Raw genomic sequence first — 49213 nt, 5'->3', positions numbered from 1 at the left:
CGCCCCCAGACCCCCGTATCGGCCTGAACGGCCTCGTCCTCAAACGCCGGACGGGCTGGGTATGTCAGCCCCTCCGGCGTTTGAAGGGATGGGACGGGTCGGGGCGGCGGGGGCGAGAACAGCCGGGAGCGTTGCCTCCGTCAGTGTGGCCAGGCGGGATGCCAGGACGCGGGCCCAGGCCCGGTAGCCGGCCGGTGACGGGTGGAATCGGTCCGCGGCCAGCCAGTCACCGGGGAACTCGGGCGGGCCCCCGGACGGCAGATGGAAAACGGCGACTCCCCTCGTGGCCGTCGTCCTCAACTGCCGGTCCAGGAGCCCGATGTAGAGGCCGAGCGGCCCTCGGACCCGGCGGGGCAGGGAGCTCAGCCGGGCGATGGTCGGCAGGCCCGCGAAGACCATGGGCACGTCCTCGCCGAGCCGCAGGCGTACGTCCCTGACCAGCCGCTCCGCGTCATGGCGGAACGCACGCGGCCGGCGCAGCCGCATCGCGTCGTTCGTGCCCGCCACGACGACGACCAGGTCCGGCCGCCAGCGGGCCGCCGGGTCGGTGAGCCCCGGCAGCATCCCCCGTCGCACCGCCGCAAGCGTCGCCCCCGCCTTCGCCGCGACCCGCCACGACACCGCCCGCCCCGTCATCGCGGTCAGCGCCTCCGCGAGCTGCCCGGCCATCGCCTCCCCGTGGCTGGCGGCCCCCACGCCCGCCGCCACCGAGTCACCGAGCACGGCCAGCCGTAACGGCGGTTCCTTGCCCTCGGTCGTCCCCGAGTCGTCCCCGGCCGCCTCGGGCAGCCGTACCAGGCGCCCTCGCATGCCCTTCGCGAACATTCCGAACCCCTTCCCGTCCCCCGAGGCCCCCGAGCAGGGGCACGCACGGCCATAACGCCGTTATGACAATAACAACGTTATGCTGCGCTCGTGTCAACCGAGAACCACGAACCCGCACGACCCGAACCGCCCGCCGGGCCGGAAACGCCCGCACGACCCGCACCGCCCGGCCGGAAAGCGGGCGAAGCCCGCCGGGACGCCGCCGCGCTGCGGCGCTGCCTCCTCGACGAGGCCGCGCGTGTGCTGGCCGAGGAAGGACCCGCCGCGCTCAGCGCCCGTCGCCTGGTGAAGGCGGTCGGGGCCTCAACGATGGCCGTCTACACCCACTTCGGTTCGATGCCCGCGCTCGTACGCGAGCTGATGCGCGAGGGTTTCGACCGGTTTCAGGCGCGGGTCGAGGAGGTCGGTCAGGGCAGCGACCCCGTGGTCGAGCTGGCCGGACTGTGCCGCGTGTATCAGGAGTTCGCGCGGGCCGAGCCCGACGTGTACGCCGTCATGTTCGGCGGCTCGGTGCTCGCCGGGTTCCAACTCACCGACGAGGACCGGCAGATGGGCGCACGCGTCCTGCGCTACCCGCGCGACGCGATCCGCCGCTGCATCGTGGCCGGACGCTTCCGCGCGGACGCGGACGCCGACCTCCTGGTGCGCCAGCTCTTCGTGCAGATGCATGGCCTTGCCCAACTGGCCCACGCCGGCTACATCCTGGGCGGCTACTCCCCGGACGACGTGCTGGCCGGCGGGCTGCGGGGCTTCGCGACGGCGGCGGGAGACGACCCCGACGCCGCAGCGCGCTCCATCGCCTCAGGGCTGCGCGGCCGGTGACATGTCCTGCAGGCCCACCACGCGCAGGAGTTGAAGGCGTTCGTACGCCTCCGTGCCGGGCCGTGCCGTGTGCACGATCAGCAGTTGGTCCTGACCCGGGACCAGCATGACCTCGCAGTCCAGCTCCAGCAGCCCCACCAGCGGATGCCGGAAGCGTTTCGTCGCCGACCGTCGCACCGCCACCTCGTGCGCCTCCCACAGCCGCTCGAACTCCTCATCGGCAGCCCGGAGTTCGGCCACGAGCCGCGCCGGACCCGGGTCGTCGGGGCGGGCCGCGGTGACGGCGCGCAGGTTGGCGACATGGGAGCGGGCCAGCTCGGGGTGGTCCTCGGGCGGGAACAGCGCGCGGGCGCTCGGGTCGGTGAAGAAGCGGCGTACGACGTTGTGCCCCTCCGCCTCGCCCGCAAGCGCGACAGCCATCGCGTTCTGGGCGAGCACCTCGCCGTAGTCGCTCATCACCTGCGCGGGCGCGTCGTGCAGCCGGTCGAGGATCAGCAGCAGGCCCGGGCGTACGTGGTCCGGGGCGGTGCCGGCACGCGGCGGCTGTTCGCCGGCCAGGTGGAAGAGGTGGTCCCGTTCGTCGTCCGTGAGCCGTAGCCCACGGGCCAGGGCGCCGAGCATCTGCCGGGAGGGGTGCGGGCCGCGCGACTGCTCCAGCCGTGTGTAGTAGTCCACGGACATGCCCGCCAGTGCCGCCACCTCCTCGCGGCGCAGACCCGGCGTACGGCGCCGTGGGCCGGCGGTCAGGCCCACAGCGGCGGGTTCCAGACGGGCGCGGCTGCGGCGCAGGAAGTCGGCGAGTCCAGGTCGGTCCACGGCTCCAGCGTGCCCCGGCGCGCCCCCGTTATCCAGGCACTGCCGATCCCTGGATCGAGAGGTCTCTCCCGCCGTGCGGCTCCCCGTCCCAGGCTGACTGCACCAGATCGGCGGCGCGCTCACGAGATCGCTGACGAGATCACTGACGAGATCACTGACGAGATCGCCGCCGAGATGATCACTGACGAGAGAGGAACCGATGATGCTGACACTGGTGACGGGGACGACAGGTCAGGTCGGCCGGCGTTTTGTGCCCCGGCTGCTGGCGCAGGCCCGGCCCGGCGACGAGGTACGGGTCCTGGTCCGAGACGAGGCGCGGGCCGCCGGCCTCGCCGACCTGGGCGCGCAGGTCGTGACCGGCGACCTGCGCGACACCGGGACGCTCGGCAAGGCGCTCGCCGGGGCCGACGCGGTGGTGAACATCGCGGCCGCGTTCCGGGGTGTGCCGGACGAGGAGGCGTGGGCGGTGAACAGGGACGCGGCCCTGGAACTGGGACGCGCGGCGGCCGCCTCGGGCGTACGCCGATTCGTCCAGGTCAGTACGAACCTCGTGTACGGCACTGGCCGGGGCCGCCCGCACACGGAGACCGACCCGGTCGTGCCCGGCGGGCCGATGTGGGGCGCGTACTCACAGTCGAAGGCCGAGGCGGAACAGGGCCTGCTGGCCATGGAGGACCTGGACGTACGCGTCGGCAGGCTCGCCTTCGTCTACGGCGAGGGGGACCCCCACCTCGCCCAGTCGATGCGGTGGGCGGCGCACTGGGCCGCGACCCAGCGGCTCCAGATGGTGCACCACGCGGATGCGGCCCAGGGACTGCTGCGTCTTCTGCGGGCCCCGGGCGCCGACGGCCGCGTCTACAACATCGCTGACGACGCCCCCGTGACGACGGTCGAACTGCACCAGCTCAACGGGCTGGAGGTCCCGGACGCGCTGCACGGTCAGGAAGACACCGACCCCTGGCTGGGCATCGTCTCCACCGACCGCATCCGCCACGAACTGGGCTTCCGGCCGCTGTACCCCAGCGTGTGGACGGCCCGCGACGCGGGCGCGCTGTAGTGAGCCCACCCCAGCGCGTACCCCGCACGCACCCCGCGCGCCGCCACGTCACCCCTGCGCCCGCAGCACGTCCCGGAGCCACCCGTACGACGCCTTCGGAGTCCGCTCCAGCGTCTCGAAGTCGACGTGGACGAGGCCGAAGCGCCGCGCGTACCCCTCCGCCCACTCGAAGTTGTCCAGCAGCGACCACACGAAGTAGCCCCGGACGTCGACGCCCGCCTCCATCGCGCGGTGCAGTGCCCGGATGTGGCCGTCCAGGTAGGCGATCCGCTCCTGGTCGTCGATGCCCTCGTAGGAGCAGCCGTTCTCCGTGATGACGACGGGCGGCAGCCGGTCGCCGTACCGCTCGGCGAATCCCGTCAGCAGCTCCGTCAGACCCTCCGGCACCACCGGCCAGCCGAAGTCCGTCACCGGGCGGCCTTCGATCTCCCGTACGGAGAAGGGGAGTTCCGCGGGCATCGTGACACCGCCGAACTCGATCTCCGAGCCCTGCGGGGCGCCCACCCTCGTCGGCGCGTAGTAGTTGATCCCGTACCAGTCGACGGGCTCCGAGATGACCTTGAGGTCCGCCTCGATGTCTCCGGGCTCTCCGGGCATCAACGCGTCGATCCCCTCCGGGTACCGGCCGAGCAGCAGCGGGTCGGCGAAGAGCTGGTTGAGAAGGAGGTCGTAGAAGCCCGCCGCCTCCAGGTCGGCGGGCTCCTCGGACGCCGGCCACGTCGGGCCGTGCGAGTTGGCGATCCCGATGTCCGCGACTCCGGCGGCACGCAGCGCCCGTACGGCGAGACCGTGTGCCAGCAACTGGTGGTGGGCCGCCGGCAGCGCGTCGAACATCAGCTGCCTGCCCGGCGCGTGGGTGCCGAGCGCGTGGCCCAGCAGGGTGTGCTCGGCGGGCTCGTTGAGGGTGATCCACTGGTGGACGCGGTCGCCGAGGCGTTCGACGACGACGGCGACGTACTCGGCGAAGCGCTCGGCCGTGCCCCGGTTCAGCCAGCCGCCCGCCTCCTCCAGCGACAGCGGCAGATCCCAGTGGAAGAGGGTCGGGACGGGCCGTACGCCTGCCGCGCACAGCTCGTCCACCAGCCGGTCGTAGAAGTCGAGGCCGCCGGTGGACTGCACCCGGGGCCAGGAGACGGAGAAGCGGTACGCCCCCACGCCGAGCTCGCGAAGGAGCGCGACGTCCTCGGCGTAACGGTGGTAGTGGTCGCAGGCCACCGCCGCCGTGGAGCCGTCCTTCACCCGCCCCGGTGTGTCCGTGAAGGCGTCCCACACGGAGGGCTCGCGGCGGCTCGCCGCGCCCTCGATCTGGTGGGCCGAGGTCGAGACGCCCCACTGGAAGCCGGCCGGGAACTGAGGTATCGGATGCGGATTCGTCGCCATGCGCGCGATCATCCGTACCGCGGGTAACGGAAGTCAACGGCCGGGCGGGAACTACCCGTTACGCTCCTTCCTTCAGCACCCGGGAGATCAGCTTGCGCTGTTCCTCCGTCAGCCGGGGATCCGAGCAGTACACCGTCTGCCCGTCCACGGTGATCTGATAGCTGAACCCGTCCGGGACGCCGATCGGCGGCGTCCGGCGGCCGTCGGCGACGGCCCGCTCGGCCAGATCGTGCCACTCCTGGGCATCGGCCCGGCCCGACGTCTCCACCGCGGCATGACGGTCGATACCCGCGAATCCGCCTGTGCGCTTCACTTGGATACGCATGGTTCCTGTCTAGTACGAAAGAGTCCGCCGGGCCACTTCTGGGCCATCGCCCCAGCGTCAGGCCGTGGTGACCTTCACCGTCTCCCAGGCCTTGGTGACGGCCTGCAGTTCCTCGCCCTCGCCGTACGAGGCGCGCGCCGTGGCCACCGTCAGCGTCGCGAAGTCGGAGAAGCTCGCTCGCGAGTCCAGCTCTCCGCCGGTGAGCACCTCGTACCAGATATGCCCGGCGCGCTCCCAGGCGTGGCCGCCGAGGGCGGTGGCGACGAGGTAGAAGGCGTGGTTCGGGATGCCGGAGTTGATGTGCACGCCGCCGTTGTCGCGGCCGGTGCGGACGTAGTCGTCCATCGTCGCGGGCTGCGGGTCCTTGCCGAGCACATCGTCGTCGTACGCGGTGCCCGGCGCCTTCATGGAGCGCAGCGCCTTGCCGGTGACGCGCGGCGCGAGCAGGCCGGCGCCGATCAGCCAGTCGGCGTCGGCCGCGGTCTGGCCGAGCGTGTACTGCTTGATGAGCGAGCCGAAGACATCCGAGAAGTGCTCGTTGAGCGCGCCCGGCTGCCCGAAGTAGGTGAGGTTCGCCGTGTACTGCGTGACGCCGTGGGCGAGTTCGTGGCCGATGACGTCGACGGGGATGGTGAAGTCGAGGAAGATCTCGCCGTCACCGTCGCCGAAGACCATCTGCTCGCCGTTCCAGAAGGCGTTGTTGTAATCCTCGCCGAAGTGCACGGTGGCGTTCAGCGGCAGCCCCTCGCCGTTGATCGAGTTGCGCTCGTACGCCTTCAGGAACAGCTCGAAGGTCGCGCCGAGGCCGGCGTACGCGCGGTTGACCGTGGCGTCCTTGCCGGGCTTGTCACCCTCGCCGCGCACCTTCTTGCCGGGCAGGTCCTGCTTGTGCCTGGCGTCGTGGATGGTGCGCTGGGGCTTGTCGGCCGCGGCGCCCGCGGGCGGGGCAAGGGCGGGCGCGCCCACGACCGTGGTCATCCGGCGGTGGGTGCGCTCGAATGCGTCACGCTCCAGTGTGCGGCGTGCGGGGCGGGCGAGCGCGGGGTCCTCGGCCTGGGCCAGGGTGTCGAGGACGTGGGGCGGCACGATGGTGCAGAAGACAGGCTCGAAGCCTGGATTGGCGGTCATGCCCGGCAGATTTGCACTCAGTCATGACGTTGTCACTAGCTGCAACCATGATTGGTGAAATGTGAGGATAAGGAGCCCGAGGATCCTGCGGGATGTGGTATAGAGCACTTTTCATCCCTTTTGTTCTGGCGGTCCCGCATACTGATACAGCCCCTCGCGCGGCGCGAGGCTCGGTTAGGCTGCGGAGCATTATGCGTTTCGGGCTGCTTCTCCTTAGCTGCCGCGGCGAGGGCCTGTAGTCGAGGCCGACCCCCTCCCCGCGGAGTTCGGTGTTGCGCTACGACCCGTCGGCCGTCCCTCTCAAGAAGATCCGGAAGGATCCGCGAGAGGATCCAGCGGACACCCCGAGGAGCTCACGCATCATGGCGAACCGCCAGCAGCCCACTTCCATGCCGATCCACAGGTACCGCCCGTACGAGCAGGTCGACATCCCCGACCGCACGTGGCCGGACAACCGGATCACCACCGCCCCCCGCTGGCTCTCCACCGACCTGCGGGACGGCAACCAGGCCCTGATCGACCCCATGTCGCCCGCGCGCAAGCGCGAGATGTTCGATCTGCTGGTGAAGATGGGCTACAAGGAGATCGAGGTCGGCTTCCCCGCCTCCGGGCAGACCGACTTCGACTTCGTACGCTCGATCATCGAGGAAGAGGGCGCGATCCCCGATGACGTCACGATCTCCGTACTGACCCAGGCCCGCGAGGACCTGATCGAGCGGACCGTCGAGTCCCTGGTCGGCGCCAAGCGTGCCACCGTGCACCTCTACAACGCCACGGCCCCCGTCTTTCGCCGGGTCGTCTTCCGCGGCTCCAAGGACCAGATCAAGCAGATCGCGGTCGACGGTACGCGGCTGGTGATGGAGTACGCCGAGAAGCTGCTGGACGAGCGGACCAGCTTCGGCTACCAGTACAGCCCCGAGATCTTCACCGACACCGAGCTGGACTTCGCCCTGGAGGTCTGCGAGGCCGTCATGGACGTCTGGCGGCCCGGCCCGGACCGCGAGATCATCCTCAACCTGCCCGCCACCGTGGAGCGTTCGACCCCCTCCACCCACGCGGACCGCTTCGAGTGGATGAGCCGCAACCTGTCCCGCCGCGAGTACGTCTGCCTGTCCGTCCACCCGCACAACGACCGCGGTACGGCGGTCGCTGCCGCCGAGCTGGCGCTGATGGCCGGCGCCGACCGCATCGAGGGCTGCCTGTTCGGCCAGGGCGAGCGCACCGGCAACGTCGACCTGGTCACCCTGGGCATGAACCTGTTCTCGCAGGGCGTCGACCCGCAGATCGACTTCTCGGACATCGACGAGGTCCGCCGCACCGCCGAGTACTGCAACCAGATGGGGGTCCACGCCCGCCACCCGTACGTCGGCGACCTCGTCTACACCTCCTTCTCCGGCTCCCACCAGGACGCCATCAAGAAGGGCTTCGACGCCATGGAGGCGTCCGCCGCGGAACAGGGCAAAACGGTCGACGACATCGAGTGGGCGGTCCCGTACCTGCCCATCGACCCCAAGGACGTCGGCCGCTCCTACGAGGCGGTCATCCGCGTCAACTCGCAGTCCGGCAAGGGCGGCATCGCGTACGTCCTGAAGAACGACCACAAGCTGGACCTGCCGCGCCGGATGCAGATCGAGTTCTCGAAGATCATCCAGGCGAAGACGGACGCCGAGGGCGGCGAGGTCACCCCGAAGGACATCTGGGCGATCTTCCAGGACGAGTACCTGCCGAACCCGCAGAACCCCTGGGGCCGTATCCAGGTACGCAACAACCAGAGCACCACGGACCGCGACGGTATCGACACACTCACCGTCGAGGCCGCGGTGGACGGCACCGAGACCGTGCTGGTCGGCACCGGCAACGGCCCGATCTCCGCGTTCTTCCACGCCCTGCAGGGCGTCGGCATCGACGCCCGCCTGCTGGACTACCAGGAGCACACGATGAGCGAGGGTGCCTCCGCGCTGGCCGCCTCGTACATCGAGGTCGCGATCGGCGACAAGGTGCTGTGGGGCATCGGCATCGACGCGAATACGACACGTGCGTCGCTGCAGGCGGTCGTGTCGGCGGTCAACCGCGCGACGCGATAAGCCCGCCCACCTGCCGTTTCTCCGGTCCCGTCCGCCCCGCAGGCGGGCGGGACCGCGGCCGTTAACCGGCCATGTCTGCGGGCGGTCGTACCCCGGGTACTGACTCCGGGTCGACGATGTGGCTAACATCACGCCATCGCGGCGATGTTGCCGCGAGGTCAAGGAGGTGCGACGTGCTGCCAGGATGGGGACGGAACAGCCGGTTTGTCCGCGCCCGCGCGCTCGGCGTTTCACGCATCCTGGGAACCCGCACCGCGTGGACCACCGTCGGCGACGGCGAGTTCTTCTGCCCCGGCTGCGGAGGCGACCGCAACTACCAGCGTCTCGCCGGCCGCCGCCGCTTCACCTTCCTCGGTATGCCGGTCCTGCCGCGGGGCGACACCGGGCCCGTCGTCGAGTGCGCCGCCTGCTGCCACCACTTCGGCGCGGACGTCCTCGACCACCCCACCACCACCCGCTTCTCCGCGATGCTGCGCGACGCCGTCCACACCGTCGCCCTCGCCGTCCTGGCCGCGGGCGGCACCAGCTCGCGCACGTCCCTGGAGACGGCCGCCCACGCCGTGCGCTCGGCCGGCTTCGGCGACTGCACCGAGGAACAGCTCGCCGCGCTCGTGGAGGCCCTCGCCGCCGACACCGGCCGGGTCCACGGCGGCCACTGCGGGCCGGGACTGGCGATAGAGCTCCACGAGGCGCTGGATCCGCTGGCCCCGCACCTCGCGCCCACCGGCCGCGAGGGAATCCTGCTCCAGGGCGCCCGCATCGCCCTCGCCGACGGCCCCTACACCCCCGCCGAACGCGACGCCCTCGCGACGGTCGGCGCGGCGCTGACGATCCCCGCGGACGACGTGACGAGACTGCTGGCAACGGCGCGCACGCCGTCGTGACCGCAGCGCGCACGCCGTCGTGACCCCGCCACCAGTCCCGGTGCCCGCACTACTCCCCGGGGAGTAATCCGCCCCCCTTGTCACCCCCGGCAGTACACGCGACCTCGCACTCCCGCCCGACGAAACCGGCTCCCTCCGCCGGAAGTCTGGAACCGGACCAGACACCCACCGGAGGGAGACCCGTCAATGGGGGCCGGAGAGACGACCACGACGCGAACGGGGCGGCGGCGCGCAGTGCCCTGGCTGGTGCTCGGGCTGTGGGTGGCCGCGCTGGCGTTCGTGGCGCCGTTCGCGGCGAAGCTCGCCGATGTGCAGCACGACCGGATCACCGACTACCTGCCGGCGAACGCCGACTCCACTCAAGTGGCCGAGATCCAGGACCAGTTGCCGGGCGGTGAAACCACCGAGCTGGTGCTCGTCTACCACCGGGACGGCGGTCTGACCGCCGCCGACCGGGCCACGGCCGCCGAGCAGGTGGAGAAGATCGCCGGGGAGCACGAGCTGATCGGCACCCCGCGGGGGATTCCGTCCGAGGACGGTACGACCCTGATGTACCCGGTCGCCAGCAACGAACCCGGGACGGACGAGGACCTGCGGGACGAGCTCGTGGGCGACGTACGCGAAGTCGCCCAGGGCGAGGGCGGTCTGAGTGTCGAGGTGGGCGGCTCCGGCGCGCTCGCCACCGACGCCTCCGAGGTCTACAACTCGCTCGACGGGCCGCTGCTCTACACCACCGTCGCCGTCGTCGCCGTCCTGCTGATCCTCATCTATCGCAGCCCCGTGCTCTGGCTCGTGCCACTCGCCGTAGCGGGAATCGCCGACTTCATGTCGATGGGCGTCGCCTACGGGCTCAACCAGGCCTTCGGGACCACCATTTCGGGGCAGAGCTCGGGCATCATGACGATCCTCGTGTTCGGCGCGGGCACCGACTACGCGCTCCTGCTCGTATCGCGGTACCGGGAGGAACTGCGGCGCGTCGAGCGGCCGTACGACGCCATGGTCGCCGCCCTGCGCGGCTGCGGGCCCGCCGTGCTCGCCTCCTCCGGCACGGTCGCCGCCGGACTGCTGTGCCTGCTCGCCGCCGACCTCAACAGCAGCCGGGGCATGGGCCCGCTCGGCACGGTCGGGGTGTTGTGCGCGCTCATGGCGATGCTGACCCTCCTTCCCGCGATCCTCGTCCTGCTGGGCCGACGCGTGTTCTGGCCGCTCGTGCCCGCGTTCGGGAGCGAGGCCAAGCAGCGGCGGAGCCTCTTCGCGGCGATGGGCAGTTCGGCCGGACGCAGGCCGCTGGCCGTGCTCGCGAGCGGCGCCGTGCTCCTCGGCGCGCTCGCCCTGGGAGCGTTCAACCTGCCCGGGTCGCTCAAGCAGGAGGACTCCTTCGTCGACAAGCCCGAGGCCGTCGCCGCCATGGAGACCCTCGCCAAGGCCTACCCCGAAAGCGGCACCCAGCCCATCGACGTGATCACCCCGAAGGGCCGTGCCGACGAGACGCTCGCGAAGATCCGGGACACACGCGGCGTCGACAGCGCCGAGAAGGGACGTACCTCAGACGGCTGGACCGAGATCTCCGTCATGGCCACGGCCGCGCCGCAGTCGGCGGCGGAGACCGCCACCATCGAGTCCCTGCGGAAGGGGCTGAAGGGCTCGTACGTCGGCGGGGTGAGCGCCCAGCAGATCGACCTGGAGAACACCAACTCCCGCGACACCAAGATCGTCGTACCGCTCGTCCTCGCCTCCGTGCTGCTCATCCTGATCGCCCTGCTGCGCAGCCTCGTCGCGCCCCTGCTCCTGGTGGTCGCCGTGGTCGCGGTGTGGGCCGCGTCGCTGGGCATCGGCGGACTGATCTTCGGCCCCGTCTTCGGCTTCGAGGGAACCGATCCCGGGCTCGGACTGCTCTCCTTCGTGTTCCTGGTGGCCCTCGGCGTCGACTACGGCATCTTCCTCATGCACCGGATGCGTGAGGAGTCCCTGTCCGGCGAGGAACCCGTGGCCGCCGCGCTCACCGCACTGCGCACGACGGGAGGCGTCATCGCCTCCGCCGGCCTCGTCCTCGCGGCGACCTTCGCGGTGCTGACGAACATGGGCCTGGTGGCGCTGGTCGAGCTGGGCTTCGTGATCTCCGTGGGAGTCCTGCTCGACACCTTCCTCGTACGGACGTACCTGGTGACCAGCGCCAGTGTCGCGCTGCGAGAGAAGGTGTGGTGGCCCGGCCGCCTCTCCCGCGAACCGGGTCCGGCGCCGGGGCAGGGTCAGGGGCCGGGGCAGGGTCCGCAAGAGTCCGCGGAGGACTCGAAAACAGTCACCGTCGCCTAGTCCCTGGGGACTTGGGTGCCCCTTCCCCGCCGGAAGGGGCACCTCCTACCGGAAGATGGAGCCGTGCAGGAACGGGCAGCAACGACCACAGCACCCCGGGACGCGGTACGCCCCCGGCGGGGCGAGCGCATCATGGCCGCGATCAACCGCGACCCGCTGACCGCGCCGCACCGCACGCGCAACGACGCGCTGCTCGCGGTCGGCGTCGCCGTGCTCGCCACGGCCATCGCCCTGCTCGGCGACAAAGGGCCCCTGCCCGACGCGCTCGGCTGGGCCTTGCTGCTCACCGCACACGTGCCCCTCGTGTGGCGGCGCCGCCATCCGGTGCTCGTCCTGCTCGCGGCGCTGGTCTGCGTCGCTCCGTACCACGCCCTCGACAACAACCACGCCGCGCCCATCCCCGCGACCATGCTGGTTCTCTACACGGTCGCGGCGACCGGCACGGCGCGCCGTACGCTGCTCACCGGCGCCGCCGTCCTCGGCGTGACGCTGATCATCAACGCCCTCACCAACCCCGACGGAGTGCTGGAGGTCCTGCGGATCTCCGGCTGGGTCATCGCGGTCCTCTTCTGCGGCATCGACGTCCGCTACTACCGCCAGTACGTCGCCTCCATCGTCGAGCGAGCGGTACGCGCCGAACGCACCCGTGAGGAGGAGGCCCGGCGCCGGGTCGCCGAGGAGCGGCTGCGCATCGCGCGCGACCTGCACGATCTGCTCGCCCACAGCATCACGCTCATCGGCGTGCAGACCTCCGTCGCCGCCCATGTCCTGGCCGCCGACCCGGACCGCCTCGACCGCGAGGCCGTCGCCAAGGCGCTCGACGACATCGCCGACACCTGCCGCGGGGCCCGCGGTGAACTCCGCACCACCCTGGAGGTGTTGCGCGCCTCCGAGCACGGTGACGGGCGCGGGCCCCTGCCCGGACTCGACGGTGTGGCCCACCTCGTGGAGGCCGCCCGGCTGGCGGGGGCGCGGGTCGAGTCGTCCGTACGGGTGGACCACGCGCCGCCCGCCGTGGGCGCCGCCGCGTACCGCATCGTGCAGGAGTCCCTGACCAACTCCGTACGGCACGGAGGGCCGGGGCTGACGATCCGTGTGGACCTGTACGAGAAGGACGGCTCGCTGCGTGTGTCGGTCACCGACGACGGCACCGGGCAGGCCTCGGCCTCGGATGGCACCCCCGGGTTCGGGCTGGTCGGGATGCGTGAGCGGGCCCGGAGCGTGGGAGGCACGCTGGACGCCGGGCCGCGGTCCGGCGGGGGTTTCGAGGTGAGCGCGGTACTGCCGGTGCAACCCGTGGCGTCCGTGCCCGTACCGCCCATGCTGCCGGTACCGGCCGAACCCGTCGGCACAGCCGAACCCGTCACCACACCCGAACCCGTTGAACCGTCCGCGCACCGAGAAGAGGCCCGATAACCATGATTCGCGTCCTGCTGGCCGACGACCAGACCCTCGTGCGGGCCTCCTTCGCGATGCTCGTCAAGTCGGCCGGGGACATGGAGGTCGTGGCCGAGGCGGGCACCGGGCGGGAGGCCGTGGAGCTGGCCCGGTCCGCGAGGGCGGACCTCGTTCTGATGGACATCCGCATGCCCGACCTCGACGGCGTCGAGGCCACCCGGCTCATCGCCGCCGACGAGGATCTCGCGGGGGTCAAGGTGCTCGTCCTGACGACGTACGACACCGACGAGCACATCGTCGAGGCGCTGCGGGCCGGGGCTTCCGGCTTCCTCGTGAAGGACATCAGGCCCGCCGAACTCCTCGACGCCATCCGCACGGTGGCCGCCGGCGAGTCGCTCCTCTCGCCCGGCCCGACCTCCCGCCTGATCGCCCGCTTCCTGCGCGCCCCGCACGCCATGGCTCCCGCGACGGGCGGACCGGACGGGCTCTCCGAACGGGAACGGCAGGTCCTGACGCTTGTCGCCCGCGGCCTCAACAACATGGAGATCGCCGACGCGTTGGGACTGAGTCCGCTCACGGCGAAGACCCATGTCAGCCGGATCATGGGGAAGTTGGGGGCACGGGACCGGGCGCAGCTGGTGATGGTGGCGTACGAGTCGGGACTGGTGACACCGGGGGAGGGCTGAGGCCCCGGCCCTGAAGGTGGGTCATGTCACCGGCGCCCGGTCAGGACCGGGCGCCGGTGACACCGGTCAGATGGCGGGGTTGCTGATGTAGGTGAAGCCGTCCACCGCCGTGGCGGAACCACCCGGGTTGGTCACCACCACGTCGACCGTTCCGGCCGCAGCGGCCGGCGCGACCGCCGACAGGGTGGTCGCGTTGATGGCGTCGAACGGCGCGTTGACGCCGCCGAAGGTCACCGACTCGGTCGAGCCGAGGTTGGCGCCGACGATGGTCACCGCAGTGGCGCTGGTGGTCGACCCCTCGTCGGGGGTGATGCTGTCGATGGTGGGGGTGTCGACGTAGGTGTAGGACAGGCCGTTGTTGGTGCCGCCCGCGGTGGTCACGCTGACCGAGACCGGCCCGGGCCCCGCGCCGGCGGGCACGGTGACGGTGAGCTGGCTGTCGGACACCACGGTCGGGGTGGCGGTCGTCCCGCCGAAGGACACGCTGGTGGCGGTGGACAGGCCGGTGCCGTTGAGCGTGAGGGTGTTGCCGCCGGCCATCGTCCCGGAGGTCGGGCTGATCGAGGACTTGAACGGGGCGCCGACGTAGAAGAACGACACGGGGTTGCTGGTCCCGCCCGCCGTGGTCACGGTGACCCCGACGGTGCCGGTGCCCGACGGCGATACGGCGGTGACCTGGGTCGGGGAGACGTTGGTGACGCTCGTGGCCGGCTTGCTGCCGAAATTCACCGCGCTGGTGCCGCTCAGGTTGGTGCCCGTGATGGTCACCAGCGTGCCGCCGCCGGTGGAGCCCTGGTTCGGAGAGATAGGCATGAGGATGCTCCTCGCTGGACGAGAACGGATGGACGCAGAGAACCGGCCGTACGGCCTTGTCGCCGGTCCGTACCTGGGGGGCCACGAGCGTGTGATCCCTCCCCCGTGGAGGGCAGCCAGGCGTCGCCATGACAACTGCCGCGTCCCTGTGCGGAGGCAGGGAAAGAAAAACCGGCAGGCGCCGCCCTCTACCACGCTCCCCCGGTACGGGATGGGCGGCCCACCGGTTCGCTATCTGAAGTGACCCATACAGCCCCACGCGTGACAAGGGAGTAACAGGCGGACCACCCGAACGGCCGAGCGCACACGCATCACAAACCTGGATTCGGCGAGAACATCACGCGCTCCCACGGCACATGAAGAATTCGGTCAGCCGACGGGCGCTTGGCAGGATCACTCGGACGGATACCCGGAAGTGGAACTCGACAGTGATCTCATATACACGGGCGTTGTCCTCCCGGACGACTGTCGACCGCCATGCATGCCTCTGTGCGTTGCTGCTTTTCCGTTCGCCCTGACGCCGTAGTGACTCCGGGAATGAATTTGGAAGGCCATATGAATGCCAGAAACTAGCCGCCCTGCTGCTCCTTTGCGTGAATGGCGGCAGCTGAGAGCCTTCACCGCACTGGTCGCCGGTGCTCTCCTGACGTGTTTGGCAGGGCTTGTACTGACCTCCGGACAGGCACTGGCCGTTGCGACCCCGGTGGATCTGGCGAGCGCCAAGGGTTACGCAATCCTGGCCGGCACAGGTGTCGCCAACACAGGCAACAGCATTGTCCAGGGTGATCTCGGAGTCAGCCCGGGAAGCGATGCGACCGGCTTCCCGCCGGGAATCGTGTACGGCGCGACCCATACGGCCGACGCCATCGCGGCGCAGGCACAGACGGACCTTGAGAACGCGTACGACGACGCGGCGGGCCAGGCCCCGGATGCAAACATGGCGGGGGACATCGGTGGGAACACTCTGACTCCAGGCGTCTACCATGCCGCCGGTCCTCTGAGCTACACCGGGACGCTGACGCTGGATGCCGGGGGAGACCCGAACGCGGTCTGGGTGTTCCAGCTCGACTCGACTCTGACGACCGGCACGAACAGCTATCTCGAACTTCGCAATGGCGCTCAGGCGTCCAACGTGTTCTGGCAGGTCGCCGACACCGCCACACTGGGCGCCGACTCGTTCTTCCAGGGCACGATCATGGCGGTGAACTCGATCTCCCTGGAATCGGGAAGCTGGATCCACGGCGGTGCGTTGTCGCGTGAAGGCAGCGTGACCTTGGAAAACTCCGTGATCACCCTCAACGGCCTCGTCGGTCCGCCCGGGCCGGCCGGAGCCACGGGATCGGCAGGACCTGCGGGACCTTCCGGACCGGCTGGACCCACCGGAGAGGAAGGAGCCCAAGGATCCACCGGACCGCGAGGTCCGCAGGGAGAGACCGGTCCGGCCGGCCCCCGTGGTCCGAGAGGTGTCCCGGGCAGTCGTGAGACCTCTCATCCCCGCCCTCCGCACGGGCACTCGTCCGACGACGACGATGACCATCACAGGCCGGAGGGCGCCGACCACATGGCAGAGACCGGTCCGGAGGAGTATGTCGTTCCCGGTGCGATCTCCGCGGGCGCGATCCTGCTGGGCGGTTGGATTGTGTACGCGGTCCGGAAGAGGCGGACGTCCGCGGACAGCGACTTCGACATCTGATGCGGCGCATTGGTAATGCGCTCACCCATCTGAGTGATGCTCGGTCACTGACGTTGTTCAATGACGGCTCCCTATGGGTTACTCAATTATCCGAACCGGTGGGCTGCCCGTCCTCTCCGGGGGGAGTGGCAGTCAGCGTCGAATGCGGATCTGTCACGATGGGCGCCCCCGAGAGGTGTTTGGGTAGAACCAGTCGGTGCCGGTGGTGACTTCATGGGCCACCCGATGCACGCGGCAATGCAGTGCGTGGGCCCGCCTTCCGACCCATCCTCGGCGTGCGTTCCGAGGACGATCCCCTTCTCGAAGGAGGTCCGGCATGGCCAAAACAGACAAGGCACCGACAGCAGGAGCGCGTCCTTCAGCGGTACTGGCCGCCCCCGTCATCAATCTGAGCAGCCCTGTCTCCGGCGTAGCCGGGACGACCGTCACACTGACGGGCAGCGGCTTCACCGGCGTCACCGCGGTCAAATTCGGAGCCGCTTCCGCGAGTTCGTACACCGTGGTATCCACCACCAAAATCACCGCAGTGGCCCCCGCCGGCTCAGGAACGGTCCAGATCACGGTGACCACCACCGGCGGCACCAGCAACGGCATCGGCTTCACCTATACGATCGCCACCCCCGTGATCAGCGCTGTGGCACCCGTCAAAGGGCCGACGTCCGGGGGCAATACGGTCACGCTCACCGGGACTTCCTTCAACGGCGCCACGCAGGTCCGTTTCGGCAATACCACGGCCGCATTCGCTGTGGTCTCCGCGACGCAGATCACTGCCACAGCACCGGCCAGGGCCGCGGGCACAGCCAACATCACGGTGGTGACGCCGGGCGGGACGAGCAACGGCATTCCCTACACCTACGTCGTCGCTCCCACACTTGCCGCCGTGACTCCCAACCAGGGCCCCCTGGCAGGCGGCAATGCCGTCGTACTGACCGGGACCGGACTGGACGGCGCCACACAAGTCCGCTTCGGGACCGCCGGCGCCGCCTACACGGTGGACTCCGCAACCCAGATCACCGCGACGGTTCCCGCCGCAGCCGCAGCCGCCGGCGACGTCGCCGTCACCGTCGTCACCCCGGGCGGCACCACATCCGGCAACGTCTACTACCACTACCTGCCCGATCCCGCCGTCTCCGTGCTGACCCCCTCGGCCGGACCCACCGCAGGGGGCAACGCGGTCACACTGACCGGCTCCCACCTCCTCGCGGCCACCGCTGTCAGCTTCGGCGCGACACCGGCCATGACGTTCACGGTCGTCTCCGACGACGAGATCGACGCGGTCGCACCCGCTCAGGCAGCCGGAACCGTCACCGTCTCCGTCACCACACCGGGCGGCACCAGCAGCAGCGCCGCCTACACCTACCTCGACCCGCCGACACTCAGCGGTGCGGCACCAGACCAGGGACCGACCGCGGGCGGCAACACCGTCACCCTCACCGGGGAAAACCTCACCGCGACCACGGAAGTCCGCTTCGGTACCGACCTCGCCGGATTCACCGTCGTCTCCGACACCCTCCTCACCGCTGTCGCGCCTCCCGGCCCCGCCGGAACCGTCAGCGTCACCGCCACCACCCCGGCCGGAACCAGCACCAGCACCCCGTACACCCGGCTCTCCCCGCCCGGCATTTGAGAAGGCGGCCAAGCCGCCAGGCCGGCTCTGGCAACACGCGCAACGGCAGCCGGTCCGACCTCGGTCAGCGAGGTCGGACCGGGATTACCGAGGTCGGACCCCGGTCGCCCTCGACGCGCCTACAGCCCAGGCCAGTGCCCTCCAACTCCATGGCTCTCAGGCCCGGTTGCTCAGTTCAGATCGGCTGGAGCACGGTCGGCGCCGTAGCCCGTCAGCGCAGCGATGCGCGCACCCAGGCACTTCCACGCATGAACAGGTAGTGCAGTGCCCCGCCAAGGGCTGCCCCGATGATCCATGCGAACCCGGTCAGGTCGCTCATCGCGGGATCCCATACCGTGGAGACGGAGAAGATCGCGGCGAGGCCGAACGCTGCGAGCGCCCTGACGTTCCAGCCCCTGTTGTAGTAGTAGGTGCCGTCCGGCTCGGCCGTGAACAGGTCCTGCACGTTGAGCCGCTGCTTTTGGATCAGGTAGTAGTCGATCACCACGATCCCGTAGAGCGGCGCCAGCAGCGCGCCCAGTGTGTCCACGAACTTCGCGAGTCCCAGGTGGCTGATCACGGGTATCCACAGCGCGCCGACGACGAACGCGACCAGCGCCGTGATGACGCCGCCGCCACGGGCGCTGATGATGTCGGGGCTCGTGTTGGTCAGGTCGTAGGCGGGCGGGATGAAGTTCGCAACCAGGTTGATCCCGACCGTGGCGGTGAAGAAGGTCAGCGCTGCGATGATCGTCAGCCAGGTGTTGTCGACCCGATCCACGATGTCGGAGGGGTTGGTCAGCGGCTTCCCGAACAGCACTCCCGTGCCGGCGGTTATGACCAGGGCCAGGTACGAGAAGAGCGCGAGGCTGACCGGCAGTCCGAAGAAGTTCCCCCATGCCATCTGCCGCTCGGTCTTGACGAACCGGGAGAAGTCACCGTAATTGATGATCACCGCGGCGAAGTAGGCCACCATCGTGCCGACCACGCTCACGAACGCCGAGACCGACGTGCTGTCGTCGCCGCCGGACCCTGCGAAGATGTTGCCGAGTTCGGTCAGCAGACCGCTTCCCGCCTCATTCCAGATGATCGCCGCCAGCGCGATCATGACCAGGTAGACCAACGGGCCGGCCCAGTTGAGGTAGCGGGTGATCCAGTCGATGCCCCGCAGGAACAGCCCCAGCTGGAACACCGCCACGATGACATAGGAAATCCAGCCGACGGAGCTCATGCCGAGGAAGTTTCCGCTGCCCGTGTATCCGGTGGTCGCGGTGATCAGCAGTGCGATCGCCGTGGAGGCGAAGTAGGTCTGCACGCCGTACCAGAAGATGGCGACGGTGGCCCGCACCAGTGCGGGGAACTGCGCACCGCGTACGCCCATGCCGGCCCGGGCCATGACCGGGTAGGGAATGCCGTACTTGACGCTCGGCTTTCCCATCAGGTTCACCAGCAGCATCACGATGAACCCGGCCAGGATGATGCCGGCGAACACCCACCAGCCGTTCAGGCCGGAGGTCGTGAACAACGTGGCGGCCAGGGTGTAGCCGAAGAGGCTATGAATGTCGCTCGACCAGACGTTGAAGATCGAAAACATGCCCCACTTCCGCTTCTTGTGCGGCAGTGGGGCAAGGTCGTCGTTGTACAGCGTTGGATCAGGGTCGGTGACGGTGAGCGGATCATGATCTGCTGCGGATACTGCGTGATCGGTGGAGTGGCTGCCATCGCGGAGCGACATTTTTACCTCGTGGGGACGTCGTCGTTGCTCACGGGCTCTCCGGGGGGATAGAGAGGGGCGGGGGCTGCTGAGCCCGCCGTGTTGTGTGTGTGGGGGGGGAGAGAACCCGGCTTCCGTGGTGCGGATTCGATCATTCCGCATGCCGCAGGGGCAAGGCCCTGCGGGCCTTGTGTACGAAGCTGTAACGCTGGGTGGCTTGCGGGAGAAGGCAGTCCTGCTCGGCCGGTCCCACGACGGACTGACCTACCCTCAGAGCAGCCCGGCCCCGGCGAGGTACTTGCCCACCCGTTCCACCTCGTCCGGTGACAGAGGTACCTGGGGTTCCGCCGTTACCGAGCAGTCAATCACCCCCCGTAGACGCAGCGCCGCCTTGAACGCCCCGAGCGCCGACGAACTCCCGCCCATCCGCCCCGGATCCCCCACCCGCACCATCTCGAACAACGCACACAAACGCTCCTGCTCCGCCCGAGCCCCCTCCCAGTCCCCCTCCCGGCACAACCGGTACAACCGCACATACCCCTCGGGATCCACGTTCCCCAGACCGGGCACGGCCCCGTCCGCACCCATCGCCAACGCGGTGTCGACCACCAGCTCGGAGCCCGTCAGCACACTGAACCCGGAGACGGCGGGACGCGTACGCGCACCCATCACGACGGCCCGGAACCCGCCCGCGTCCCCGCTGGAGTCCTTCAGCCCGGCCAGCACCCCGTCCGCGGCGAGCTCCAGCACCAGCTCCGCGCCGAGCTTGGAGTGGACGGACTGGGGAAGGTCGTACGCGAAGACCGGCGCCGGGGACCGCGAGGCGATCAGCCGGAAGTGACGGTCGATCTCCGCCGGATGCGTACCGGTGTAGAAGGGCGCGGTGACGACCACCGCGTCGGCGCCCGCTTCCGTGACGTACCGGACGTGGTCGAGTACCCGAGGCGTCGTCATGTCGATGGCCCCGGCGAGGACGGGGAGCTGACCGGCGACGTGAGCGACGACGGTGTCGACCACGAGCTTGCGGTGACGGTCGGTCAAATAGGCCGCCTCGGACGAGGATCCGAGCACGAACAGCCCGTGCACCCCGCCCGCCACCAGATGATCGACGAGCCTGATGAGCGAGGGTACGTCCACCTCGCGGTCCGGTGTCAGCGGAGTGCAGACGGGCGGGACGACACCGGCCAACGGGGCGGGAAGGGTCATTGAGGCTCCTAGGATCGCTTCAGAACCGGAACAGTGGCGACAGCCTGCGCGACGAGGTCACGTGTCGACTGCCCGTCCTCCACAGGATGGTGGCACCGGAAGCGATGCCCGGGCCTCGACACGGCCGCGTCCGCACCCGGCCTCGCGCCCGCGCCCGCGCCTGCGCCCGCGTCCGCATCCGCGTCCGGGTCTGCGCCCGCGTCCGCATCCGCGTCCGGGTCTGCGCCCGCGTCCGCGAAGCCGGGCATGACCTCGGCGCACAGGTCGTCGGCCTTCCAGCACCGCGTACGGAACGGGCACCCGCTCGGCGGCCGGGTGGCCGACGGCACCGGCCCCACCAGCGGAATCGGATCGATCGGATCGAGAAGCCCGGGCGTCGCGGAGAAGAGCGCGCGGGTGTACGGGTGCCGGGCCCGGTCGGTGACCTCTTCGGCCGGGGACTCCTCGACGATACGGCCGAGGTACATGGTGATGACACGGTCGCTCATCCTGCGCACCGTCTGGATGTCGTGCGAGACGAAGACGAGGGCCAGCCCCAGCCGCTCCTTCAGGTCCAGGAGCAGATTCAGGATCTGGGCGCGTACCGACACGTCCAGCGCGCTCGTCGGCTCGTCCGCGACCACCAACTCCGGGTCGAGCGCCAAGGCCCGTGCGATGGCGACGCGTTGCCGCTGGCCGCCGGACAGCTGCCCGGGCAGCGCTTCGGCCAGTACGCGCGGCAGTCCGACGAGGGACATCAGCTCCCGGACCCGTTCTTCCCGCTGCCGGACCGTCCCCCGCTTGTGCACGTCGAGCGGGTCCCGCAGGATCTGCCGTACCGTCAGCCGCCGGTTCAGGGCCGTCGACGGGTCCTGGAAGATCATGCCGGTGCTGCCGCCGACCGCGGTACGCCGCTCGGCCGGCTGCATCGTCCACAGGTCGCGGCCGCGGAAGGACACCGTCCCGGAGGTCGGCCGCTGCACACCCACCAGCACCTTGGCGAGCGTCGACTTCCCGCAGCCGGACTCGCCGACTACGCCCACCGTCTCGCCGGGCGCGAGGGTGAGATCGGCGCCGGTGAGGGCGTACACACGATCGCGCGCGAACAGACCGCCGGTGCGCGCCTTGTGGACGACGTGGGTGTCCGACAGCGCGACAAGTGAGGGAGGGAGGGGAGGGGTCACTGAACGCTCTCGCTTCCCGTCGGCTCGGTCGTGGGCAGCGCGATCGCCGGATGGTGGCAGGCGACCTCGTGGCGGCGGTGCGGGCCCGCCAGCCGGGGTGCTGTCGTGCGGCACACCTCGGTCGCCATCGGGCACCGGTCGGCGAACCGGCAGCCCGCCGGGAAATCGGCCGGTGAGGGGACGACGCCCTTGATCTGCGTCATCCGCTCGGACGCCGACTCCAGGGAGAGGACGCTGCCGAGCAGCCCGCGCGTGTAGTGGTGGGAGGGCGACTCCACCAGGTCCGCCGTCACCCCCGTCTCCACGATCTGGCCGCCGTACATCACGACGACCCGGTCGGTGACGTCGGCGACGAGGGCGAGGTCGTGCGAGACGAGGATCAGCGCGAAGTCGAGCTCCTCGCGCAGCCGCAGCAGCAGTTCGATGATCTGTGCCTGGACGGTGACGTCGAGGGCGGTCGTCGGTTCGTCGGCGACGATCAGCCTGGGGCTCCGGGAGAGCGCCATGGCGATGAGGACGCGCTGGCGCTGGCCGCCGGACAGCTCGTGCGGATAACTGCGCAGGGTGCGCTCCGGGTCGAGGCCGACCAGTTCCAGGAGTTCGGCGCCCGTGCGGGTGCCGCCACGCCGTACCACCTGCCCCAGCTGGGCGCGGATCGTCATCGCCGGGTTGAGGGACGACAGGGCGTCCTGGTAGATCATCGCCATCTCGTGGCCGAGGAGCCTGCGGCGCACCCGCATCGGTTCGCCGACCAACTGCCGCTGGCTGAAACGCACATGACCGCGTATCCGGGCCCCTTTCGGCTCCAGGCCCATCACCGCGAGCGCGGTCAGCGACTTGCCGCAGCCCGACTCGCCGACCAGGCCCAGGACTTCACCGGGCTGCACCTCGAAACTGATGCCGTCGACGATGTCCACGCCCCCGTGCCGTGCGTCGAAACCGATGGCCAGGTTCTCGACGCTGAGGACGGGGCGGCCCTCGGGGAGGGGGCGGGCCCGCGTCCGCAGCCGCTGGGCCGCCTCCGTCAGCCCCGGCAGTTCCAGCACCTTCCCGCTGCCCGGCTCGGGGGCTTCGAGACGGTCCTCCTCCAGCGCCGCGCGCGTCGCCTCGACGTCCCGCGCGGCAGGTGCGGCCCACGCGTCCGACACGCCCTCCGAGAGGACGTTCAGCGACAGCACGGTGATCAGCATCAGCAGCCCCGGGAAGACGGTCGCCCACCAGCCCCCGGTCAGCACCATGTTCTTGCCGTCCGCGATGACACTGCCCCAGGACGGGTCCGGCGGCCGGACGCCCGCCCCGATGAACGACAGCGAGGCCTCGAAGACGATGGCCTCGGCGACCTGCACCGTGCAGAACACCAGTACCGGAGCAGCGCAGTTGACGGCGACGTGCCTGAGCACGATGTGCGGCGTGCGCGCGCCGATGACCCGCTCCGCGGTCACATAGTCCTCGCCGTACTGGTCCATCACATTGGCCCGTACGACCCGCGCGATCGGCGGCGTGTAGAGGAACGCGATGGCGCAGATCAGGACCGGGATACCGCCGCCGAACACCGCGACGAGCACCGCCGCGAGCGCGATGCCAGGGAACGCCATGACGACGTCCAGGCAGCGCATCAGCGTCTCGTCGACCGCCTTGCGGGAGGTCGCCGCGACGGCGCCGAGGAGCGCTCCGCAGACGAGCGCGAGCCCGGTCGCGCCCAGACCGATCGCCAGCGACCAGCGGGCCCCGTACATCAGCCGGCTGAGGATGTCGCGGCCCAGGCTGTCCTGGCCCATCCAGTGCTCGCCCGAGGGCGCGCCCTCGCCGTTGCCGTTGTCGACCAGAGGTGCCTGGTCGAGCGGGTCGTACGGGGCGATCAGCGGCGCGAGCAGGGCCGTCAGGACGACGATCCCGATGACGACGACGGCGATCCGCGAGATCACCGGAAGCCGGGTGAACCCGCGCAGCCGGATGCCGGGCCGGGAGAGGGCCCCGGCCATCCGCGCACGCGACAGCGGCCCCGTGTGCCTCATGCTTCGGCACCCCTCAGGCGCGGGTTGACCAGCAGATGGAGGATGTCGAGGACAAGGTTCACGATCACGAACCCGAAGGCGGTCGTCAGCACGACGCCCTGCACGACGGCCGGATCGCCGTTCTTCACGGCGTCGATCATCAGCTTCCCCATCCCCGGCAGCGAGAAGATCGTCTCGATGACGACCGCGCCGCCGAGCAGATAGCCGACGCGCAGCCCCAGTACGGTCAGCGGGTTGATCAGCGCGTTGCGCAGGACGTTCCGGCCGACCACGACCACCGGCGGCAGACCGCTGCCGATGGCCGTCCGTACGTAGTCCCGGTCCAACTCCTCGACCACGGCCGTCCGTACGATCCGCGTGAGCTGCGCGGCGACCGGCAGCGACAGTGCGAACGCGGGCAGCGTCATGGTCTTCAGCCAGCCGCTGAACGAGTCACCCGGGTTGATGTAACCGCTGGTCGGGAACCAGCCGAGGTCCACCGCCAGGTACTGGATCATCAGCAGCGCCAGCCAGAAGCCGGGCGCCGCGACACCGGTCAGCGAGACGACCCTGATCAGCTGGTCGGGCAGCCGGTCCCGGTAGATCGCGGCCGTGACCCCTCCGACCAGGGCCAGCACCACCGCGATGCCGAGCCCCATGAAGGTCAGCTGCAGGGTGAGCGGCAGCGCGGTGGTCACCTGCTCGACGACCGGCGCCCTGGTCAGCGCGCTCACGCCCATGTCGCCCCGGACCAGATCCCCGACGAAGTCGGCGTAGCGCACCGGGAGCGGGTCGAGCAGCCCGTTGCGCTCCCGGAAGTCGTGCAGCTGCTGCTCGGTGGGGTTCGCGCCCTGGAAGTACGCGGAAGCCGGGTCGCTGTCCGAGAACCGCATCACGAGGAACACGAACAGGACGATCCCGAGCATCAGCGGTACGAGCAGGGCGAGGCGGCGGGCCAGAATCCTGGCGATCGCGACCAACGAGGTCTCCCTACGCCCACTTGGCCTGGAGCAGATTGATTCCGGGATACGGCTGCGGCCGGATTCCGGTGATCTCCCGCGCGTCCCAGGCGGTCATGAGCTCGTTGTGGACGACCGGATAGATCACGGCGTTCTCCGCGACGATGTCGATGTATTCCTGCGTCATCCGCTTCTTCGTCTCGGCGTCCGGCTCCCGCGTGGCCTCGTCCATGCGCTTGAAGAGATCCTTCGCCACGGAGCTGCCGATCCAACGGGCATACCGCATCCAGGTGTTGTCGGGCCCGTAGTTGTAATGCATGATCAGATCGGCGTCGCGGCCGAACTGGTTCGGATTCGAGGCCGCCGCGACGACCTGGAAATCCTGCTTCTGGTCGAGCTTCGTGAAGAGCGCGGCGGTTTCCTGGGGTTCGAGCGTCGTCTTGACGCCGATGGCGTCCCAAGAGGCCTTGATGGTCGGCAGGCAGTCCATGATCCAACTCACGTTGACCGCCATCAGCTTGACCGTCAGCCCGCTGACCCCGGCCTCCTTCAGCAGATCGCGGGCCCGGTCCGGGTCGTGGTCGTAGACCGTCTTCGCCTTCCGGTACGTCGGATTTCCCTCGTTGAGAAACGACGTCGCCGGCTTCCCATGACCACGCAGCGCGGCCTGGATCATCTTCTCCGTGTCGATCGCGTAATGCAGCGCCTGCCGTACCCGCACATCGTCGAAAGGCTTGCGGGCGGTGTTGAAGAGCAGGAAGAGGTGGTTCATTCCGGCCCCGCCCTCGACCTTCATCCCGCCCTTTTTCAGCTGGGAGATGTTGGCGTACGGGATGTTGTCGGCCAACTGCGCGCCGGCACTCGCACCCGATATCTTCGCGACGCGTGGCGCGGCGTCCACGATCGACAACCAGTTCATCTTCCGGAAGGCGGCCTTGCGCGGACCGTTGTAGTCGGCGAAGGCCTCGAACGAGGTGTTGGACTTCGGGTGGTGCGCGGTCTGCCGGTACGGCCCCGAGCCCACCGCCTTCCCCTTCGTCGCGTCATCCAGCGCGCCCGCCTTCGCGAAGACGTGCTTCGGCATGATCTTGGCGAGCGTCAGCCGCTGAACCCCGTCCGGGAAGGGGAACTTGAGCACAAGCTCCACCGACCGCTCGTCGACCTTCCTCACCTCCTTCAGCCAGGACGCGAAGAAGTTCTTGGCGAGTGTGGCCGTCTTGGGGTCCAGGACGCGCTCGTACGTGAAGACCACGTCGTCGGCGGTGACGGGCTGCCCGTCGTGCCACTTCGCGCCCTCCCGCAGTGTGAACTTCCAAGTGGTCGCCTGGAGATCCGGCGGAACCTCGGTCGCGAGAGCGGCGTACGGCTCACGGCTGATCGGATCGGTGTCCAGTAACCCCTCGTAGATGTGGTGATTGGCGGCCATCGAGAAGGCCGAGGCCGTGATCAGCGGGTCCCAGCTCTGGTCGTTGCCGTAGCCGATCACCGCCGTGAGCGTCCGGTTCGCGCCCTCGCCGCCGCCTCCCGTCTCGTTGGTGGACTCCGGGCCCGACGAACAGGCGGAGAGCGTCGCGCTGATCGCGGCGGAGGCGCCCAGCGCGCCGGAGTACTTCAGGAACGACCGGCGGTGCGGGGCCGGTGCGGTGGTCGCGTCGCGCACGGTTCCTCCAACGATCCAACGAGGAGTGGGAGATACGACGTCCTACGTCATAGGTGGCAGCGTGACCATAAGAGGGGGTGTGGGGGTGGTCAAGGGATCGCGCACGAATGCCGCTTCTGCCAGAGGTGCAACCAATGTCGTTTTAAGCCAAGGGAGTTGATACGGCAGAGTGGCGTTGTCATTGCCGTGCGACGGGTGGGCGGCCGGGGAATCGAGGAGGCTTGGTGAGCGAGAACGGCGCGGGCGGTTCCGGGGGGAACGGCACCTGGGACGAGGACACGGCCGGCGTACTGCGGCTGCCGTCCGGGCGGCTGGTGCGGGGGAGGGGCTTGCGGCGACCGCTCGCCGCTTCGGCCCCGACTCCGACGTACGCCGTCCATCTGCTCGGCGGACAACCACCGGAAGTCCCGTGGGAGACCCGCTGGATCCGCTGGCCGGACTTCTGGCTGCCCCGCGACCGCGCGCACGCCCGCGAGGTGCTGACCGAGGCGTGGAACCGGGCCGCGACCGCCGGTGAACGCGTCGAGATCGCCTGCGGGGGCGGCCGCGGACGTACGGGAACGGCCCTGGCGTGCCTTGCGGTCCTGGACGGCGTACCGCCCGATGAGGCGGTGGACTTCGTACGCCGGAACTACGACCGCCACGCGGTGGAGACGCCGTGGCAGCGGAGGTATGTGCGCGGGTTCGCGCAGTGAGCGCGGCTACTGGTCGAACCACACGACAAGGCGCACGTTTCGCTCGCCGTGCACGCCGGCGAGGGTGCGCATGACGCTCCACACCGGCTCCCATGAACTGTCGCTGTCGCTGTCGCTGTCTCTGCCGCCTCCGCCCGCAGGTGGTGGTACGGCGTCCCGGCGGCGCGCCCGCTCGGCCCGGAAGACGGTGTCGCCGACGTGCCATTCGGTTCCCTCGTCCCAGAGCTCGCCGATCCGGCCTGGGTCGGTCGTCAGCGTGTCGACACCACTGGCCCGGGCGAACCCACGGCTCCACACCGACCGGTGGACGAGCTGGAGCCGCTGATCGGGCAGCCGCCGGTACCGGGCGATGTCGGTCGCACGCGGGAGCGCGGGTTCGTCCCAGTCGATGGCGAGGACTTCGTCCCAGCCGAGCCAGGTGACGCCGAAGGCCGTGCCATCCCAGCGTTCCAGCTCGGCCACGGTGCGGGCGGCGGCATCGGCCGGAAGCCCGCGATCCGCGGCGATCGGCTCCCAATGCCCCCAACTCCGCACCCCGAAGAGGCAGTCGAAGGCCGGGTAGTCCCTGGTCGTCCTCAGCACCGACAGGGAGATGGCGGACTGCCAGGCACTCTCGCCGGGCGCGAGCCCGGGCCCCCAGGTGCGGCACTCGACGTAGCCGTGGATGTCGGTCCCCATCAGGGATCCAGCGAGGGGACGCTCGGCTTCAGCCGAGGGGAATCACTTCTCTCAACTGCTCCGACCTCGACAACACTCTGCACGGATCTGCACTATGCCTCGTTGGTGGGCCTGACCTCAATGCTGCCGGCGGCCGGGCAGTTTCATGGCCGGTGCCGCGCGTGAGGGGGCTTCGCCTGGACCGTGAAGGGGCCGGTCTGAGCGGTGGCGGTCCGGATGCCGGAGGACGTCACCACCTGGAGGTGGCACCGCTCGCCGGCCGGCAGCGTGGACAGATCCACGTCGTAGCTCTGTCCGGAGAGGTCCACAGCGATGCCACGCCAGGTGGTGCCGCCGTCGTTGCTGTAGCGGATCGCGTGGCGCAGTTCCGTTCGGGGCGGTGCTGCCGCGGTCCACTCCAGGCGGGCCGTCCCGGGATCGCCGGCACTGAGGACGAGTCCGCTGATCGTGACCCGGGGAGCAGTCCGTTCCAGTACATGAGTGTGCACCTCGTCCTGGCCGCGCCTGAACACCAGCGAATGCGCTGTCTCGTCCCAGGGCAGCACCTCGTGGAAGTCTGTGTCCTCATCATCGAGCCACGAGTGAGGGCCGAGTCGGCACCGTACGGACGACAGCGTCCGGCCCTTCGCGTTGCGCAGTTCACAGGTCACGTCGGACGGTTCACCGCCCGTGGGCTGCATTTCGCCTGCGGGCAAGTGGAAGCCGTGAAAGAGCTGCACGGTGCCGTCGCGGTGCAGCCGGAAGCTGAGCACAAGTTGCTCCCGCATGGAGGCGCGCCCCTCGGACAGGGTCGGCTGCACGGCAGCCCGGGTGCCGATGAACGTGGTGCGTAGCCCCATGTAAGTGTAGGGCGATACCCATGCCGGCTCGCACCAGCTCATGAAGTCGGACGTGAGGGCAGGGTCGTGGACCTGGAAGCTTCCGGTGTCCAGGCCGAATTCTCCGATGCTTCCCAACGGCAGACCGGGATAATCGGGGTAGTCGGGGTCCCTGGAGGTGATGTTGGCCGGGCAGGGGGCATGGTCGCGGTCGAAGGAGTGGCCAAGTTCCTGAGCCATGGTGATGCCGTCCCCGTTGAAGCCGACGGCTGCGCCGACAAGGCCGCAACCTATGACGCCCGCACTCGGCACGCCATGGGGGAGCAGGCCCATGTAGACGTCCGTCGTGCCGCTGAGCATGCGGAGAGTCCACAGTCGGCCTATGAGCTCGTTCCAGCCCTGCGTGCAGCCGCCACCGGTGGCCAGGGTGAGGTTGCCGGCGAAGTTGTGCACGGTGAAGCCGGTGTAGTTGAAGCCGGAAATCGGATACATGCGGACGACTTTGCTGAGGGTGTCGGCGACGTCCGCGTCTGTGGGGGCGGGGATGTCGAGGCCGAGCCCGGTGTAGTGCAGCAGCACGGCGTGAACCCGCGGCCGGGGGACCGCGGTGAAGGTGAGCGTGAACGTGGTCTCGTCCTCGAATCCCACGACGCCTTGATGCGCCGGATCGAAGACGCGAACTCGGCAGGTCTTCGTCCCTGAGCAAAGGGTCGGCGATATCCAGAAGTTGAGGGAGTCCCCGGATGCGCCGCGGCTGATGTCCGGTCCGGGCAGAGCCCTCGCCGTATTGCTCGGAGCGAGCACAGTGCCGTCCAGAACCAACTCACCGGAGACCCGGGTGAGGGGAGGCGTCCCGGAGGCGCTGTTCACGTACACCCGGAGCACCAGGGGTTTGCCCTCCACGAGAGGGACGGAGTTGTCCTGGGCGGTGCTGGTGCCTTGGCCGTTGATGTGGAAGAACTGCGTCGCCTGCGTTCGCTCGACGCCGACAATCCCTATGCGGCGGGCCACTGCTGTCACTTGGGTGGTGGCCTCTACAGCCCATTGAGGATGCCAGGCCGTTGCCGTGATGGTGTGTGTGCCCGGGGAGGTGAGCTGAATACCGGTCTCCCACCTCTTCCAGGTGGGGTGGCTCCTGGTGGCCGTCCGCTCGGCACCGTCGTCGACGCGGACACGGACCGAACTGGGTGGTTGCTCGGCCACGAAGGTGCCGTTCGGCTTGATCAACTGGCCAGGGATCGTGTGTCCAGCCACCGGCAGCGACTCGCCTGTGACCACCAGGGTGCCTGACTTCGGACTATTGATCGTGATCTCGCCAGGTTCTGACGGCATGTCGCCACCTCACGCCTCACCGCGACAGGGAAGGAAGACTGCACCCTACTGACGTGGGCTTGGCTGCCTGGCCGTTGTCGGCCGTGACGTCAGAGTCCGGAGCGGATCGGGACGACCGCATGGGGTGCATCAGATGCCAGGCGGCCTCGGGGGAGAGGCTTGAGGTTGCCCGAAAACGTACGAGGGGTGAGCTGTTACGCCGTAATAGCTCACCCCTCGTAGGCTGGAAAAGCAGTCAGCTGACGATGACGGGCTGGTTCGGGTAGAGCTTCGCGGCCTCCTTCGATACGCACTTGAACACGTCCTTCTCACGGCTCGGTCCTGCCGTTCGCACCAGTGAGCGGGCCGAGGAGCTGGCGGGAGGGCGGGACGCATTCTTGGAGGGTGCTCAGCGCATGCTCGCCGAGGCCCGTGCATGGCGGCTGGTCGACATGCGCCAGGAACGTGGCTACACCCAGGCGCAGGTGGCTGAACGCATGGGCGCGAGCAAGGGCCGTGTCTCCCAGATCGAGAGCGGGCAGGTCTCCGGAACGGACGTCGTGGCCCGGTACATCGAGGCGCTGGGCGGGAGTCTGGTCATGGTTGCGGTCTTTGACGACGGCGAACTGCGCAAGGTCGGGTGACCGGGGCCATGCGTGCCGGACCCGCAATCGATTGCGGGTGAGTGCCCGGCTCCCGCGCGGACATGTCGGCCGGGCTCTATTCCGGCTGTCGGCCGGGGGTGTTCGCGCGGGTGAGGAAGAGGGTGCGCTCGGCCTTGTTGTGCGTGAGCTCTGCGGCTCGGGTGAACTCCGCTCGCGCCTCGTCATGTCGGCCCATCCGGGCCAGCAAGTCTCCACGTACCGCAGGGAGTTGTGGATAGCTCTTGAGTGCCCGCTCCCCGGTCAGCTCGTCGACGAGGGCGAGGCCCCGTTCCGGGCCGTCCGCCATGCCCACCGCGACGGCCCGGTTGAGCAGGATCACGGGAGACGGCTGGATGTAGGCAAGTACCTCGTACAGAGCGGCGATGCGCGGCCAGTCGGTCTCTTCCGCGGAGTGGCCCCGGGCATGGCAGGCGGCGATCGCGGCCTGCAGTGTGTAGGGGCCGCCGCCCAGCGACTCGGCATGGTCGAGGGCATCGAGGCCGCGGCGGATGAGGAGCCGGTCCCACAGCCGGCGGTCCTGATCGAGCAGGAGTACGGGCTGCCCGGAGGTGTCGGTGCGGGCCGGCAGGCGGGAGGCGTGCAGCTCCATGAGGGCCACCAAGCCGTGCACCTCTGCCTCGTTCGGGAGCAGAGTCACCAGGATGCGGCCGAGCCGCAGCGCCTCCTGGCACAGTTCGGGGCGCACCCAGTCCTCGCCGCCCGACGCGGAGTAGCCCTCGTTGAAGATCAGGTAGATGACCCCCAGGACCGAGGACAGCCGGTCGGCCGTCTCATCCGGAGTGGGCATCTCGAACTGGACGCCGGCGTCGGCCAGCGTGCGTTTGGCCCGCACGATGCGCTGGGCGGCGGTGGGTTCCGGGATGAGGAAGGCCCTCGCGATCTCCCCGGTGGTCAGTCCGCCCAGCAGCCGGAGGGTCAGCGCCGTCTTCGCCTCGGTGGACAGGACCGGGTGGGCCGCCGTGAACATCAGGCGGAGCAGATCGTCGCCGATGTGGTCGTCGAGAGCCGCGTCCAGCTCCGCCTCCGCGTGCTCCTGCCGGACCTCCGCATCGCGGCCGAGCAGGCCGAGCTTGGTGGCGTACCGCTCCTGGCGCCGCAGCAGGTCGATCGCGCGATGCTTGGCGGTCGCCATCAGCCACGGGCCCGGGTCATCGGGGATGCCGGTTCTCGGCCATTGCTCGAGCGCGACGACGAAGGCGTCCTGCGCGAGCTCTTCGGCCAGACCGACGTCGCGTACGAGCCGGGCGAGGCCCGCGATCAGCCGGGCCGACTCGATTCGCCAGACCGCTTCCACGGCCCGGTGGGTCGCGCGGAAGGAGTCTTCGGGGTGGGTTGGATCGGCCGCTGCCACGCCGCCGATCCAACCACCCGCGAGCTAGGCGGGCGAGGTCTGCGAGGCAGGCGAGGCGAAGTCCTCGGGTCCCATCACCTTCAGGACCTCAGCGTCGCCTTCCCAGCCCGGCCACAGGTCCCGGTGCAACTGCATGAACCGCGAAGTCCACTCGACGACCTCCTCCTTGGTACGCACCTCGTAGAGCGCGTAGCTGATGATCTCCTTCGCCTCGGCGAACGGGCCGTCGGTCACGGTCAGCTTCCCCTCCGACAGACTGACGCGGGAGCCCATCGCGCTCGGCGCCAGGCCGGCGGTGTCCAGCAGGCTGCCGGCATTGGTCGCGTCCTCGCCGAGCTTCATGATCGCTTCCATCAGCTCGGGCGGGGGCGGGGTGGTCGGTCGGGCGGCCTTGAGCAGAGCCAGGTATCGCATCATTCGGACCTTTCCGGTGTGGTGGGGAGCGGTGAGGTGAGGTGAGGTGCGGTGGGGAGCTACGCGGTCACCTCGCGTGGGGCGCGGCCGTTGAAGTGCATCGAGGTCATCGACAGCCACGCCCAGGCCAGCAGAATGGCCGCCGTGAACGTCAGGTTCGCCCAGACGCGTCCGCCACTGGCGGCGAGCGCCATGAACGTCGTCAGGAACACCACCCCGGTGGTGCGCGAGAACATCGCCCATCCTCGCAGGCCGGCGCCCGCGAAACGGTGCGCCAGTACGAAGCACGCCGCGACGAGGCAGACGAAGCCGACGCCTCCCGACACGAAATGCAGCATGCCGTGCCAGCTGGTCGAGGTGCCCGCGTCGGGCGTGCCGGGAGGAAAGCCCAGCGCGGGGTCGGCGCGGAAGACTCCGGCTGCCACCATGCTCAGCCCGTAGACCGACAGCAGCCGGGGCGCCCAGGTGCTCCCTCTGCCCGCCTCCGTGCCCGTGCCCGTGCCCGGGGCACCTTGGGCCGGCGCGCCGCGCAGCCCGGCCGCACCGGCGACGACCAGCAGACCCGTCAGCATCAGATTGGTCATCTGGATCCAGCCCAGGCTGCCGTTGGCGAGCAGGCTCCACGCGTGCCGTGTCGGATCGAAGCCGTCCCGCGTCCACGCCTGGGTCAGTGACACCACGACGTAGAACGGCCCGGCGACGATGCCGCAGGCCAGCAGGCTCCTGCGGGTTCGCGTGGCCGCTTTCGCCGTGTTCTCCGTACTCACCGTATTCGTCTGGGACATCGTCCCCGTTCCCTTCGAACTGGAGGGCCGGCGTATCGGCCCTTCTACTGGGAGCTCGAACGGGAAGACCGGGATTCGACACGGCCCACCAAGATTTTTTCGGACCGGACCGGACCGGATCGCGCGGAGCCCAGCCCGGAGTTCATACCTTGGTAGCGCTGTCGTCGACCATCGGCGGACAGCCAAGAGCCCCTCGGCTCAACAGACTTGCGGTATGGAGAAGACCAAGGGGAAAACGGGGATCAGCCGGGCGCGCTTCATGGCCGGGGCGGCGGCCGTCGGGGGCGCGGTGGCGGCCGGGGGCTTCGCGGCCCCGGCTCCGGCGTCGGCAGCCGTGGCGGAGGCGCGGCGCGGGCTGAAGCATCGGGGGATCGTCTACACCGTGGGCGAAGGGGAGACACCCGGGACCGCGTGGAGCGCGCGGAGGATGCGGGAGGACGTCCGGGTGATCGGGGAGGAGCTGCACGCCGACTCCGTCGAGGTCACCGGCGACGGGGTCGAGCGGCTCAACGCCACGGCGTCGGAGGTGGCGGAACGGGGACTGCATGTGTGGTTGCAGCCGACGCTGGGGGATGTGCCGCAGCGGGAGATTCTCGAGCATCTGGCGGAGAGCGGGCGGCACGGGGAGCGGCTGCGGCGCCAGGGCGCGCAGGTCACGCTCGCCGTCGGGTGTGAGTTCTGGCTGTTCGTGCCGGGGATCCTGCCGGGGGACGACGTCTTCGAGCGGATCGAGAACCTGCAGAAGGGGAACTACGACCCGGCGAAGATGAAGAAGCGGCTGGCCAGGTTCACCGCGAAGGCGGCGGCCGTCGGGCGGTCCGTCTTCCACGGCAAGCTCAGCTACGCCGCCGCGCAGGACGAGTGGCTCGAGAAGGTCGACTGGGGGCTGTTCGACATCGTCGGGATCGACTACTACTCGTACCTTCCCCGAAAGGCCGACTACGTACGGGAGTTGAGCAAGTACCTGCGCTGGGGAAAGCCCCTGGCCATCACCGAGTTCGGCACCTGCACCTTCAAGGGCGCCCCGGAGGCGGGCGGCATGGGCTGGGACATCGTCGACCACAGCAAGAATCCACCCCAGATCAAGGGCAACCGGGTCCGCAGCGAGCGGACGCAGGCCGCGTACCTCACCGATCTCCTCGACGTCTTCGAGTCGATGAACCTGCACGCGGCCATGACGTTCGAGTTCGTCACTGCCGACGCCCCGCACCGCCCCGACAATCCGCTGTACGACCTCGACATGGCGGCCTACGCCATCGTCAAGTCCATCAAGGACCGGCCCGACGACCCCGCCTCCGACTGGCACTGGGAGCCGAAGCAGGCCTTCCACGCGGTGGCCCGGCACTATGGCCGGGCCACCTGCTGAGGCACCCGTCGCAGCCGGGACTCAGCCGGGACTCAGCCGCCCAGGATGGCCCCGAACTGCGGATAGCCGGCCGTCGAGACGCCCACACCGGACGGTGAGATCGACACCGCGCCGGTGGTGGTGAGCTTGGTGCCGTTGGACTTGAGGACGGTGATCGCGCCGTTGCCCTCGTTCTCGCCCATGACACCGATGGTGAGGTCGGACTTCCCGTCGGCGTTGAGATCGGAGAGGAGGACGTCGCCGCCGAACATGTCCTTGTACTCGCTGCTGCCCGGGACACCGGCGGTGGCCTGCGTGAACTGCTGGGCGCCGGCGGTCGTGACGCCGGCGGCCGAGCCGTACAGCACGGTCACCGCGCCGCTGTCGCCCGTACCGGAGGCGGCGCCGTCCTCGAAGGCGACGCCGACGGCGATGTCGCTGTAGCCGTCGCCGTTGATGTCACCGACGCTGAGGTCCCAGCCGAACTGGTCGCCCACCTCGGCGGTGCCGGGGACTCCCTCGGTGGCCTGGGAGAGGATCGTGGCCTCACCGGCCGGGCCGGTCGCCGAGCCGTACGTGATGTGGATGTTGCCGCCGGTGGACATGCCGGGCTGCGCCTCCAGCAAGTCGGAGGCCAGCCCCGTCACCACGTCGCCGAAGCCGTCGCCGTTGAGGTCGGCGATGTCGCTGACGACGCCGCCGTCCAGCTCGGCGGTGCTGGTGCCCAGGCCCGCCGCGGTACCGGGCAGGAGGTAGCTGACGAGGTGGTCGTCTCCGCTCTTGTTGTTCCCGCTGACCACCAGGTCGTCCATGCCGTCGGCGTCCACATCACCAGCGGTGATCTTGTTCACGTGGTACGGGTGCGTGTCGCGCACCGGGGTCGTGACGGCGGTGCGGGAGCCCACGGCGCCGGACTTGGCGATGCCGCCCTTGAAGGTGCGCACGATGTTGGAGGAGTCGCTGACGGCCAGGTCGGTCTTGGTGTCGCCGTCGAAGTCGCCCGCGGCCACGTCGTAGCCGAAGTCGTCGTGGCTGCCCGGCGCCGGATCGGCGATGGTGGTGCCGCTCTTCAGACCGGAGGACGAGCCCCAGAGCACGGCGACCGTTCCGGCACCCGCGTCGCCGTCCACGCCCTCCCCCGGGGTGCCGACGGCGAGGTCGGTGTATCCGTCGCTGTTGAAGTCACCCGGTGAGGTGGAGGAGCCGAACCCGTCGCCCGCCTCGGCAGTGCCCGGAACGCCCGTGGAGTTCTGCGTGATGTTCGTGTGCCTGGACGCGCTGATGCCGCTCGCCGAGCCGTGGAAGACCGTGATCTGGCCGGCGCCCTCGCGCCCGTTCACCGAGGCCACGGGCGCGGAGACCGCGATGTCCGGGTAGCCGTCGTTGTTGAAGTCGGCCTGGTGCGGCTGGGTGGCACTGCTGCCCGCGGCGGCCGACGCCGTCCCCGCGGACAGGGACACCAGCCCGCCGGTCATCGCCGCCGCGGCCGCCGTCGCGGCGGCGATGCGCACACGGCTGGGACTGGGCTCGGGAACACGTCTGTGCTTCGCCACTTCTGGGATCCTCCTGCGGGCGGCGGATGCCTGGCCGGCATCCGCGGTGATCAGGAGACGCACCAAGGGCCCCGAGGGTTGTACGCGATTTCAGGCCAAGTTCACACCGGCCGGGTGCCCCGGAAGCGGAGGCCTCCGCTCTCCGGGTGCAGATCGATCGATACATCCGTGAAGCCCGCGTTGGCCAGGCGTGCGGGGAGAGCGGACGGGTCCAGAGTGTTCATCGTGTCCCGGAAGTGGAGGATGCGGAAGCGGAGGTTCGGCTGGCTGTCGCTGCCGGCGAAGGTGCCGCCGGGCCGCAGGACGCGGAAGGCCTCGGCGAAAATACGGTCCTGGTGGGCGGCCGTGGGGACGTGGTGGAGCATCGTGAAGCAGACCACCGAGTCGTACGAGGCGTCGGGTAGCGGCAGGTCCGCGCCGTCGGCGTGGAGGATACGGGCGCGGTCGCCCCAGCTGCCCTGCAGCAGACGCGTGGTCTCGCCGTCGATCTCCACGGCGGTGAGACGCGGCACCCGCTCGACGAGGACGCGGAGGTTGGCGCCGTAGCCGGGGCCGATCTCCAGGACGTCGTCGCCGAGGTTCACGTGCTCCAGGGCCCAGGGGAGGATGCGGTCCTTCGTGGTCTGCGCCCACTCCTCGGAGCTGCACAGTTTGCGGTGGGCTCGGTTCATCGGCATGGCCCCGACGCTAGGCGCGGGCAAGGTCTGTCCACTACGGGCTAGGCTGCCGTGCCATGTCGCGAAACGGACACCCGCGGTGCGCCGCCGAGCCGCAGCACCGGGGCCCCGTCACGACCGCCACGGCGATCTTCGTCGGGCACTTCACCATGCCGCGTGGGACCACCTTCACCGCGCACTGGCATTCGTTTCACCAACTGGCCTGGTCCGCGAAGGGGTTGCTCCGGGTGCGCAGCGAACGGGGCTCCTGGCTGCTGCCGCCCTCGCTCGCCCTGTGGATCCCCGCAGGGTTGCCCCACACGACGGAGGCGGCGGGTGACACCGTCATGCGCAGTCCGTACGTCGATCCCGCGAGCTGCCCGCACATCGACTGGACCGAGCCGACGGTCGTGTCCGTCGGCCCCCTCCTACAGGCGCTCATCGACCATCTGGTCCGCACCGACCTGGCCCCGGAGGCCCGGTCGCGCGCGGAGGCCGTGCTCCTCGACGTGCTGCACCCCGTCCCGGTCACCAGCGTCTCGGTGACCGAGCCCCGCGACCCGCGCGCCCGTACGGTGGCCAGGGCCCTCGCCACCGACCCCGCGGACGGGCGTCCCCTGTCGGCCTGGGGAGCCGAAGTCGGCGCGAGCGGTCGCACGTTGGCCCGGCTCTTCGTCACCGAGACGGGCCTGGCCTTCGGCCAGTGGCGCGAGCAACTGCGCATGCAGGCCGCGATGCCGTTCCTCGCCGAGGGGCTGCCGCTCGAGTCCGTGGCCCGCCGCGTCGGCTACGCCTCCGCCAGCTCCTTCGTCGCCGCGTTCCGCCGGATCGTGGGCCTGACGCCGAGGCAGTACTTCCCGGTCCGCGACTAACAGGTCAACAGCGTCTCGTACGAACGGGATGGTCGACGGAATCAGTCGTTTCGGCGCAGAATGGGGCGATGGGCGCGGGGGCACCAGCCTGTGCCGCTGGACCCACAGGGCAGGGGGAGGCGGGCGTGGGGGACGCCGAGATACGGAATGCGGAGCTCCATCGGAAGCTCCTGGACCGGGCCGGGAAGTGGAAGGAACGCGGTATTGGGCTGCTGATCCTCGCCGCGCTCATGTGGGGCTACGTGGCCTGGCAGTTGCTCATGCCCAGCGGCGCCTTCTCGGGCGGTGGAGGCTGCTACGGTCTCCTCTTCGAGAAACCGGCGTACGGCGATGGCAGCGTCGCTCGCTGCGCCGTCGAGCGTCCCTGGCCCCGCCTGCTCGGTGTGCTCGGCCTCTCCGTGCCCGTATCCATCGTGGGAGCGGTCCTCTACACGAAGGGGTCGGTCAGCATGCTCCTGAGCCATCACGCCATGGCCCTGACGGGTGGGCGACGCTAGCACCGACGAAGGCGGCCCAGGCGTCCGCGGGGAACACGAGAACGGGGCCGTCCGGGACCTTGCTGTCCCGTACGGGGACGATGTTGGGGACTCCGTCGGCTACCTCGATGCAGTCGCCGCCGTTGCCGTCGCTGTACGTGCTCTTGCGCCACTGAGCGCTGCTCAAGTCGTACTCGCGCATCGTCTGCGGTCCTCCGCCACCGATTCGATCAGGGTCAGGGACGCCTCCGGCGACAACGCGGCGGCCCTGATCAGATCGTATGCGCCCTGTGCGCGCTTCACCAGCGCCGGATCGTCCAGCAGATTCCCCGAAAACACCGCCTCTGTATAGGCGGTTGGCGGTGCGTCCTCGAACTCCATTAACTTCAGCGTCCCGGTCGGGAGGGGGCAGGCGCCCACGCTGAACGGAAGCACCTGCACCATCACCGCCCACTCCCGCGCGAGCGCCACGATGCGGTCCAGCTGTTCCGCCATGGTGACCGTCTCCCCGACCGTGGTGCGCAGCACGCTCTCGTGGAGTACGGCCCAATACTTGGGCCTTGTGGCGTCCGCGAGGATGCGTGAGCGTTCCATGCGGGCGTTGACCTTGTCTTCCACGTACTCGGCGGAGACGAAGGGGTTGGTCGCCCGAGTGATCGCACGAGCGTACGCGGGTGTCTGCAACAGGCCGGGGACCACGAGCGGCGCGAACTCGGTGATGCTGATCGCTTGCCTCTCCAGCTCCACGACCGCCGCAAAATACTCCGCGTATCGGTGGTCGTCGATGAGCTTTCGCCAAAGCCTCTCGAAAAAACCGTCGGTTTGTAGGAGCCCATCGATCCTCTGCGCCACATCCAACTGTGGTTTCCGAATGGCCTGTTCGAATTGCCCAATGTAGCCGCCCGACACAAAAACGCGAGAACCCAACTCCGCCTGTGTGAAACCGGCCTCCTCGCGCCGCCGTTTCAGCTCGGTTCCGAAGAACTCCCAAGCCGCCTGCCGTGAACCATTGGCCATGGCCAACCCCCTTGTACTGCACGAACGTTGCTGAGCGTAGAGGTCTTCCGAGTCTAAGCGGCCGCCGCCAACCTGGAGATGAAAAGAGTGAAACCCAAAAGAAAGGGGACCACCGTGAGGGCAGCCCAGGAAGCCCGCAGTGCACAACACTCGACGGCTTGCGTCGAGGAGGCGGAGGAGACGGTGAAAGAGTTGCGCGGAGCACTCGAAAACGCAGGAATTATGTTGCCGACGCTCCGGATCGACCCGGCAACTTTGGCGCGCGAGGCGCCCTGCCCGCTCGTGGAATTGGGCCGGTGCTCCGTCGAGACGGCGGCCCGGCTCGCGGCGGTGATCGGATGAAGTCGTCGAGGAAGCCGCCGATCGGGACGTACGCGGTCGACACGACAACAGGGACGGTGGGTGTGGTGATGGGGCACGAGGGACCGTACGTACAACTCAGACCGTACGGCGGCGGCCGCGAGTGGGACTGCGAACCGGGCGCGCTCCGTACGGCCACCCCGGCGGAAAGACTCAGCGCGGCGACGGCGTACGCGAACGCACGCAGTCGCGGTGAGGTCCCTTGAAGCGGGAGGTGAACGGCGTGACATAGGGTGCGGGCGCATGGCGATATGGAACCTTCGCAAGCCGAAGACGGCGCGCAAGTACCCTGTTCCGCTCACCATGCACCAGCTCTGGATGGTGTCGCTGAGCGCGCCGGTGAACCGGGACCGGGATGCCTCGCGGACGACCCTGTACCCGTTCACCCGCATCGACGACGAGAAGGCCCGGCGGTGGCTGGCCGACCAGTGGGAGATCACCTCGCGTGACGCGCTGGCCGGCCGGCTCGACGGCCTCGCGCGGACCGGTTACCGCGCACGGGCGCGGCAGCGGCTCGGCTTCGAGCCGCTGGCGTGGGACGCCGGACTCTACGTGGACATCTCCCGCCGGGGTTTCGCGAGCGGCCTGCTGAGCGAGGCCGAGGCGTGGACCGCGCTCAAGAACATCGTGCCGGCGGTGGTGCGGTCGTACGGCTCATGGAAGGAGTACGCCGAGCACTACATGCTGGGGCGGATGGTCTGGCGCGACAACCTCCGGCGCACCCGGGAGACGGGCCTGCCCGCCCCGCAGGAAGCGGCCGACGCGCATCTGCAGTCCCTCCTGGACCCGGCGAACAAGTCCAGCCCCTGGAACATGGCTCCCTGGGAAGCGATCAGCGAACCCGATCACGCGCGCTGACTCCCCGTACGGTGGTTGCCTCCCCGCGTGAGACGCGAGGCACGCCCGCCGACGCCGTACGCGAGAATGGACCCCATGAGTCTCTTCCGGGACGACGGCATCGTCCTGCGGACACAGAAGCTCGGTGAAGCCGACCGCATCATCACCCTGCTCACACGCGGCCACGGCCGCGTACGTGCCGTGGCCCGCGGAGTGCGACGTACGAAGTCGAAGTTCGGGGCGCGGCTCGAACCGTTCTCGCATGTGGACGTGCAGTTCTTCGCGCGCGGGAGCGAGCTGGTGGGGCGTGGGCTGCCGCTGTGCACGCAGAGCGAGACGATAGCTCCGTACGGTGGCGGGATCGTCTCGGACTACGCCCGCTACACCGCCGGGACGGCCATGCTGGAGACGGCCGAGCGGTTCACCGACCACGAGGGCGAGCCGGCCGTCCAGCAGTATCTGCTGCTCGTGGGCGGGCTGCGGACGCTGGCGCGCGGCGAGCACGAGCCGCATCTTGTCCTCGACGCCTTCCTGCTGCGTTCGCTCGCCGTCAACGGCTACGCGCCAAGCTTCAGTGACTGCGCGAAGTGTGGAATGGCCGGACCGAATCGGTTCTTCTCGGTCGCCGCGGGAGGTTCCGTGTGCGTGGACTGCCGGGTACCCGGCAGCGTCGTACCCTCGGCGCAGGCCCTCGAACTGCTCGGCGCGCTGCTGACGGGGGACTGGGCGACGGCCGATGCCTGCGAGTCGCGGTACGTCAGGGAGGGCAGTGGGCTGGTGTCCGCCTACCTGCACTGGCATCTGGAGCGTGGGCTGCGCTCGCTGCGTTACGTAGAGAAACAGCCGTAAACAGCCAACAGCCAAACAATCGTAAACAGCCCCAAATGGCTCAAAACAGCCGTACAAGGAAACCTAGGGAGACGAGAAGCACATGGTGGTACGCGGGATCCTGGGACGCCAGCGCCGCGAGTACAGGAAGCCGGAACCGCATCCGTCCGGCGCTCGCGCGCCGAAGCTCCCCGGCGAGCTGATCCCCAACCATGTGGCGATCGTCATGGACGGGAACGGACGCTGGGCCAAGGAGCGCGGGCTCCCGCGCACCGAGGGTCACACGGTCGGCGCCGAGCGCGTGCTGGACGTGCTGCAGGGCGCCATCGAGATGGGCGTAGGGGCCATCTCCCTGTACGCCTTCTCCACGGAGAACTGGAAGCGCTCGCCGGACGAGGTGCGCTTCCTGATGAACTTCAACCGTGACTTCATCCGCAAGACCCGCGACCAACTCGACGAACTCGGCATCCGGGTGCGCTGGGTGGGCCGAATGCCCAAGCTGTGGAAGTCGGTGGCCAAGGAACTCCAGATCGCCCAGGAGCAGACCAAGGGCAACGACGGGCTCACGCTGTACTTCTGCATGAACTACGGCGGCCGCGCGGAGATCGCCGACGCGGCACAGGCGCTGGCGGAGGACGTGCGGGCGGGCCGCCTCGACCCGTCCAAGGTCAACGAGAAGACCTTCGCGAAGTACCTCTACTACCCCGACATGCCGGACGTGGACCTGTTCCTGCGGCCGAGCGGGGAGCAGCGCACCTCCAACTACCTGCTCTGGCAGAGTGCTTACGCCGAGATGGTCTTCCAGGATGTGCTGTGGCCGGACTTCGACCGGCGTGACCTGTGGCGGGCGTGCGTGGAGTTCGCGTCACGGGACCGCCGCTACGGCGGGGCGATTCCAAACGAGGAACTGCTGGCCATGGAGGGCAAGCAGCCGTAGGCCCCAGGGCGTTGTCGGACCCCGCCGATAAGATCACGCCACATCACCACAGAACCGGGGACGGCCCGTGGTCGGGGACCAGGGTGTGCGGCGGGGAGTTCAGGAACAGGCTGAGGCGGTCGAGCCGGCCTACCGGCCGACGCGCGCGGACATCCTCGCGGGCATCCGGGTGCGTGAGCGTCTTCGCCGCCTCGTGCTGCTGCGGTGGGCGTTCGTCGCTCTGTTCGCGGCCCTCGCCGTGCAGAGCGTGGTGTTGTCCGGCTGGACCTCGTCGGTGCCGGTCGCGGTTCTGTGCGCGATCATGATCTGGTCGATCCCACATCTGCAGGCCCACCACGTGCTGCGCACCGTCGGATGGCAGGGGGAGTATCGCACGACTGTCTCGGGCGCCGGAGTCGCGGCCGAGACCGAGCACACGCAGCTGCTTCAGCGGTGGTCGCTGTTCCGGGGCTACCGAGAGACGCCCGAGCACCTGGTCCTGCTCAGCCGGGACCCGAACATCCTGGTCCTTGAGGTGCTGCCGAAGCGCGGTGCCGCCGGTCCCGTGGACGTCGACCGGCTGTGGGCGATACTCGACGGGCACCTCACCCGCGTATGACCGCCGCCCGCGTCGCCCGTGGCTGCACGGCGGCCGTCGTCTTCGCCTGCGCGGCACTCATCGTGCTCTTCGGCTTCCTCGGTACGACCGAAATGGAGTCGTTTCCGGGGCTGCGGGAGAACCGGGCGCCGGTGATCGTCGGCATGTTGGTGTTCGCGGCGCTGCTCACCGCCGGCGCGCTGGCGCTCGCCGGGCGACGGTCGTACGTGGGGTGGGCGGCCGTCGCCGCCCTCGGCGTCCTCATGGCGCTGCGGATGTGGACGCTCGCGCCGATGCTGCACTGCTGGACCTACGACAGTGTGGGGCGGAACGACGACGGCTCCTACCGCTGCGTGAACCGCGGCGACATGCTGCCCTGAGCCCGCCGAGCTGCCCGGTCCTCAGCCCTTGGCCGGGGCGCTCGCGCAGTCCGCGCACTTGCCGAAGATCTCCACCGTATGCGCCACGCTCACATAGCCGTGCTCCGCCGCGATCGCTTCCGCCCACTTCTCGACGGCCGGACCTTCCACCTCGACCGCTTTGCCGCAGACGCGGCACACCAGGTGGTGGTGGTGCTCGCCGGTGGAGCAGCGGCGGTAGACGGACTCGCCGTCGGAGGTGCGCAGGACGTCGACCTCGCCGGCGTCGGCGAGGGACTGGAGCGTGCGGTACACCGTGGTCAGCCCGACGGAGTCGCCCTTGTGCTTGAGCATGTCGTGAAGATCCTGCGCACTGCGGAACTCGTCGACCTCGTCGAGCGCCGCCGCCACGGCGGCCCGCTGACGGGTCGAGCGGCCCCGAACGGGCGGTCCAGCGGTCGTCACCGTTGCCTCCTTACATCTGCGGCTTGCCGGGCCATTGTGCCAGCCCGATCAGGCCGCGGTCAGACGCCGGCCTTCCCCGTGGCGGAGCGGGTGGCCGGAATCGCGCACTCCGCCGGCTCCTGGGCCGCGTCCCCGGCCACATCCCCGGCCGCCGCCCGCGCGGCGGCCCGGGCCCGGCGCCGGTTCAGCGGCGCGGCCAGCACGGTCAGCACGATGAACGCCCCGATGGTCAGCAGAACGATCGTCGCCCCGGGCGGCACGTCCTGGTAGTACGACGTCACCGTGCCGCCGATGGTCACGCTCACTCCGAGTGCCACCGCGATCACGAAGGTGGCCGCGAAGCTGCGGCTCAGCTGCTGCGCCGCGGCGACCGGCACCACCATCAGCGCCGAGACCAGGAGCAGGCCGACGACCCGCATGGCGACCGTCACGGTGACGGCCGCCGTGACCGCCGTGAGCAGGTTCAGGGCCCGGACCGGCAGACCGGTCACGCGCGCGAACTCCTCGTCCTGGCTGACCGCGAACAGCTGCCGGCGCAGGCCGAGGGTGACGAGGACGACGAGCGCCGCGAGCAGGCAGATCGCCGTCACGTCCGACTCCGACACCGTCGACAACGACCCGAACAGGTACGACGTCAGGTTCGCGTTCGAGCCGCCCGGCGCGAGGTTGATGAACATCACGCCGCCCGCCATGCCGCCGTAGAACAGCATCGCGAGCGCGATGTCGCCGCGCGTCCTGCCGTACCAGCGGATCAGCTCCATGAGGACCGCGCCGAGGACCGAGACGGCCGTCGCCATCCACACGGGAGAGGTGGAGAGGAGGAAGCCGAGGCCCACTCCCGTCATCGCCACGTGCCCGATGCCGTCGCCCATCAGGGCCTGGCGGCGCTGTACGAGGTAGATGCCGACGGCGGGCGCGGTGATGCCGACGAGTACGGCGGCGAGCAGGGCCCGCTGCATGAAGGCGTAGTCGAGGATGTCCATCAGCTCAGCAGTCCCGTCCGGAGGGGTTCGGCGTCGTGAGCCGCGTGCGGGTGTACGTGGTCGTGGCCGGGCAGCGCGTGCTGGCCCACGGCCGCCGGGGGCGGGCCGTCGTGCAGCACGCAGCCGTCGCGCAGGACGACCGCGCGGTCGATCAGCGGCTCCAGGGGACCCAGTTCGTGCAGGACGAGGAGGACGGAAGCGCCCTGGGCGACCTGCACCCGCAGGGTCTCGGCGAGTACCTCCTGGCTGGCGAGGTCCACGCCGGCCATCGGCTCGTCCATGATCAGGAGTTCCGGCTGCGCGGCGAGGGCGCGCGCGATGAGTACGCGCTGGTGCTGGCCGCCGGAGAGGGCGTCCACGGAGTCCTTGGCGCGGTCCGCCATGCCGACCAGTTCGATGGCCTGGCGGACCGCCTCGCGGTCGGCCTTGCGCAGGATCCCGAAGCGGGCGCGGGACAGCCGCCCCGACGAGACCACCTCGGTCACCGTCGCGGGCACCCCGCCTGCTGCGGTCGTGCGCTGCGGTACGTAGCCCACGCGCGCCCAGTCGCGGAAACGGCGCCGGGGCGTGCCGAAGAGCTCGATCTCGCCGCCGGTGACCGGGACCTGGCCGATGACCGTACGGACGGCCGTGGACTTGCCGGAGCCGTTGGCACCGAGCAGCGCGACGACCTCACCGTGGCGCACGGTGAGGTCGATGCCCCGCAGAACGGGACGCGAGCCGAGCTCGGCCGTCACACCACGCAGGGATATGACGGGCTCGGCCGGGGAGGGCTCGCTCGTACCGCGCGTGGCCGTGCCGGGCCCGGCCACGGCGGACTCGGCCGTACGCGACTGGGCCGTACGGGACTCGTCCGTGCCGGGCTCGGCCGTCGCCGGTTCGGTCGTGGCGGGCTCTGGCTTCATGCCGGCGTCCTCCGCTGGGTGGTCATTTCGCGCCGAGTGCCGACTGCAGCGCCTTGAGGTTGGACTCCATGACCGCGATGTAGTCGTCGCCCTTGGACTTGTCGGTGATGCCCTCGATCGGGTCGAGCACATCCGTCTTGAGGTTCGCGTCCTTGGCGATGGTCTTCGCGGTCTTGTCGCTGACGAGGGTCTCGTAGAAGACCGTGGAGACGCCGTCGGCCTTCGCCATCTTCTCAAGGTCCTTGACGCGGCCGGCACTGGGCTCGCTCTCCGGGTCCAGGCCGTTGATGGCCTCCTCGGTGAGGCCGTAGCGCTCGGCGAGGTAACCGAAGGCGGCGTGCGTGGTGATGAAGACCTTCGTCTTCGTGTTCTTGAGCCCGTCCTCGTACTGCGTGTTGAGGTCGTTCAGCTTCTTCACCAGCGCCGCGGTGTTCTTCTTGTACGTCGCGGCGTGGTCCGGGTCGGCCTTCTCGAAGGCCTTGCCGACGCCCTCGGCGACCTCGGCGTACTTCACCGGGTCCAGCCAGATGTGCGGGTCCTTGCCGTGCTCTTCTTCGCCCTCGTGCGCGTCGTGCTCGGCCGCGTGGCCGCCGACCTCGTTGCCGTGCTCCTCCAGGTCGGTCAGCGTGGCCGCGTCGATCTTCGTCCCGACCTCGGACTGAGCCACGGCCTCGTCGACGGTGGGCTGCAGGTTCTTCAGGTAGAGGACCGCGTCCGCCTCCTGGAGCTGCGCGGTCTGCTTGGCGCTGATCTCCAGGTCGTGCGGCTCCTGGCCGGGCTCGGTCAGCGTGGTCACACTGACGTCGTCGCCGCCTATCTGCTCCGCGAGGTACTGCATCGGATAGAACGACGCCACGACGTCGAGCTTCCCGCTGCTGTTGCCGCTCGCGGCGGACGAGTCGGAGGAGCAGGCGGAGAGGGCGAGGAGGGCGAGGGCGCTGGCCGCCGCGACCGCCGCGGTACCTGCGGTGTCTATTCGAGAAGCGGCGAAGCGCCGTCGTACGTTCATGACACCCATTTTCAACAAAACTGGAAACGATTGTCAACAAGCGCCTGGGTTGTCCCGTACCCGTACCCTCGCCCCGAACCGATTTGATCCGGGGGGAGGGACCGCCGGTAATCTGAAGCATTCGCTCCTGAAGCAATCGCTTCGTCGCCGTCGTCGTAATGAAGAGAGCACCGTGGCCGCCGACAAGATCGACACCATCGTCAGCCTGAGCAAGCGCCGTGGCTTCGTCTACCCGTGCAGTGAGATCTACGGCGGTCAGCGTGCCGCCTGGGACTACGGGCCGCTGGGTGTCGAGCTCAAGGAGAACCTCAAGCGCCAGTGGTGGCGCTACATGGTGACATCGCGCGAGGACGTCGTCGGTATCGACTCGTCCGTGATCCTGGCGACGGAGGTGTGGGTGGCCTCCGGTCACGTCGCCACCTTCACCGACCCGCTCACCGAGTGCACCTCCTGTCACAAGCGCTTCCGCGCGGACCACCTGGAGGAGGCGTACGAGGCCAAGCACGGCAGGCTGCCCGAGAACGGCCTGGCCGACGTCAACTGCCCGCACTGCGGCAACAAGGGCCAGTTCACCGAGCCCAAGCAGTTCTCCGGCCTCCTCTCCACGCATCTCGGCCCCACGCAGGACAGCGGCTCCATCGCCTACCTGCGCCCCGAGACCGCGCAGGGCATCTTCACCAACTTCGCCCAGGTGCAGCAGACTTCGCGCCGCAAGCCGCCGTTCGGTATCGCGCAGATGGGCAAGTCCTTCCGGAACGAGATCACTCCGGGCAACTTCATCTTCCGTACCCGCGAGTTCGAGCAGATGGAGATGGAGTTCTTCGTCAAGCCGGGCGAGGACGAGAAGTGGCACGAGTACTGGATGGAGCAGCGCTGGAACTGGTACACGGGCCTGGGCATGCGCGAGGAGAACATGCGCTGGTTCGAGCACCCGCAGGAGAAGCTCTCCCACTACTCCAAGCGCACCGCCGACATCGAGTACCGCTTCCAGTTCGGCGGCAACGAATGGGGTGAGCTGGAGGGCGTCGCGAACCGGACCGACTACGACCTCGGTGCCCACTCGAAGGCCTCCGGCCAGGACCTCTCCTACTTCGACCAGGAGGCCGGCGAGCGCTGGACTCCGTACGTCATCGAGCCCGCGGCCGGTGTCGGCCGCGCGATGCTCGCGTTCCTGCTGGACGCCTACGTCGAGGACGAGGCGCCCAACGCCAAGGGCAAGATGGAGAAGCGCACGGTGCTGCGCCTCGACCCGCGCCTCGCGCCGGTCAAGGTCGCCGTGCTGCCGCTGTCCCGGAACCCTGAGCTGTCCCCGAAGGCCAAGGGCCTGGCGTCGGCGCTGCGCCAGCACTGGAACATCGAGTTCGACGACGCCGGCGCGATCGGCCGCCGCTACCGGCGCCAGGACGAGATCGGTACGCCGTACTGCGTGACCGTCGACTTCGACACGCTGGACGACAACGCGGTGACCGTGCGCGAGCGGGACTCGATGAAGCAGGAGCGGGTTTCCCTCGACCAGATCGAGGGCTACCTGGCCGGGCGGCTCATCGGCTGCTGACCTTCGGCCCGGCGGCAGGCGGCGCGCACCCCGACGCGCCGCGCCCCTGTCGCGTGAAAAACCCCGATTCCGTTACGGACGTAACAGACGTAACGGAATCGGGGTTTTTCCCATCCAGGGCGCGAACCGCTCCGAAGAGGAGGTCATACGCGGCCCGCAGGGGGCGGGTCGCGAAAACCTCACGGGGGCAACATGCGCAAGCAAGCAGTCATCGGCGTGGCCACCATGGCGCTCGCCATCGGAACCGTCGGCTACGTCGCGGCGAGCGATGGCGAGCAGCGGACCGACTCGTCCTCTGCGGCCTCTTCCTCCTCTTCCTCCTCTTCGTCCTCTTCGGGCTCGGCGATCGAGGCCAAGGGCGGAGCCGGAGCGGGGCCGGCGCGGGCCGTGGGCGACCGGCTCAGTGCCATCGGGCTCACCGACGACCAGCGGCTCGTCCGCTTCCGCACGGACCAGCCGGGCCGCACCCTCCCGCTCGGCAAGGTGAGCGGCCTCAAGGGCGACCGCAAGCTGGTCGGCATCGACTACCGCGTACAGAACAACAAGCTCTACGGCGTCGGCGACCGCGGCGGCATCTACACCCTCCGCGAGATCGGCGCCAAGGCCACCAAGGTGTCCCAGCTGAGCGTGGCCCCGCAGGGCGGCTCCTTCGGTGTCGACTTCAACCCGGCCGCCAACCGGCTGCGGATCATCAGCGACACCGGCCAGAACCTCCGCCACAACATCGACGACCCGGCCGGCGCTCCCGCGGCCGGTACCACCGCGGTCGACGGCACGCTCACCAATCCGCCCGTCCCGCCCGCCACGGTCGGCGCCACGGCCCGGGGGGTGACCGGAGCGGCGTACACGAACAACGACCTCTCCGCGGCGACCGCCACCACCCTCTTCGACCTCGACACGACCCTCGACCAGGTCTCCGTCCAGTCCCCGGCCAACGCCGGCAACCTCGCCCCCACCGGCAAGTCGGGCGTCGACGCCGGGCCGAACGCGGGCTTCGACATCCACACCTCGGCACGGTCCGGTACGAACACCGGGTACGCCGTCCTGCGCGTCGGTGGCGCACAGCGGCTGTACCGGGTGGACCTGCTGAGCGGTTCGGTGACCCGCGCCGGGACCTTCGACAGCCGTCGAACGGTCATGGATCTGGCGCTGCCGACGCGCCAGGGCTGAGTCCGGATCGGATCGCTCCCCGGCCGCCGCGCCGACGTCGTCGCGGCGGCCGGCTCACCGCCGCGG

The 49213-nt window shown here is 69.5% G+C and carries 47 protein-coding genes; 22 read left to right on the top strand and 25 right to left on the bottom strand.

Translation table 11 applies throughout. The features are described from left to right. Positions 1–39: 39 nt before the first annotated feature. Positions 40–825: an SGNH/GDSL hydrolase family protein gene (locus FGD71_RS44875; protein WP_119106377.1), complete on the bottom strand. Its 786-nt coding sequence runs from the start codon at positions 823–825 to the stop codon at positions 40–42. A 90-nt stretch (positions 826–915) separates the two neighbouring features. Here FGD71_RS44875 and FGD71_RS44870 point away from each other — a divergent pair, with 90 nt between their 5' ends. Continuing rightward, positions 916–1647 carry a TetR/AcrR family transcriptional regulator gene (locus FGD71_RS44870; RefSeq protein ID WP_119106376.1) on the top strand — a complete coding sequence of 244 codons (732 nt, stop codon included), beginning with the start codon at positions 916–918 and terminating at the stop codon, positions 1645–1647. Here FGD71_RS44870 and FGD71_RS44865 read toward each other — a convergent pair. Beyond that, complete coding sequence (locus FGD71_RS44865; RefSeq protein WP_119106375.1) at positions 1627–2463, bottom strand: helix-turn-helix transcriptional regulator; 837 nt, start codon at positions 2461–2463, stop codon at positions 1627–1629. The two genes, FGD71_RS44870 and FGD71_RS44865, sit on opposite strands and share 21 nt — an antisense overlap. A gap of 202 nt (positions 2464–2665) precedes the next feature. Between FGD71_RS44865 and FGD71_RS44860 the strand changes: the two genes are divergently transcribed. Continuing rightward, positions 2666–3520: an NAD-dependent epimerase/dehydratase family protein gene (locus tag FGD71_RS44860; RefSeq protein WP_119106374.1), complete on the top strand. Its 855-nt coding sequence runs from the start codon at positions 2666–2668 to the stop codon at positions 3518–3520. A 48-nt stretch (positions 3521–3568) separates the two neighbouring features. Here FGD71_RS44860 and FGD71_RS44855 read toward each other — a convergent pair whose 3' ends face one another. Genes FGD71_RS44855 through FGD71_RS44845 form a run of 3 tightly spaced genes read right to left on the bottom strand, consistent with a single transcriptional unit; the run spans position 3569 to position 6353 of the window. Then, the gene (locus tag FGD71_RS44855) at positions 3569–4912 is read right to left on the bottom strand and encodes a GH1 family beta-glucosidase (RefSeq protein WP_181359403.1); all 1344 of its coding nucleotides are present in this window, start codon (positions 4910–4912) and stop codon (positions 3569–3571) included. Positions 4913–4958: 46 nt separating this feature from the next. Beyond that, the gene (locus FGD71_RS44850; RefSeq protein ID WP_119106372.1) at positions 4959–5225 is read right to left on the bottom strand and encodes a protealysin inhibitor emfourin; all 267 of its coding nucleotides are present in this window, start codon (positions 5223–5225) and stop codon (positions 4959–4961) included. A gap of 57 nt (positions 5226–5282) precedes the next feature. Then, complete coding sequence (locus FGD71_RS44845) at positions 5283–6353, bottom strand: M4 family metallopeptidase (RefSeq protein WP_119106371.1); 1071 nt, start codon at positions 6351–6353, stop codon at positions 5283–5285. A 362-nt stretch (positions 6354–6715) separates the two neighbouring features. Between FGD71_RS44845 and leuA the strand changes: the two genes are divergently transcribed. The 5 genes from leuA to FGD71_RS44815 all read left to right on the top strand — a co-directional run bounded on the left by leuA (position 6716) and on the right by FGD71_RS44815 (position 13718). Then, on the top strand, positions 6716–8437 hold the full coding sequence (gene leuA / locus FGD71_RS44835; protein WP_119106370.1) for a 2-isopropylmalate synthase: 1722 nt from the start codon (positions 6716–6718) through the stop codon (positions 8435–8437). Positions 8438–8610: 173 nt separating this feature from the next. After that, positions 8611–9321, top strand: a complete 711-nt coding sequence (locus tag FGD71_RS44830; RefSeq protein ID WP_420878407.1) for a TerB family tellurite resistance protein — start codon at positions 8611–8613, stop codon at positions 9319–9321. Positions 9322–9507: 186 nt separating this feature from the next. Beyond that, positions 9508–11634: an MMPL family transporter gene (locus FGD71_RS44825; RefSeq protein ID WP_119106368.1), complete on the top strand. Its 2127-nt coding sequence runs from the start codon at positions 9508–9510 to the stop codon at positions 11632–11634. Between the two features lie 132 nt (positions 11635–11766). Continuing rightward, on the top strand, positions 11767–13050 hold the full coding sequence (locus FGD71_RS44820) for a sensor histidine kinase (RefSeq protein ID WP_119106367.1): 1284 nt from the start codon (positions 11767–11769) through the stop codon (positions 13048–13050). Positions 13051–13052: 2 nt separating this feature from the next. After that, entirely contained in the window at positions 13053–13718 is a 666-nt protein-coding gene (locus tag FGD71_RS44815; protein ID WP_181359402.1) for a response regulator, read from the top strand. Positions 13719–13784: 66 nt separating this feature from the next. On the opposite strand, the gene FGD71_RS44810 is transcribed toward FGD71_RS44815, so the two are convergent. Beyond that, a complete protein-coding gene (locus FGD71_RS44810) occupies positions 13785–14531 on the bottom strand; it encodes an IPT/TIG domain-containing protein (protein WP_119106365.1) in 747 nt (248 codons plus the stop codon). 652 nt (positions 14532–15183) lie between these two features. On the opposite strand from FGD71_RS44810, the gene FGD71_RS49825 reads away from it, so the two are divergent. Together FGD71_RS49825 and FGD71_RS44800 are read left to right on the top strand one after the other, a co-directional pair. Then, entirely contained in the window at positions 15184–16224 is a 1041-nt protein-coding gene (locus tag FGD71_RS49825; RefSeq protein WP_219925812.1) for an ice-binding family protein, read from the top strand. A gap of 316 nt (positions 16225–16540) precedes the next feature. Beyond that, the gene (locus tag FGD71_RS44800) at positions 16541–17851 is read left to right on the top strand and encodes an IPT/TIG domain-containing protein (protein ID WP_119106363.1); all 1311 of its coding nucleotides are present in this window, start codon (positions 16541–16543) and stop codon (positions 17849–17851) included. A gap of 211 nt (positions 17852–18062) precedes the next feature. Here the strand turns inward: FGD71_RS44800 and FGD71_RS44795 are convergent, their stop codons facing one another. From FGD71_RS44795 to FGD71_RS44765, 6 genes are all read right to left on the bottom strand, one after another. After that, a complete protein-coding gene (locus FGD71_RS44795) occupies positions 18063–19565 on the bottom strand; it encodes an NCS1 family nucleobase:cation symporter-1 (RefSeq protein WP_119106362.1) in 1503 nt (500 codons plus the stop codon). 249 nt (positions 19566–19814) lie between these two features. After that, positions 19815–20750 carry a dihydrodipicolinate synthase family protein gene (locus tag FGD71_RS44790; protein WP_119106361.1) on the bottom strand — a complete coding sequence of 312 codons (936 nt, stop codon included), beginning with the start codon at positions 20748–20750 and terminating at the stop codon, positions 19815–19817. Positions 20751–20758: 8 nt separating this feature from the next. Then, on the bottom strand, positions 20759–21913 hold the full coding sequence (locus FGD71_RS44780; protein WP_240437071.1) for an oligopeptide/dipeptide ABC transporter ATP-binding protein: 1155 nt from the start codon (positions 21911–21913) through the stop codon (positions 20759–20761). Beyond that, entirely contained in the window at positions 21910–23928 is a 2019-nt protein-coding gene (locus tag FGD71_RS44775; RefSeq protein WP_119106360.1) for a dipeptide/oligopeptide/nickel ABC transporter permease/ATP-binding protein, read from the bottom strand. The genes FGD71_RS44780 and FGD71_RS44775 overlap by 4 nt, the downstream gene beginning before the upstream one ends. Further along, complete coding sequence (locus FGD71_RS44770) at positions 23925–24887, bottom strand: ABC transporter permease (protein WP_119106359.1); 963 nt, start codon at positions 24885–24887, stop codon at positions 23925–23927. The genes FGD71_RS44775 and FGD71_RS44770 overlap by 4 nt, the downstream gene beginning before the upstream one ends. A 10-nt stretch (positions 24888–24897) precedes the next feature. Next, positions 24898–26526, bottom strand: coding sequence for an ABC transporter substrate-binding protein (locus FGD71_RS44765; protein ID WP_119106358.1), 1629 nt, complete (start codon positions 26524–26526; stop codon positions 24898–24900). Between the two features lie 224 nt (positions 26527–26750). Between FGD71_RS44765 and FGD71_RS44760 the strand changes: the two genes are divergently transcribed. Continuing rightward, complete coding sequence (locus tag FGD71_RS44760; protein WP_119106357.1) at positions 26751–27221, top strand: protein-tyrosine phosphatase family protein; 471 nt, start codon at positions 26751–26753, stop codon at positions 27219–27221. A 6-nt stretch (positions 27222–27227) separates the two neighbouring features. On the opposite strand, the gene FGD71_RS44755 is transcribed toward FGD71_RS44760, so the two are convergent. Both FGD71_RS44755 and FGD71_RS44750 read right to left on the bottom strand, forming a co-directional pair. Continuing rightward, the gene (locus FGD71_RS44755) at positions 27228–27899 is read right to left on the bottom strand and encodes a hypothetical protein (protein WP_119106356.1); all 672 of its coding nucleotides are present in this window, start codon (positions 27897–27899) and stop codon (positions 27228–27230) included. Positions 27900–28042: 143 nt separating this feature from the next. Continuing rightward, positions 28043–30049, bottom strand: a complete 2007-nt coding sequence (locus FGD71_RS44750; RefSeq protein WP_140936069.1) for a hypothetical protein — start codon at positions 30047–30049, stop codon at positions 28043–28045. 395 nt (positions 30050–30444) lie between these two features. Here FGD71_RS44750 and FGD71_RS44745 point away from each other — a divergent pair, with 395 nt between their 5' ends. Further along, the gene (locus FGD71_RS44745; RefSeq protein WP_240437070.1) at positions 30445–30672 is read left to right on the top strand and encodes a helix-turn-helix domain-containing protein; all 228 of its coding nucleotides are present in this window, start codon (positions 30445–30447) and stop codon (positions 30670–30672) included. 76 nt (positions 30673–30748) lie between these two features. Here the strand turns inward: FGD71_RS44745 and FGD71_RS44740 are convergent, their stop codons facing one another. The 3 genes from FGD71_RS44740 to FGD71_RS44730 are packed head-to-tail and all read right to left on the bottom strand — an operon-like array spanning position 30749 to position 33243. Beyond that, positions 30749–32044 (bottom strand): RNA polymerase sigma factor, encoded by a 1296-nt coding sequence (locus FGD71_RS44740; RefSeq protein WP_205571199.1) that lies wholly within the window; start codon positions 32042–32044, stop codon positions 30749–30751. 24 nt (positions 32045–32068) lie between these two features. Further along, positions 32069–32458 carry a YciI family protein gene (locus tag FGD71_RS44735; protein ID WP_119106382.1) on the bottom strand — a complete coding sequence of 130 codons (390 nt, stop codon included), beginning with the start codon at positions 32456–32458 and terminating at the stop codon, positions 32069–32071. Between the two features lie 59 nt (positions 32459–32517). Then, entirely contained in the window at positions 32518–33243 is a 726-nt protein-coding gene (locus FGD71_RS44730) for a DUF998 domain-containing protein (RefSeq protein ID WP_119106353.1), read from the bottom strand. A gap of 214 nt (positions 33244–33457) precedes the next feature. Between FGD71_RS44730 and FGD71_RS44725 the strand changes: the two genes are divergently transcribed. Further along, on the top strand, positions 33458–34609 hold the full coding sequence (locus tag FGD71_RS44725) for a glycoside hydrolase family 113 protein (RefSeq protein WP_119106352.1): 1152 nt from the start codon (positions 33458–33460) through the stop codon (positions 34607–34609). A gap of 32 nt (positions 34610–34641) precedes the next feature. Here FGD71_RS44725 and FGD71_RS44720 read toward each other — a convergent pair whose 3' ends face one another. Together FGD71_RS44720 and FGD71_RS44715 are read right to left on the bottom strand one after the other, a co-directional pair. Then, entirely contained in the window at positions 34642–36141 is a 1500-nt protein-coding gene (locus tag FGD71_RS44720; protein ID WP_338120117.1) for a hypothetical protein, read from the bottom strand. A gap of 101 nt (positions 36142–36242) precedes the next feature. Further along, positions 36243–36818 carry a class I SAM-dependent methyltransferase gene (locus FGD71_RS44715; RefSeq protein WP_119106351.1) on the bottom strand — a complete coding sequence of 192 codons (576 nt, stop codon included), beginning with the start codon at positions 36816–36818 and terminating at the stop codon, positions 36243–36245. A gap of 56 nt (positions 36819–36874) precedes the next feature. On the opposite strand from FGD71_RS44715, the gene FGD71_RS44710 reads away from it, so the two are divergent. Continuing rightward, the gene (locus FGD71_RS44710; RefSeq protein WP_119106350.1) at positions 36875–37669 is read left to right on the top strand and encodes an AraC family transcriptional regulator; all 795 of its coding nucleotides are present in this window, start codon (positions 36875–36877) and stop codon (positions 37667–37669) included. Between the two features lie 125 nt (positions 37670–37794). Then, positions 37795–38166 (top strand): hypothetical protein, encoded by a 372-nt coding sequence (locus FGD71_RS44705; protein ID WP_119106349.1) that lies wholly within the window; start codon positions 37795–37797, stop codon positions 38164–38166. Here FGD71_RS44705 and FGD71_RS44700 read toward each other — a convergent pair. Continuing rightward, positions 38114–38347: a DUF397 domain-containing protein gene (locus FGD71_RS44700; RefSeq protein WP_119106348.1), complete on the bottom strand. Its 234-nt coding sequence runs from the start codon at positions 38345–38347 to the stop codon at positions 38114–38116. The two genes, FGD71_RS44705 and FGD71_RS44700, sit on opposite strands and share 53 nt — an antisense overlap. Beyond that, entirely contained in the window at positions 38329–39162 is an 834-nt protein-coding gene (locus tag FGD71_RS44695; RefSeq protein ID WP_119106347.1) for a helix-turn-helix domain-containing protein, read from the bottom strand. Before FGD71_RS44695 ends, FGD71_RS44700 begins: the two co-directional genes overlap by 19 nt. 338 nt (positions 39163–39500) lie before the next feature. Between FGD71_RS44695 and FGD71_RS44685 the strand changes: the two genes are divergently transcribed. From FGD71_RS44685 to FGD71_RS44660, 6 genes are all read left to right on the top strand, one after another. After that, the gene (locus FGD71_RS44685) at positions 39501–39728 is read left to right on the top strand and encodes a hypothetical protein (RefSeq protein WP_119106345.1); all 228 of its coding nucleotides are present in this window, start codon (positions 39501–39503) and stop codon (positions 39726–39728) included. 37 nt (positions 39729–39765) lie between these two features. Continuing rightward, complete coding sequence (locus FGD71_RS44680; RefSeq protein WP_119106344.1) at positions 39766–40380, top strand: DUF1266 domain-containing protein; 615 nt, start codon at positions 39766–39768, stop codon at positions 40378–40380. A gap of 75 nt (positions 40381–40455) precedes the next feature. Beyond that, positions 40456–41208, top strand: a complete 753-nt coding sequence (gene recO / locus FGD71_RS44675; RefSeq protein ID WP_119106380.1) for a DNA repair protein RecO — start codon at positions 40456–40458, stop codon at positions 41206–41208. Positions 41209–41290: 82 nt separating this feature from the next. Then, positions 41291–42124: an isoprenyl transferase gene (locus FGD71_RS44670; protein ID WP_119106343.1), complete on the top strand. Its 834-nt coding sequence runs from the start codon at positions 41291–41293 to the stop codon at positions 42122–42124. A 67-nt stretch (positions 42125–42191) separates the two neighbouring features. Then, complete coding sequence (locus FGD71_RS44665; protein WP_240437068.1) at positions 42192–42722, top strand: YcxB family protein; 531 nt, start codon at positions 42192–42194, stop codon at positions 42720–42722. Continuing rightward, a complete protein-coding gene (locus FGD71_RS44660) occupies positions 42719–43081 on the top strand; it encodes a hypothetical protein (protein WP_119106342.1) in 363 nt (120 codons plus the stop codon). The genes FGD71_RS44665 and FGD71_RS44660 overlap by 4 nt, the downstream gene beginning before the upstream one ends. A 21-nt stretch (positions 43082–43102) precedes the next feature. On the opposite strand, the gene FGD71_RS44655 is transcribed toward FGD71_RS44660, so the two are convergent. From FGD71_RS44655 to FGD71_RS44640, 4 genes are read right to left on the bottom strand one after another with little or no spacing between them, the layout of a single operon-like run. Then, on the bottom strand, positions 43103–43525 hold the full coding sequence (locus FGD71_RS44655; RefSeq protein WP_119106341.1) for a Fur family transcriptional regulator: 423 nt from the start codon (positions 43523–43525) through the stop codon (positions 43103–43105). A gap of 59 nt (positions 43526–43584) precedes the next feature. Beyond that, entirely contained in the window at positions 43585–44508 is a 924-nt protein-coding gene (locus FGD71_RS44650) for a metal ABC transporter permease (protein ID WP_119106340.1), read from the bottom strand. Continuing rightward, positions 44508–45413: a metal ABC transporter ATP-binding protein gene (locus tag FGD71_RS44645; RefSeq protein ID WP_240437067.1), complete on the bottom strand. Its 906-nt coding sequence runs from the start codon at positions 45411–45413 to the stop codon at positions 44508–44510. Before FGD71_RS44645 ends, FGD71_RS44650 begins: the two co-directional genes overlap by 1 nt. Before the next feature lie 22 nt (positions 45414–45435). Beyond that, the gene (locus tag FGD71_RS44640; protein WP_119106339.1) at positions 45436–46422 is read right to left on the bottom strand and encodes a metal ABC transporter solute-binding protein, Zn/Mn family; all 987 of its coding nucleotides are present in this window, start codon (positions 46420–46422) and stop codon (positions 45436–45438) included. Between the two features lie 172 nt (positions 46423–46594). On the opposite strand from FGD71_RS44640, the gene FGD71_RS44635 reads away from it, so the two are divergent. Next, on the top strand, positions 46595–47977 hold the full coding sequence (locus FGD71_RS44635; RefSeq protein WP_119106338.1) for a glycine--tRNA ligase: 1383 nt from the start codon (positions 46595–46597) through the stop codon (positions 47975–47977). 192 nt (positions 47978–48169) lie between these two features. Continuing rightward, the gene (locus FGD71_RS44630; protein WP_119106337.1) at positions 48170–49147 is read left to right on the top strand and encodes a DUF4394 domain-containing protein; all 978 of its coding nucleotides are present in this window, start codon (positions 48170–48172) and stop codon (positions 49145–49147) included. Positions 49148–49213 lie beyond the last annotated feature (66 nt).

This window comes from Streptomyces sporangiiformans, assembly GCF_005768555.2.
In the GTDB taxonomy this organism is placed as follows: domain Bacteria; phylum Actinomycetota; class Actinomycetes; order Streptomycetales; family Streptomycetaceae; genus Streptomyces; species Streptomyces sporangiiformans.
The sequence above is the reverse complement of the archived record's forward strand: the minus strand, read 5'-3'. Positions and strand labels throughout refer to the sequence as shown.

Excerpts from the sequence above, each read along its gene's own strand:
- FGD71_RS44630 (WP_119106337.1), top strand. The coding sequence starts at position 48,170 with ATGCGCAAGCAAGCAGTCATCGGCGTGGCCACCATGGCGCTCGCCATC.
- FGD71_RS44730 (WP_119106353.1), bottom strand. The coding sequence starts at position 33,243 with ATGTCCCAGACGAATACGGTGAGTACGGAGAACACGGCGAAAGCGGCC.
- FGD71_RS44845 (WP_119106371.1), bottom strand. The coding sequence starts at position 6,353 with ATGACCGCCAATCCAGGCTTCGAGCCTGTCTTCTGCACCATCGTGCCG.
- FGD71_RS44725 (WP_119106352.1), top strand. The coding sequence starts at position 33,458 with ATGGAGAAGACCAAGGGGAAAACGGGGATCAGCCGGGCGCGCTTCATG.
- FGD71_RS44860 (WP_119106374.1), top strand. The coding sequence starts at position 2,666 with ATGCTGACACTGGTGACGGGGACGACAGGTCAGGTCGGCCGGCGTTTT.
- FGD71_RS44670 (WP_119106343.1), top strand. The coding sequence starts at position 41,291 with ATGGTGGTACGCGGGATCCTGGGACGCCAGCGCCGCGAGTACAGGAAG.
- FGD71_RS44680 (WP_119106344.1), top strand. The coding sequence starts at position 39,766 with ATGGCGATATGGAACCTTCGCAAGCCGAAGACGGCGCGCAAGTACCCT.
- FGD71_RS44695 (WP_119106347.1), bottom strand. The coding sequence starts at position 39,162 with ATGGCCAATGGTTCACGGCAGGCGGCTTGGGAGTTCTTCGGAACCGAG.
- FGD71_RS44800 (WP_119106363.1), top strand. The coding sequence starts at position 16,541 with ATGGCCAAAACAGACAAGGCACCGACAGCAGGAGCGCGTCCTTCAGCG.
- FGD71_RS44875 (WP_119106377.1), bottom strand. The coding sequence starts at position 825 with ATGTTCGCGAAGGGCATGCGAGGGCGCCTGGTACGGCTGCCCGAGGCG.
- FGD71_RS44700 (WP_119106348.1), bottom strand. The coding sequence starts at position 38,347 with ATGCGCGAGTACGACTTGAGCAGCGCTCAGTGGCGCAAGAGCACGTAC.
- FGD71_RS44755 (WP_119106356.1), bottom strand. The coding sequence starts at position 27,899 with ATGGGGACCGACATCCACGGCTACGTCGAGTGCCGCACCTGGGGGCCC.
- FGD71_RS44640 (WP_119106339.1), bottom strand. The coding sequence starts at position 46,422 with ATGAACGTACGACGGCGCTTCGCCGCTTCTCGAATAGACACCGCAGGT.
- FGD71_RS44745 (WP_240437070.1), top strand. The coding sequence starts at position 30,445 with ATGCTCGCCGAGGCCCGTGCATGGCGGCTGGTCGACATGCGCCAGGAA.
- FGD71_RS44850 (WP_119106372.1), bottom strand. The coding sequence starts at position 5,225 with ATGCGTATCCAAGTGAAGCGCACAGGCGGATTCGCGGGTATCGACCGT.
- recO (WP_119106380.1), top strand. The coding sequence starts at position 40,456 with ATGAGTCTCTTCCGGGACGACGGCATCGTCCTGCGGACACAGAAGCTC.
- FGD71_RS44660 (WP_119106342.1), top strand. The coding sequence starts at position 42,719 with ATGACCGCCGCCCGCGTCGCCCGTGGCTGCACGGCGGCCGTCGTCTTC.
- FGD71_RS44775 (WP_119106360.1), bottom strand. The coding sequence starts at position 23,928 with ATGAGGCACACGGGGCCGCTGTCGCGTGCGCGGATGGCCGGGGCCCTC.
- FGD71_RS44855 (WP_181359403.1), bottom strand. The coding sequence starts at position 4,912 with ATGATCGCGCGCATGGCGACGAATCCGCATCCGATACCTCAGTTCCCG.
- FGD71_RS44815 (WP_181359402.1), top strand. The coding sequence starts at position 13,053 with ATGATTCGCGTCCTGCTGGCCGACGACCAGACCCTCGTGCGGGCCTCC.
- FGD71_RS44645 (WP_240437067.1), bottom strand. The coding sequence starts at position 45,413 with ATGAAGCCAGAGCCCGCCACGACCGAACCGGCGACGGCCGAGCCCGGC.
- FGD71_RS44810 (WP_119106365.1), bottom strand. The coding sequence starts at position 14,531 with ATGCCTATCTCTCCGAACCAGGGCTCCACCGGCGGCGGCACGCTGGTG.
- FGD71_RS44715 (WP_119106351.1), bottom strand. The coding sequence starts at position 36,818 with ATGCCGATGAACCGAGCCCACCGCAAACTGTGCAGCTCCGAGGAGTGG.
- FGD71_RS44750 (WP_140936069.1), bottom strand. The coding sequence starts at position 30,049 with ATGCCGTCAGAACCTGGCGAGATCACGATCAATAGTCCGAAGTCAGGC.
- FGD71_RS44710 (WP_119106350.1), top strand. The coding sequence starts at position 36,875 with ATGTCGCGAAACGGACACCCGCGGTGCGCCGCCGAGCCGCAGCACCGG.
- FGD71_RS44825 (WP_119106368.1), top strand. The coding sequence starts at position 9,508 with ATGGGGGCCGGAGAGACGACCACGACGCGAACGGGGCGGCGGCGCGCA.
- FGD71_RS44820 (WP_119106367.1), top strand. The coding sequence starts at position 11,767 with ATGGCCGCGATCAACCGCGACCCGCTGACCGCGCCGCACCGCACGCGC.
- FGD71_RS44735 (WP_119106382.1), bottom strand. The coding sequence starts at position 32,458 with ATGCGATACCTGGCTCTGCTCAAGGCCGCCCGACCGACCACCCCGCCC.
- FGD71_RS44650 (WP_119106340.1), bottom strand. The coding sequence starts at position 44,508 with ATGGACATCCTCGACTACGCCTTCATGCAGCGGGCCCTGCTCGCCGCC.
- leuA (WP_119106370.1), top strand. The coding sequence starts at position 6,716 with ATGGCGAACCGCCAGCAGCCCACTTCCATGCCGATCCACAGGTACCGC.
- FGD71_RS44795 (WP_119106362.1), bottom strand. The coding sequence starts at position 19,565 with ATGTCGCTCCGCGATGGCAGCCACTCCACCGATCACGCAGTATCCGCA.
- FGD71_RS44790 (WP_119106361.1), bottom strand. The coding sequence starts at position 20,750 with ATGACCCTTCCCGCCCCGTTGGCCGGTGTCGTCCCGCCCGTCTGCACT.
- FGD71_RS44685 (WP_119106345.1), top strand. The coding sequence starts at position 39,501 with ATGAAGTCGTCGAGGAAGCCGCCGATCGGGACGTACGCGGTCGACACG.